52 protein-coding genes and 1 tRNA gene (2 of these 53 only partly in view) are annotated in these 56,347 nt (G+C 67.7%); 28 read left to right on the top strand and 25 right to left on the bottom strand.

The window, feature by feature from the left end:
* From queG to V3B46_RS03615, 5 genes are all read left to right on the top strand, one after another.
* Positions 1-496 carry the end of a tRNA epoxyqueuosine(34) reductase QueG gene (queG, locus tag V3B46_RS03595; protein WP_329891152.1) on the top strand. Its footprint begins 575 nt before the window's first position, so the window shows 496 of its 1,071 coding nt (coding positions 576-1,071); its start codon lies off the left edge, out of view; the stop codon is at positions 494-496.
* 44 nt (positions 497-540) lie between these two features.
* Positions 541-1,872 carry an exodeoxyribonuclease VII large subunit gene (gene xseA, locus V3B46_RS03600; protein WP_329891153.1) on the top strand — a complete coding sequence of 444 codons (1,332 nt, stop codon included), beginning with the start codon at positions 541-543 and terminating at the stop codon, positions 1,870-1,872.
* Between the two features lie 650 nt (positions 1,873-2,522).
* Positions 2,523-3,809 carry a tRNA lysidine(34) synthetase TilS gene (gene tilS, locus V3B46_RS03605; protein ID WP_329891154.1) on the top strand — a complete coding sequence of 429 codons (1,287 nt, stop codon included), beginning with the start codon at positions 2,523-2,525 and terminating at the stop codon, positions 3,807-3,809.
* A 36-nt stretch (positions 3,810-3,845) separates the two neighbouring features.
* On the top strand, positions 3,846-4,106 hold the full coding sequence (locus V3B46_RS03610; RefSeq protein ID WP_005410522.1) for an exodeoxyribonuclease VII small subunit: 261 nt from the start codon (positions 3,846-3,848) through the stop codon (positions 4,104-4,106).
* Complete coding sequence (locus tag V3B46_RS03615) at positions 4,096-4,974, top strand: polyprenyl synthetase family protein (RefSeq protein ID WP_154353081.1); 879 nt, start codon at positions 4,096-4,098, stop codon at positions 4,972-4,974. The genes V3B46_RS03610 and V3B46_RS03615 overlap by 11 nt, the downstream gene beginning before the upstream one ends.
* Before the next feature lie 112 nt (positions 4,975-5,086).
* Here V3B46_RS03615 and V3B46_RS03620 read toward each other — a convergent pair whose 3' ends face one another.
* The gene (locus V3B46_RS03620; protein WP_329891155.1) at positions 5,087-5,458 is read right to left on the bottom strand and encodes a DUF4870 domain-containing protein; all 372 of its coding nucleotides are present in this window, start codon (positions 5,456-5,458) and stop codon (positions 5,087-5,089) included.
* An 87-nt stretch (positions 5,459-5,545) separates the two neighbouring features.
* Positions 5,546-6,913, bottom strand: a complete 1,368-nt coding sequence (gene pmbA, locus V3B46_RS03625; RefSeq protein ID WP_329891156.1) for a metalloprotease PmbA — start codon at positions 6,911-6,913, stop codon at positions 5,546-5,548.
* Between the two features lie 68 nt (positions 6,914-6,981).
* Between pmbA and yjgA the strand changes: the two genes are divergently transcribed.
* Complete coding sequence (yjgA, locus tag V3B46_RS03630) at positions 6,982-7,569, top strand: ribosome biogenesis factor YjgA (protein ID WP_154353083.1); 588 nt, start codon at positions 6,982-6,984, stop codon at positions 7,567-7,569.
* Positions 7,570-7,610: 41 nt separating this feature from the next.
* Here yjgA and tldD read toward each other — a convergent pair whose 3' ends face one another.
* The 4 genes from tldD to V3B46_RS03650 are packed head-to-tail and all read right to left on the bottom strand — an operon-like array spanning position 7,611 to position 15,090.
* Entirely contained in the window at positions 7,611-9,056 is a 1,446-nt protein-coding gene (gene tldD / locus V3B46_RS03635) for a metalloprotease TldD (RefSeq protein ID WP_154353084.1), read from the bottom strand.
* Between the two features lie 60 nt (positions 9,057-9,116).
* Positions 9,117-12,971: a YhdP family protein gene (locus tag V3B46_RS03640; protein ID WP_329891157.1), complete on the bottom strand. Its 3,855-nt coding sequence runs from the start codon at positions 12,969-12,971 to the stop codon at positions 9,117-9,119.
* Between the two features lie 30 nt (positions 12,972-13,001).
* Positions 13,002-14,489, bottom strand: a complete 1,488-nt coding sequence (gene rng / locus V3B46_RS03645) for a ribonuclease G (RefSeq protein ID WP_010482960.1) — start codon at positions 14,487-14,489, stop codon at positions 13,002-13,004.
* Complete coding sequence (locus tag V3B46_RS03650; RefSeq protein ID WP_154353086.1) at positions 14,482-15,090, bottom strand: Maf family nucleotide pyrophosphatase; 609 nt, start codon at positions 15,088-15,090, stop codon at positions 14,482-14,484. Before V3B46_RS03650 ends, rng begins: the two co-directional genes overlap by 8 nt.
* A gap of 131 nt (positions 15,091-15,221) precedes the next feature.
* Between V3B46_RS03650 and V3B46_RS03655 the strand changes: the two genes are divergently transcribed.
* From V3B46_RS03655 to V3B46_RS03670, 4 genes are all read left to right on the top strand, one after another.
* Positions 15,222-15,959 carry an SIMPL domain-containing protein gene (locus V3B46_RS03655; protein WP_006382138.1) on the top strand — a complete coding sequence of 246 codons (738 nt, stop codon included), beginning with the start codon at positions 15,222-15,224 and terminating at the stop codon, positions 15,957-15,959.
* Between the two features lie 216 nt (positions 15,960-16,175).
* Positions 16,176-16,826, top strand: coding sequence for an energy transducer TonB (locus V3B46_RS03660; protein ID WP_329891158.1), 651 nt, complete (start codon positions 16,176-16,178; stop codon positions 16,824-16,826).
* 198 nt (positions 16,827-17,024) lie between these two features.
* Positions 17,025-19,856 carry a TonB-dependent receptor gene (locus V3B46_RS03665; protein ID WP_164171391.1) on the top strand — a complete coding sequence of 944 codons (2,832 nt, stop codon included), beginning with the start codon at positions 17,025-17,027 and terminating at the stop codon, positions 19,854-19,856.
* A gap of 138 nt (positions 19,857-19,994) precedes the next feature.
* Positions 19,995-21,416: a basic amino acid/polyamine antiporter gene (locus tag V3B46_RS03670; protein ID WP_329891159.1), complete on the top strand. Its 1,422-nt coding sequence runs from the start codon at positions 19,995-19,997 to the stop codon at positions 21,414-21,416.
* A 132-nt stretch (positions 21,417-21,548) separates the two neighbouring features.
* On the opposite strand, the gene V3B46_RS03675 is transcribed toward V3B46_RS03670, so the two are convergent.
* From V3B46_RS03675 to V3B46_RS03710, 8 genes are all read right to left on the bottom strand, one after another.
* Positions 21,549-21,625, bottom strand: a tRNA-Asn gene (locus tag V3B46_RS03675).
* A 22-nt stretch (positions 21,626-21,647) separates the two neighbouring features.
* A complete protein-coding gene (rlmH, locus tag V3B46_RS03680) occupies positions 21,648-22,118 on the bottom strand; it encodes a 23S rRNA (pseudouridine(1915)-N(3))-methyltransferase RlmH (protein ID WP_019662111.1) in 471 nt (156 codons plus the stop codon).
* 64 nt (positions 22,119-22,182) lie between these two features.
* Entirely contained in the window at positions 22,183-22,593 is a 411-nt protein-coding gene (gene rsfS / locus V3B46_RS03685; protein ID WP_005418109.1) for a ribosome silencing factor, read from the bottom strand.
* 58 nt (positions 22,594-22,651) lie between these two features.
* Positions 22,652-23,317 carry a nicotinate-nucleotide adenylyltransferase gene (gene nadD / locus V3B46_RS03690; protein WP_154353090.1) on the bottom strand — a complete coding sequence of 222 codons (666 nt, stop codon included), beginning with the start codon at positions 23,315-23,317 and terminating at the stop codon, positions 22,652-22,654.
* Between the two features lie 3 nt (positions 23,318-23,320).
* On the bottom strand, positions 23,321-24,358 hold the full coding sequence (gene holA, locus V3B46_RS03695; protein WP_154353091.1) for a DNA polymerase III subunit delta: 1,038 nt from the start codon (positions 24,356-24,358) through the stop codon (positions 23,321-23,323).
* A gap of 9 nt (positions 24,359-24,367) precedes the next feature.
* A complete protein-coding gene (locus tag V3B46_RS03700; RefSeq protein ID WP_032128984.1) occupies positions 24,368-24,952 on the bottom strand; it encodes an LPS-assembly lipoprotein LptE in 585 nt (194 codons plus the stop codon).
* Between the two features lie 136 nt (positions 24,953-25,088).
* Positions 25,089-27,731, bottom strand: coding sequence for a leucine--tRNA ligase (leuS, locus tag V3B46_RS03705; protein ID WP_032128983.1), 2,643 nt, complete (start codon positions 27,729-27,731; stop codon positions 25,089-25,091).
* Positions 27,732-27,836: 105 nt separating this feature from the next.
* Entirely contained in the window at positions 27,837-28,439 is a 603-nt protein-coding gene (locus V3B46_RS03710) for a DUF998 domain-containing protein (protein ID WP_154353093.1), read from the bottom strand.
* Between the two features lie 125 nt (positions 28,440-28,564).
* On the opposite strand from V3B46_RS03710, the gene trxA reads away from it, so the two are divergent.
* From trxA to V3B46_RS03725, 3 genes are all read left to right on the top strand, one after another.
* The gene (trxA, locus tag V3B46_RS03715) at positions 28,565-29,422 is read left to right on the top strand and encodes a thioredoxin (RefSeq protein WP_164171392.1); all 858 of its coding nucleotides are present in this window, start codon (positions 28,565-28,567) and stop codon (positions 29,420-29,422) included.
* A 107-nt stretch (positions 29,423-29,529) separates the two neighbouring features.
* Positions 29,530-31,230, top strand: a complete 1,701-nt coding sequence (locus tag V3B46_RS03720; RefSeq protein WP_329891160.1) for a FecR family protein — start codon at positions 29,530-29,532, stop codon at positions 31,228-31,230.
* Positions 31,227-32,849 carry a CHASE2 domain-containing protein gene (locus tag V3B46_RS03725; RefSeq protein WP_329891161.1) on the top strand — a complete coding sequence of 541 codons (1,623 nt, stop codon included), beginning with the start codon at positions 31,227-31,229 and terminating at the stop codon, positions 32,847-32,849. Before V3B46_RS03720 ends, V3B46_RS03725 begins: the two co-directional genes overlap by 4 nt.
* A 52-nt stretch (positions 32,850-32,901) precedes the next feature.
* Here V3B46_RS03725 and V3B46_RS03730 read toward each other — a convergent pair whose 3' ends face one another.
* Entirely contained in the window at positions 32,902-33,288 is a 387-nt protein-coding gene (locus V3B46_RS03730; RefSeq protein WP_329891162.1) for an REP-associated tyrosine transposase, read from the bottom strand.
* 289 nt (positions 33,289-33,577) lie between these two features.
* On the opposite strand from V3B46_RS03730, the gene V3B46_RS03735 reads away from it, so the two are divergent.
* Positions 33,578-34,030, top strand: a complete 453-nt coding sequence (locus tag V3B46_RS03735) for a DUF4442 domain-containing protein (RefSeq protein ID WP_329891163.1) — start codon at positions 33,578-33,580, stop codon at positions 34,028-34,030.
* A 7-nt stretch (positions 34,031-34,037) separates the two neighbouring features.
* On the opposite strand, the gene V3B46_RS03740 is transcribed toward V3B46_RS03735, so the two are convergent.
* Positions 34,038-35,354: a hypothetical protein gene (locus tag V3B46_RS03740; protein WP_329891164.1), complete on the bottom strand. Its 1,317-nt coding sequence runs from the start codon at positions 35,352-35,354 to the stop codon at positions 34,038-34,040.
* Between the two features lie 76 nt (positions 35,355-35,430).
* On the opposite strand from V3B46_RS03740, the gene V3B46_RS03745 reads away from it, so the two are divergent.
* The 9 genes from V3B46_RS03745 (at position 35,431) to rnfB (ending at position 44,366) form a co-directional block, all read left to right on the top strand.
* Positions 35,431-36,126 carry a DUF502 domain-containing protein gene (locus V3B46_RS03745; RefSeq protein WP_106468777.1) on the top strand — a complete coding sequence of 232 codons (696 nt, stop codon included), beginning with the start codon at positions 35,431-35,433 and terminating at the stop codon, positions 36,124-36,126.
* On the top strand, positions 36,123-36,908 hold the full coding sequence (locus V3B46_RS03750) for a queuosine precursor transporter (protein ID WP_154353100.1): 786 nt from the start codon (positions 36,123-36,125) through the stop codon (positions 36,906-36,908). The genes V3B46_RS03745 and V3B46_RS03750 overlap by 4 nt, the downstream gene beginning before the upstream one ends.
* 94 nt (positions 36,909-37,002) lie before the next feature.
* Complete coding sequence (locus V3B46_RS03755) at positions 37,003-38,943, top strand: DUF885 domain-containing protein (protein ID WP_329891165.1); 1,941 nt, start codon at positions 37,003-37,005, stop codon at positions 38,941-38,943.
* Positions 38,944-38,960: 17 nt separating this feature from the next.
* The gene (locus tag V3B46_RS03760) at positions 38,961-40,031 is read left to right on the top strand and encodes a serine hydrolase domain-containing protein (protein ID WP_329891166.1); all 1,071 of its coding nucleotides are present in this window, start codon (positions 38,961-38,963) and stop codon (positions 40,029-40,031) included.
* Positions 40,028-40,432 carry an SMU1112c/YaeR family gloxylase I-like metalloprotein gene (gene gloA2, locus V3B46_RS03765; RefSeq protein WP_154353103.1) on the top strand — a complete coding sequence of 135 codons (405 nt, stop codon included), beginning with the start codon at positions 40,028-40,030 and terminating at the stop codon, positions 40,430-40,432. The genes V3B46_RS03760 and gloA2 overlap by 4 nt, the downstream gene beginning before the upstream one ends.
* Before the next feature lie 195 nt (positions 40,433-40,627).
* Positions 40,628-41,071, top strand: a complete 444-nt coding sequence (locus tag V3B46_RS03770) for a DUF2147 domain-containing protein (protein WP_032130402.1) — start codon at positions 40,628-40,630, stop codon at positions 41,069-41,071.
* Between the two features lie 101 nt (positions 41,072-41,172).
* Entirely contained in the window at positions 41,173-43,260 is a 2,088-nt protein-coding gene (metG, locus tag V3B46_RS03775; protein ID WP_329891167.1) for a methionine--tRNA ligase, read from the top strand.
* Positions 43,261-43,336: 76 nt separating this feature from the next.
* Complete coding sequence (locus V3B46_RS03780) at positions 43,337-43,927, top strand: HAD family hydrolase (RefSeq protein WP_049463206.1); 591 nt, start codon at positions 43,337-43,339, stop codon at positions 43,925-43,927.
* A 25-nt stretch (positions 43,928-43,952) separates the two neighbouring features.
* Entirely contained in the window at positions 43,953-44,366 is a 414-nt protein-coding gene (gene rnfB, locus V3B46_RS03785) for an Rnf electron transport complex subunit RnfB (protein ID WP_154353106.1), read from the top strand.
* Positions 44,367-44,517: 151 nt separating this feature from the next.
* Here rnfB and V3B46_RS03790 read toward each other — a convergent pair whose 3' ends face one another.
* Entirely contained in the window at positions 44,518-44,865 is a 348-nt protein-coding gene (locus V3B46_RS03790) for a RidA family protein (protein WP_005410556.1), read from the bottom strand.
* A 192-nt stretch (positions 44,866-45,057) separates the two neighbouring features.
* Between V3B46_RS03790 and mprF the strand changes: the two genes are divergently transcribed.
* Complete coding sequence (gene mprF / locus V3B46_RS03795; RefSeq protein ID WP_329891168.1) at positions 45,058-47,622, top strand: bifunctional lysylphosphatidylglycerol flippase/synthetase MprF; 2,565 nt, start codon at positions 45,058-45,060, stop codon at positions 47,620-47,622.
* Positions 47,623-47,950: 328 nt separating this feature from the next.
* Here the strand turns inward: mprF and V3B46_RS03800 are convergent, their stop codons facing one another.
* The 4 genes from V3B46_RS03800 to V3B46_RS03815 all read right to left on the bottom strand — a co-directional run bounded on the left by V3B46_RS03800 (position 47,951) and on the right by V3B46_RS03815 (position 50,816).
* A complete protein-coding gene (locus V3B46_RS03800; protein WP_329891169.1) occupies positions 47,951-49,297 on the bottom strand; it encodes a virulence factor family protein in 1,347 nt (448 codons plus the stop codon).
* A 78-nt stretch (positions 49,298-49,375) separates the two neighbouring features.
* Complete coding sequence (locus V3B46_RS03805; RefSeq protein WP_154353108.1) at positions 49,376-49,993, bottom strand: DUF998 domain-containing protein; 618 nt, start codon at positions 49,991-49,993, stop codon at positions 49,376-49,378.
* The gene (locus tag V3B46_RS03810) at positions 49,990-50,163 is read right to left on the bottom strand and encodes an oxidoreductase-like domain-containing protein (protein ID WP_049398321.1); all 174 of its coding nucleotides are present in this window, start codon (positions 50,161-50,163) and stop codon (positions 49,990-49,992) included. The genes V3B46_RS03805 and V3B46_RS03810 overlap by 4 nt, the downstream gene beginning before the upstream one ends.
* 50 nt (positions 50,164-50,213) lie before the next feature.
* Complete coding sequence (locus V3B46_RS03815; protein WP_329891170.1) at positions 50,214-50,816, bottom strand: HD domain-containing protein; 603 nt, start codon at positions 50,814-50,816, stop codon at positions 50,214-50,216.
* A 228-nt stretch (positions 50,817-51,044) separates the two neighbouring features.
* Here V3B46_RS03815 and V3B46_RS03820 point away from each other — a divergent pair, with 228 nt between their 5' ends.
* Positions 51,045-52,199: a tetratricopeptide repeat protein gene (locus tag V3B46_RS03820; RefSeq protein ID WP_329891171.1), complete on the top strand. Its 1,155-nt coding sequence runs from the start codon at positions 51,045-51,047 to the stop codon at positions 52,197-52,199.
* Positions 52,200-52,205: 6 nt separating this feature from the next.
* On the opposite strand, the gene V3B46_RS03825 is transcribed toward V3B46_RS03820, so the two are convergent.
* Positions 52,206-52,541: a zinc ribbon domain-containing protein YjdM gene (locus V3B46_RS03825; protein WP_010482882.1), complete on the bottom strand. Its 336-nt coding sequence runs from the start codon at positions 52,539-52,541 to the stop codon at positions 52,206-52,208.
* A gap of 191 nt (positions 52,542-52,732) precedes the next feature.
* On the opposite strand from V3B46_RS03825, the gene V3B46_RS03830 reads away from it, so the two are divergent.
* The 3 genes from V3B46_RS03830 to V3B46_RS03840 all read left to right on the top strand — a co-directional run bounded on the left by V3B46_RS03830 (position 52,733) and on the right by V3B46_RS03840 (position 54,811).
* Complete coding sequence (locus V3B46_RS03830) at positions 52,733-54,094, top strand: Hsp70 family protein (protein ID WP_032129362.1); 1,362 nt, start codon at positions 52,733-52,735, stop codon at positions 54,092-54,094.
* 229 nt (positions 54,095-54,323) lie between these two features.
* Entirely contained in the window at positions 54,324-54,617 is a 294-nt protein-coding gene (locus V3B46_RS03835) for a YkgJ family cysteine cluster protein (protein WP_053462562.1), read from the top strand.
* Positions 54,618-54,628: 11 nt separating this feature from the next.
* The gene (locus V3B46_RS03840) at positions 54,629-54,811 is read left to right on the top strand and encodes a hypothetical protein (RefSeq protein ID WP_005410566.1); all 183 of its coding nucleotides are present in this window, start codon (positions 54,629-54,631) and stop codon (positions 54,809-54,811) included.
* Between the two features lie 49 nt (positions 54,812-54,860).
* Here V3B46_RS03840 and V3B46_RS03845 read toward each other — a convergent pair whose 3' ends face one another.
* The 3 genes in view from V3B46_RS03845 to V3B46_RS03855 are tightly spaced (at most 12 nt apart) and all read right to left on the bottom strand, a layout consistent with a single transcriptional unit that may run on beyond the window.
* Positions 54,861-55,742: a DUF4097 family beta strand repeat-containing protein gene (locus tag V3B46_RS03845; protein ID WP_329891172.1), complete on the bottom strand. Its 882-nt coding sequence runs from the start codon at positions 55,740-55,742 to the stop codon at positions 54,861-54,863.
* 12 nt (positions 55,743-55,754) lie between these two features.
* Positions 55,755-56,288, bottom strand: a complete 534-nt coding sequence (locus V3B46_RS03850) for a hypothetical protein (RefSeq protein WP_164171718.1) — start codon at positions 56,286-56,288, stop codon at positions 55,755-55,757.
* Positions 56,285-56,347 carry the end of an RNA polymerase sigma factor gene (locus V3B46_RS03855; RefSeq protein WP_329891173.1) on the bottom strand. It continues 516 nt past the right edge of the window, so 63 of the gene's 579 nt are visible here — the last part of the coding sequence; its start codon lies beyond the right edge, outside the window; the stop codon is at positions 56,285-56,287. The genes V3B46_RS03850 and V3B46_RS03855 overlap by 4 nt, the downstream gene beginning before the upstream one ends.

Here is a 56,347-nt window from a genome sequence, read left to right on the forward strand (position 1 = left end):
GGCCACAGCACACTGCGGTACCTGCACGCGCTGCATCGATGTCTGCCCGACCCAGGCCATCACCGGACCGCAGCGGCTGGACGCGCGGCGCTGTATCTCCTACCTCACCATCGAGCACGACGGCGCCATTCCCGAAGAGATGCGGCCGTTGATCGGCAACCGCATCTACGGCTGTGATGACTGCCAGCTGGTCTGCCCCTGGAACAAGTTCGCCAAGCGTACCGACGAAGCCGATTTCCGCGCGCGCAACAACCTCGATACCGCGCGGCTGGACCAGCTGTTCGCCTGGGATGAAGCCGAGTTCCTGCGCCGTACCGAAGGCAGCCCGATCCGGCGCAGTGGCCATGAACGCTGGCTGCGCAACATCGCCGTGGCACTGGGCAACGCACCGTCCTCGACCGAAGCGCTCGTCGCATTGCATACCCGCATCGATGATCCCTCGCCGCTGGTGCGTGAACACGTGCAGTGGGCGCTGGGCCAGCACACGGTGCGCTGACGTGCGATCCTGAGCCCCCGTTCCGCCCGCCGCACGCCGTTCCCATGCAGCCACGCAACAACGACATCCTCACCCCCAGCCAGCTCAACACCCTGGCCCGCGACCTGCTGGAAGGCAGCTTCCCGGCGATCTGGGTCGAGGCCGAACTGGGCAGCGTGGCACGCCCAGCCTCCGGGCACCTCTACTTCACCTTGAAGGATGCGCGCGCGCAGCTGCGTGCAGCGATGTTCCGGATGAAGGCGCAGTACCTGAAGTTCGTGCCGCGCGAAGGCATGCGCGTGCTGGTGCGCGGCAAGGTGACCCTGTACGACGCCCGTGGCGAGTACCAGATGGTGCTGGACCACATGGAAGAAGCCGGCGAAGGCGCGCTGCGCCGTGCCTTCGAGGAGCTGAAGGCACGCCTGGAGGCCGAGGGCCTGTTCGACCCGGCACGCAAGCGGCCGCTGCCGGCGCACGTGCAGCGCCTGGCAGTGATCACCTCGCCCACCGGTGCCGCCGTGCGCGACGTGCTGAGCGTGCTCGGCCGCCGCTTCCCGCTGCTGGAAGTGGACCTGCTGCCGACCCTGGTGCAGGGCAGCAGCGCCGCAGCGCAGATCACCCGGCTGCTCCAGGCTGCCGACGCTAGTGGCCGCTACGACGTGATCCTGCTGACCCGCGGCGGCGGCTCGCTGGAAGACCTGTGGGCCTTCAACGATGAAGCCCTGGCCCGAGCGATCGCCGCCAGCCGCACCCCGGTGGTGTCGGCGGTGGGCCACGAAACCGACTTCAGCCTCAGCGATTTTGCCGCCGACCTGCGCGCACCGACGCCGTCGGTGGCTGCCGAGCTGCTGGTCCCGGACCAGCGCGAACTGGCCCTGCGCCTGCGCCGCACGGCGGCGCGCATGGTGCAGCTGCAACGGCATGCGATGCAGCAGGCGATGCAGCGCGCCGACCGCGCCCTGCTGCGCCTGAACGCACAGAGCCCGCAGGCGCGGTTGGACCTGCTGCGCCGCCGCCAACTGGATCTGGGCCGGCGCCTGCATGCCGCCTTCAACCAGCAGCAGGAGCGCCGCGCCGCGCGCCTGCGCCATGCGGCGGCGATCCTGCGCGGGCATCATCCGCAGCGCCAGCTCGACGCGATGCAGCGCCGCCTGGCAGCCCTGCGCGGGCGCCCGCAGATTGCGATGCAGCGCCTGCTGGAACGCGATGCACTGCGCCTGCGCGGGCTGGCGCGTTCGCTGGAAGCGGTCAGCCCGCTGGCGACCGTGGCCCGTGGCTACAGCATCCTGACCCGCAGCGACGACGGTACGCTGGTGCGGAAGGTCGATCAGGTACAGCCCGGTGACGCCCTGCAGGCTCGCGTTGGCGACGGCGTGATCGACGTGCAGGTCAAGTAGAGGGTTGTTCGGCAGGGCTGCGCCCTGCACCTGCAGAGGCTTCAAGCCAAGGCAACGTCAACGTCAACGTCAAAAGCGAGCATTCCGTGGGATGGCGGGGCGGTGTCGGAGTGCGGGGACGCTGCAAGTACGTCCCTGTAAGCTTGGCAGCCGCTTGCTCGTGTGCGCAGTCCTGCGCACACGGCAAGACCGGGGTTGGGCGTCCTGCCCAACCCGCCCGAGGCATGCCTCGGGCCCATGCGGCTGACACCCCGCACTCCGACACCGCCCCACCTCTGACAGATTCCGGAGGCTGTTGGTAGGTGTCGACCTTGGTCGACACGGTAGATCCACGCATGCGTGGATGAATCTCCATCGGAATCAAATATTTCGATATCGGATCGATTTGAGCCGAGCATGGCTCGGCTCTACAGAAGAGCGAAGAAATCGCGAGAATCTGTCGAAGGCGGGGTGGGTCCGGTTGCGGGAGTGTCCGCGGCATGGATGCCGCGGCCAAGCCCCCATGGACGGGTTTACGGCGTCTCCCGCAACCGGACCCAATCCGCCAACCCTCAGGAAACCAGCTGTTGCTGTTGCTTCGGCCGTTGCCGTTGCCTGCGCGTCTGCGGGTGCAGGGCGCAGCCCTGCCGAGCAACCCTATACTTGCCGCCGTGACTGCCTTCCCTGCCCTTGTTCCGCTGGATGCGCCGCTGCTGGTGGGCTACAGCGGTGGCGTCGACTCCACCGTGCTGCTGCACTGGCTGTGGCGCTGCGCCCAGGCCTCCGGCACGGCGCTGCGCGCGGTGCACGTGCACCACGGGCTGCAGCCCGATGCGGATGACTGGGTGCTGCACTGCCAGCGGCAATGCGAGGCTTGGGGCATCGAACTGGCCGTGCATCGCGTGCAGGTCGACAACCGCGCGGGCCTCGGCCTTGAAGGCGCGGCGCGGCAGGCACGACGCGCCGCGTTCGCGGCCGAACTGCGCGACGGCGAAACGCTGGCACTGGCGCAGCACCTGGACGACCAGGCCGAGACCTTCCTGCTGCGCGCCCTGCGCGCTTCCGGCGTCGATGGTCTTGCCGCGATGTCCGCGGACAGCCGCCTGGGCGAACACCGTTTGTGGCGACCGCTGCTGGCGGTGCCGCGCAGTGCGCTGCTCGACCATGCCCGGCAATGCGCACTGCATTGGATAGAAGATCCCAGCAATGCCGACGACCACGCCGATCGCAACTTCCTGCGCCTGCAGGTGCTGCCGCTGCTGCGCCAGCGCTGGCCGCATGCCGCCGCTGCATTGGCGGGCAGCGCCCTGCATTGCCGGCAGACCCGCGAGCTGCTGGAGGAGGAAGACGCCGAGCTGATCGCGCATCTGGAGGTGGCACCGCGGGTGCTGTCGCTGCAGCTGCTGCGCCAGGTCTCACTGGGCCGTGCGGCACGCGTGCTACGTGCCTGGGTGGCCGGCCACGGTGCGGAACCGCTGCCGGCCACGGTGCTGCAGCAGGCACTGGCCGAGCTTCTGCCCGCCGGCAACGATCGCCAGGCGCGGGTGCGCTGGCACCATCATGCCATCCAGCAATGGCGCGATCATGCCTATCTCCTGCCCGCGCAGCTGCCTGCGCTTCCCCATGACTGGCAGGCCGAATGGGATGGACGCGCACCGCTGGCGCTGCCCGATGGCGGACAACTGCGCCTGCAGGGCACCCCGGCCTTCGAACGCCCGCTGCAGGTCCGTGCACGCGTGGGCGGTGAGCGCATCCTGCTGCTCGGTCGCCAGCATTCGCACGCGTTGAAGGACTGCCTGCAACGCGAACACCTCGCCCCGTGGCGACGCGCGCAGCTGCCGCTGATCTTTGATGGCCCGCAGTTGCTGGCCGCCGCCGACGTGGTCATCGCCGCACCGCTGCAGGCCTGGCTGCAGGCGCATGGCGCACAGTTGCAGTGGCGTCCCGGCGGCTGGTGAATTGACCCCCGCGCGCGGCCCGTCCACACTTGCCACATGGCCAAGAAGTCCCCCGAAAACGCCTCCCCGGTCGCCCAGTTCGAGCAGTCGCTCGAATCGCTGGAACAGCTGGTGGAGCAGATGGAAACCGGCGAGCTGAGCCTGGAAGCCTCGCTCAGTGCATACGAACGTGGCGTCGGTCTGTATCGCCAGTGCCAGCAGGCGCTGGAGCAGGCCGAACTGCGCGTGCGCCTGCTCAGCGATCCGGCGCAGCCGGAAGCATCCGAGCCCTTCGATCCGCCCAGCCATGACGGCTGAGGTTCTGTTCGCGCGCTGGCGCGACCGTATCGAAAGCCAGCTCGACGCCGCTCTGCCCTCGCCTGCCGAAGCACCGCAGCGCCTGCACCAGGCCATGCGCTATTCGGTGCTGGGCGGTGGCAAGCGGATGCGCCCGCTGCTGGTGTACGCCAGTGGCCACCTGTTCGGTGCGCAGCCGGAAAGCCTGGATGCGGCGGCCATGTCCGTAGAGCTCATCCACGCCTACTCGCTGGTGCATGACGACCTGCCGGCGATGGATGATGACGCGCTGCGCCGTGGCAAGCCGACCACCCACATCGCCTTCGACGAAGCCACCGCGATCCTCGCCGGCGACGCCCTGCAGACCCGTGCCTTCGGCCTGCTGGCTGATGCACCGCTGCCGGCCACGCTGCGCGTGGCGTGCCTGCAGACCCTGGCCCACGCCTCCGGCGCGTCCGGCATGTGCGGCGGCCAGGCGCTGGATATCGATGCCACCGGCCAGCAGCAGGCGTTGGCGGCGCTGACCCGCATGCACGCGCTGAAGACCGGCGCGCTGATCCGCGCAGCGGTGCGCATGGGCGCGCTGTGCGGTCAGGCCCACGAACCGCAGCTGGCCCAGCTGGACAGCTTCGCCGATGCGCTCGGTCTGGCCTTCCAGGTACGCGACGACATCCTCGATGTCGAGGCCAGCTCCGAGCAGCTGGGCAAGACCGCCGGCAAGGACCAGGCGCAGGACAAGAGCACCTTCCCCGCCTTGCTCGGCATGGACGGGGCGAAGGCCCAGCTGCACGAACTCGCGGCACGCATGCAGGCGATCCTGGCCGGGTACGGCGAAGAGGCCAATGCACTGCGTGCACTGGCGACGCTGGCGGTCGAACGCGATCATTGATCGCTGGTGGTGATGCTGCCGCGCTGGGCGCTCGCCGGGCATGGCCCGGCGCTACCGCCAAGCAAAAACGCCCGGCAATGCCGGGCGTTTTCAGTTCCGCATGCAGCCGGTCTTACTTGATCAGGCGCAGCGCGAACGGGTAGCGATAGGCTTCGCCGTTGTTGGCCTTGACCGCGGCGATGATGCAGAACACCAGGTTCAGGATGCCGACGATCGGGGCCAGGATGCCGCCGATGATCACGATCATCAGCACGATGCAGATCAGCATTGCGATGGTGATGGTGATCTGGAAGTTCAGCGCTTCCTTGGCCTGGTCGGTGACGAAGGCCTTGCTGGCGTCGTCCTTGTTGATCAGCCAGATGATCAGCGGGCCGATGAACCAGGTGAAGATGCCCAGCAGGTGGGCAGCCAGGGCCATGGTGCGCTGGTCGGCCGGGGCCTCGGTGGTCGCCGGCGGCGGCGGGACGTTATCGAATTCGCTCACGACAAAACTCCTTTTCATTGGGTGGTCTTGACCCACCAGCACCAAGCTGGCTGCGTCAGGCGGGCATAGCTTACGCCATCGACGCCATCAATCATTACCGGCAATGGTCATCCGCCCCACCAGGATCGAGCCGGTGCGGATGTGCGAGCGCGGGTCAACATCACTGCCCACCGCTTCGATGCTGCTGAACATCTCGCGCAGGTTGCCGGCGATGGTGATGCCATCCACCGGATACTGGATCTCGCCATTCTCGACGCGGAAGCCGCCGGCACCGCGCGAGTAGTCGCCGGTCACCCCGTTCACGCCCTGCCCCATCAGTTCGGTCACCAGCAGGCCATCGCCCATCTGCCGGGCGATGTCCTGCAGGGAGCCCGCGTTGGCGGCCAACTGCAGGTTGTGCACGCCACCCGCATTGGCGGTGGTCTGCAGGCCCAGCTTGCGTGCCGAGTAGCTGCCCAGCACATAGCGCTGCAGCACACCGTCGCGGACCAGGGCCGAAGCACGCGTGGCCACGCCGTCACCGTCGAAGGCGGCCGAGCGCAGGCCACGGCGCAGGTGGGGCAGTTCCTCGATCTGCATCCAGTCCGGGAACAGCTGCCGGCCAACGCTGTCCAGCAGGAAGCTGGCCTGGCGGTACAGCGCACCGCCGGACACCGCCGACAGCAGGTGGCCAACCAGGCTGCGCGCCACTTCCGGGGCGAACAGCACCGGCATGCTGCCGGTGGCCATCGAACGAGGCTGCAGGCGGGCGACGGTGCGCTCGGCAGCACGACGACCGACCAGGCCCACCTCTTCCAGATCCTCCCGGGCCAGCGCGCTGGTGTACCAGCCATCGCGCTGCATGCCATCGCCCTGGCCGGCGATCAGCGCACAGCCCACCGAATGATGGGTGCCACGCTCACGGCCGAAAAAGCCATGCGAATTGGCGTACACCGACAGGCTCTGCATGCTCGACACCGAGGCGCCGTCGGAATTGCGGATCTGCGCATCGGCCTCACGGCCTGCGTTCTCGCACGCCAGGGCCAGGTCCACCGCCTCGTCGGCCTGCAGCGCCCAGGGGTGCCAGGCATCCAGATCCGGGAAATCGGTGGCCATCAGCGCGGCCTCGGCCAGGCCGGCAGCCGGGTCATCTTCGGTGTGCCGGGCGATCGCACAGGCCTGCTCGACCGTGGCGGCAAGGCTGGCCTCGTTCAGGTCGCCGGTGCTGGCGCTGCCCTTGCGTTGGCCGAAATAGACGGTGACGGCGATACCGCGGTCACGGGTGGACTGCACGGTCTCCACCTCGCCAAGGCGGACATTGACCTCCAGGCCACGATCCTCGCTGCAGCTGACCTCAGCCTGGCTGGCACCCAGCGCACGGGCGCGGTCGAGCAGCTGCTGGGAGAGGTCGGCCAGCCGTTCCAGCCGGGCCAGGCTGTCGTCGCCGACAGCGACTTCAGGGGCGATCACGTTCAATGCTTTATCCTGTACGGGTTGGGCCCGGCATCACGCCGGGCGACTTTTTTTGAAATCAGGTAGGAACGATGCGCGGACGCGACGAAGAAACCGGTGAATTCCACGACAAGAGCCGCAGCCAGAACCGGCGCGACGCGCTCGACGTCCTGGCCCTGGGCGAGAAGCTGGTGTCGTTGACCCCGGCCCAGCTGGCACGCCTGCCGATCCCGGAAGACCTGCTGCCGCATATTGCCGAGTGCAAGCGCATCACCGCCCACATCGCCCACAAGCGCCAGCTGGCGTTCCTGGCCAAGCACATGCGCCGCGAAGAAGACGCCACGCTGGATGCGATCCGCGATGCGCTGGACGCCAACAGCGAAACCGGCCGCCGCGAAGTGGCGATGATGCACCGCGTGGAAGACTGGCGCGAGCGCCTGCTGGCCGAAGGTGACAAGGCGCTGGCCGCCCTGCTGGACGACTACCCGCAGGCCGACCGCCAGCAGCTGCGCACGCTGGTGCGCAACGCGCAGGCCGAGAAAGCGAAGAACAAGCCGCCGCGCGCCTACCGCGAGATCTACCAGGTGCTGCGCGCGCTGATGCTTCCGGCGGCGCTGGGCCTGAAGGCCAGCGCCGAAGACGCCGACCCCGTCGACAGCGACGAAGCCGACGAGGACTGAGTCCGCGTCGGTCGGGGCGGTGGCGCTGGCCATCGCCCGGCTCAGGCCTGGGTACCGCCGACGGTGATGCCCTCGATCAGCAGCGAGGGCTGGCCGACACCCACGGGCACGCTCTGCCCGTCCTTGCCACAGATGCCCACGCCCTCGTCCAGGGCCAGATCGTTGCCGACCATGCGCACCTTCTGCATGGTTTCCGGACCGTTGCCGATCAGCGTCGCACCCTTCACCGGCGCGGTGATGCGGCCATCCTCGATCAGGTAGGCCTCGGTGGCCGAGAACACGTACTTGCCGCTGGTGATGTCGACCTGGCCGCCACCGAAGTTGACTGCGTACAGGCCCTTCTTCACCGAACGGATCATTTCCTGTGGGTCGTGCTGGCCGGCGCGCATGTAGGTGTTGGTCATGCGCGGCATGGTCAGGTGCGCGAACGATTCACGGCGGCCGTTGCCGGTCGGCGCCATGCCCATCAGCCGTGCGTTGAGACTGTCCTGCATGTATCCCACCAGGATGCCGTCCTCGATCAAGGTGGTGCACTGGGTCGGATGGCCCTCGTCGTCGATGTTCAACGAACCACGGCGTCCGTCCAGCGTGCCGTCATCGACGATGGTCACGCCCGGGGCGGCAACGCGCTCGCCGATACGGCCCGCGTAGACGCTGGTGCCCTTGCGGTTGAAGTCGCCTTCCAGGCCATGGCCGACCGCTTCATGCAGCAGCACGCCGGGCCAGCCCGGACCAAGCACCACCGGCATCACCCCGGCCGGTGCCGGAACGGCGTCCAGGTTCACCAGCGCCTGGCGCAGCGCCTCGCGGGCAAAGGCCTCGGGGCGGCCGTCGGCGAACAGTTCCTCGTACCCGTAGCGGCCACCACCACCGGCATAGCCGGACTCGCGGCGGCCGTTGTGCTCGACGATCACCTGCACGTTCAGGCGCACCAGCGGGCGCACGTCAGCGCCCAGCACACCGTCGCTGCGGGCGATCAGTACCGTGTCGACGCCGCCGGACAGGCTGACCATCACCTGCTTCACGCGCGGGTCGGCGGCACGCAGGTAGCCATCCAGGCGCTTGAGCACCTCGACCTTGGCCTCGTTGCCGATGCCATCGATCGGGTCCAGCGCCGGATACAGCGCGCGCGCGTTGCCGCGCAGCAGCGACCGCCCGGACTGGGCGCCACCTTCACGCGAGATCGCACGCGCCGACTGCGCGGCGGTCAGCAGCGCATCGGCATGGATGTCATCGGAATAGGCGAAGCCGGTCTTCTCGCCGGCGATGGCGCGCACGCCCACGCCTTGTTCGATGGAATGGGCGCCGTCCTTGACGATGCCGTCCTCCACGCTCCAGCTCTCGCGGCGGGCATGCTGGAAATAAAGGTCGCCGAAGTCCACACCGGGGCCGAGCAGCTGGCCGAAGGTGCGCTCCAGGCCAGCGGTATCCAGGCCGCCGGGGCGCAGCAGGCGGTCTTGGGCAAGCGTCAGGGCGATATCAGTCATGGTTCTCGATCTGGGGATGCGGGGGCGCTCAGGCAAGCCCCGTGAACAGGAAAGCCGCGCTCAACGCGAGCGCGGCAGGCCGGTGACGGTCGGCGGAATGGCCGGCGCCGGTGCCGGTACGGGTGGCGGAGCCTTGTCGCGGCTGCGCTCGATCACTTCCACCTTCGGTTCCTTCCATGGACCGGTCACCTTGTAGGTACGGGCGCCAATCTCGCCCAATGGCTTGGACAATACCGCATTGGTGGCCGCGCCCAGCGCCGCCCCCACCGGGCCACCGGCGACCGCACCCACCACGGTCAGCAGATTGCCTGCACGCGGGTTGACGTCGATGGTCTGGTCGAACTGCTGGTTGCGCAGGTCGGCCTGGCCGCGGATGGTGATGTTGGCTGCCGGGCCTTCGATCAGCACTTTGTCGGTACGTGCCATGCCCTGGCCGAACTGCATGCTGCCGTCGATCTGGTTGAACGCGAAGCCCTTGGAGAAGAAGTCGCGGAAGTCGAACATCAGGCGCCGCGGCAGCTGGGTGACACTGAGCAGGCCCAGCACCCGGCCGGCGCCCGGTTCCAGCTCCAGCAGCTGGCCGTTGCGCGCGTGCAGGTCCAGGCGGCCCTGCAGGTTGCCCAGCTGGAAGTCCGACGGCCCCCCACTCCACGTGGCTTGCAGCTGCGCCTGGCCGGAACCGCCACGCAACTGGCCGCCGTAGTCGAGGTTCTGCATCAGTCCGCCCAGGTCCTCGCTGCGCACCTGTGCGGTCAGCTCGGTGCGGCCACCACCGGTGCGGCCCAGCCAGCGACCGCTGATGTCGATCTCCTGGTCGGGCGCACGGAAGCGCAGCTCGTCCACGTTCAGGCCATTGGCCAGCGGCCGCGTACGCAGTACCGCCTGGCCCAGCACCACCTTGCCGAACTTCAGGTCGGCGATGTCCAGCGCGAACGGCGGCAGCTTGGCCGGGTCCATGTCGTTGGCACCGGCCTGTACCCGTGCCGATGCGGCCGGTGCACCCGGGGCCGCCGGCAGGGATTGCCAGTGCACGCGGTCGAGCTGGCCGCTGATGGTGCCGCCGTCTGCATTGGGGACGGTCAGGCGCCCGGCCAGCGACGGGCCGTCCAGGCGCACATCCAGTGCCTGCGCGCCCGGGCGCAGCTGCAACCGGGTCTGCTCGAACACGCCACCGATCAGCTTCAACTGGCCGACCTGCACGTCCACCGCACGCAGCGGCATGGCGTCGTCATCACTGCCACCACGCGCCAGGCTGATCCACTCCAGGGCGTCCAGGGTCGGACTGCGGCCATTGACGGTCAAGCCGCTCGGTGGCGGCTCGCGGTCGACATGGTCGCTGCCCAGCGTCACCTGCACGCCGGTCTGGTTGTTGTGGCTGCGTGCGGCCAGCGCCAGGCGCTGGCCGAACGCCACGTCGATGCGGCCGGCCCCCATCGGCAGCTGTGCAGCCACAGTGGTCGCCAACGGCTCGGCAGCCGGTTTGTCCAGCGGCGCCGGCAGGTCCAGCCGGGTCCCGACCAGATCGGAGCTCAACCGCAGCTCGCTGGGCGGCGCAGGCGCCCCCGGAGCGACCTTGGGCAGGTTGACCGCGATGGTCCACGGCGAGGTTCCGGTGATGTAGGGCTTGAGCCAGGCCATCTCCGGTGCGCGGTCGATCAGCACGCCAGCATCCAGCGTGGCCGACAGCTGCGATTCGAATGCCAGTCTGCTGTCGTGCACGTAGCCACCGGCACGCAGACTCAGGCGACCGTCCTGGCCGAGGTGGCGCACCGAAAGTGCCTCGGCATCGAAACCGCCATTGCTGTAGCGCGCCTGCCCCTGCATGTTGTCGAAGGCGAGCTGGAAGCGCTTGTCGACCAGCTTGACGCCGGCCAGATCAACCGTCCCCTGCAGGTGGCCGCCACCTTCATCGTGGTGCAGTGGCTGCAGCAGATCGAAGGTCACATGCGCCGGGCCAGCAGCGGTGAGGTTGTCCAGGGTGTCGCCATAATCCTTGTGCAGCGGGCTCTGCCGCAGCATCGCCAGCAGCTTGCCCGCCTCGCTCTGCGCATCGGCGCGTACATACAGCGGCTGCTGCCCGAAATCCGGAATGCCCGCCTCGAACTTCTGCACCGCCACACCGGCCAGGTCGCCGCGCCCGTGCATGTCGAAGCCGGGGCCGATGAAGGCGATATCGGCGTCGACCTGGCTCATCAACGGCCAATCGTGCTGGAAACGGATGTCACCGTTGGTGATATGGCCGGTGGCCTCGAAGCGGCCATCGTTGTTGTCGAACGGCCAGTCGTCCAGGTCGCCACTGACCAGGCCGATGCCATTGCGCACCTGGCCTCCGGCCAGCGCCATGTCCAGCCAGTCGGTGGCGCCCTTGCTCATCTTGGAGTGGATCCAGAAGCGCTTGGCCGCGGTCATCGGCACGTCGTCCAGCTTGGCAGCCAGCTGCAGCCACGGCCGCGTACCGTCGCCCTGGAACCAGACACCACCGCGCACGTCGGCCGCATAGTCGGTGCCTTCCACGCGCATCGCCGCAGTACCGATACGCCAACCACCGCCCTCGTCGCGCCAGCCCACCACCTGGCCCGCCAGATGCAGGTCATGACGCACACCAAAGCCGGTCGGCCAATCGAACTGCAGCTGGCGTTGCGGCTGCAACTGCAGGCTGAAGCCATCCGCGTCGCCTTCGAAGCGCCCGCCCAGGCCGCGCAGGCCGGGTGAATTGCCCACGCTGGCGAAGCCCAGCGACTGCAGTTCGCCCTGCGCCCACAGCGGGCCCTCGCGTTCGCCCGCCAGCTGCAACTCGCGCACATCCAGCTGCGGCCTGGACAGGAACAGCCAGCGACGCAGGCCCGGTTCAAGACGATCGCTAAGGGCCAGCGCACGCAACGCGGTGCCGGCCTGCACTTCGCCAGAACGGACCCGCAGCTGCTTGCCAAGCTGCAGCTGCAGGCCATCGAGCTGCTGCTCGCCCTCTTCGGTTTTCAGGCGCAGGCGCGGCACCTGCAACGCCCAGCCATCGGCCTGGCGCTGCCAGCGCAGGCGTGCCTGCAACCGCTGCAGCTGCAGCTGCGGAGCCGCCATCGAGGGCATCGGTGCGCCATCGATGCGGACATCACGCAGGTCCGAATCGGTGGTCACCGCCACCGGCGCGAAATCGCGCAGGGCCAGCCACAGGTTGAGTTCGCCCTTGCCTTCGCGCAGGCGCACACCGCCGGCCGCCAGCAGCGGCGACCAGGCATGGAAATCGACCGGATCGGCGCCCAGCCAGGCCTGGCCGTTGCCGCGCACGCGGTCCACGTCCAGCACCGCCGTCAACGGCAGCGCTTCGGTCTGGGCCCAGGCACGCACGCCTACACGCAGGCGGTCGCCATTGACCCGCAGGCGCACATCGATGCGTGGCAGCGTGGTGTCGATCCCCAGCCCCGGCGCATGCACGCCCAGGCGGCCTCCGATCACCTGCAGTTCGCCCAGCCGGCGCAGCGCATCCAGCGGGTCCCCGCCATTGGCGGCATGCGGCAGGCCGCGTACCGACCAGCGACCGTCCTCGCCCTGCTGCAGGTCGAGCGCCAGGCCACGCAGGCGCAGCTCGGTCAGCGACCGGCCAGGCAACAGGCCGCTGTACATCGATACCAGCACCTCGGCCTCGCCGATCGCCAGGCCCTGGCCGGCGCCGATGCGCAGCCCCTTGAACTGCAGCAGCGGACCACGCCGGGTCCAGGCCGTCTGCAGCTGGTCGAAACGCACCGGCTGGCCAGCACGCTCGCTCAGCCAGGCGGCAATCCTGTCGGGATGGCGCTCGGCCAGCGGCAGCAGCTGGCTGAAGCTGCCCACCAGCAGTGCAAGCCCGACCAGGCCCACCGCGCAGGCGGCAATGAAATGACGGCGGATCCTTCGCAGTCGCAGGCGCGGCGGCGCGCTCATCGGCCACCGCCGGCCTGCGGCCGGCGAGGATCAGAGCAGAACGACATCGAATTGCTCCTGCAGGTACTGCTCGTCCGCCTGGAAGCGGATGCTCTTGCCGAGGAATTCCTCCAGCTCGGCCACCGCCGCGGATTCCTCGTCGGTGATGCGCGCGACCACCTTGGTCGACGCGATCACCAGTAGGCGCGCGGCATCGAACTGGCGCACCGCACGGGTGATCTCGCGGAAGATCTCGTAGGTCACCGTCTCGGTGGTCTTGATGCTGCCGCGGCCGCTGCACTGCGGGCAGGTCTCCGACAGCTGGCGCTCCAGGCTTTCCACCGTGCGCTTGCGGGTCATCTCCACCAGGCCCAGCGGCGAGAAGTCGTACACGGTGGTCTTGGCATGGTCGCGGGCCAGCGCCTTCTCCAGGGTGCGCAGCACCTGGCGGCGATGCTCGGCATCGTCCATGTCGATGAAATCGATGATGATGATGCCGCCCAGGTTGCGCAGCCGCAGCTGCCGTGCCACCGCCTGTGCCGCTTCCAGATTGGTGCGGAACACCGTCTCTTCCAGGTTGCGCTGGCCGAGGAACGAACCGGTGTTGACGTCGATGGTGGTCATCGCCTCGGTCTGGTCGATCACCAGGTAGCCACCGGATTTCAGCGGCACCTGCTTGTCCAGCGCGCGGCCGATCTCGTCCTCCACCCCGAACATGTCGAAGATCGGGCGATCACCGCTGTACAGCTCGATCTTCTCGGCCAGCACCGGCATGTACTTGGCAACAAAGGCCTGCAACTGCGCGAAGGTCTCCTTGGAGTCCACCTTCACCTTGTCAACGTCCTTGCGGATCAGGTCACGTACCGATCGCAGCGGCAGGCTCAGGTCTTCATAGATGTTGCTGCACGAAGCCGCTTCGCGGCCACGACGCTCGACCACGTTCCAAACGCGCGACAGGTAGGCGATGTCCTCGGCGATGGCCTCGGCCGGCTGGCCCTCGGCATTGGTACGCACGATGTAGCCGTAGCCCCCGTGCTGCGCCGACAGTTCGGTCACCAGCGCCTTCAGGCGGGCGCGTTCGGTCTCATCCTCGATGCGTGCGGAAACGCCCACGACCTTGGATTGCGGCAGCAGCACCATGTAGCGCGAGGGAATGCTGATCTGGGTGGTCAGGCGTGCGCCCTTGGTGCCGATCGGGTCCTTCACCACCTGCACCACGATGTCCTGGCCGTCGCGCAGCAGCTCGACGATCGGCACGCTGGACGGCGGCGGCAGCGTGGTGTTCTCGGTATCGGCACTGGCCACCGGCGCCGGCCGCACCACGTCGTTGGCGTGCAGGAACGCGGCACGCTCCAGCCCGACTTCGACGAAGGCCGCCTGCATGCCAGGCATGACCCGCTGCACCTTGCCCTTGTAGATGTTGCCGACCACACCCCGGCGCCAACCGCGCTCGATGTGCAGTTCCTGCAGCATGCCGTTCTCGATCACCGCGACCCGGGTTTCGCGCGGGGTCACATTGACCAGGATTTCCTCAGACATCGGCAGCCTCCCTGGCGGCATCGGCAGTTGTGGCCGGCACGCCGCAGCGCGCCAGCAGACGATCGGTATGCAGCAATGGCAGCCCCATGACGCCGGAGTAGCTGCCGGAAAGATGTTCGATCCAGCGCTCGGCCCCGCCCTGGATGGCGTAGGCCCCGGCCTTGTCCAGCGGCTCGCCGGTGGCCACGTAGGCGGCGATGTCGGCAGCGTCGATCGGGGCGAAGGTCACTTCGGAAATGACCAGTTCGCTGTCCAGCCCGTCCGCGCCGACCACCACCACGGCGGTCATCACCTGATGGGTACGCCCGGCAAGGCGCGCCAGCATCGCCCGCGCATCGGCGGCGTCAGTGGGCTTTCCGAACACGTCGCCCTCCAGCACCACCTCGGTGTCCGAGCCGAGCACGCGCGCCTGCGGGTCATCGGCCAGCACCCGGGCCAGCCCGGCGCGCGCCTTGTCGGCGGCGACCCGGCAGACATACTGTTCGGCGCTTTCAGCGGGCGCGCGCTGCTCGACGACCTCCAGGTCCAAGGCCTGGAAAGGGCGTCCGAGTCGGGCCAGCAGCTGGTTGCGTCGGGGGGAGCGGGAAGCAAGATAGAGCATCGGCACAGCATAACCTGAGGCCGCCACCTGAATCGTCGGCAACCCGTCCCGGAACGTGCGCAACCCCGAACGGGCTCACAGCGCGTTCATCGCTACGACACCACCCTCAACGGCACAACAAGGAGTTCTCCATGCGCCTGACCGCCACCCCGCTGCTGCTCGCCCTGTCCCTCGCCCTTGGAACCTCGATGACCGCCCATGCTGCCCCGTCGTCGCCGTCGATCGCCGCCCCGGCCGAAGGCACCCTGCTGAACATCTCGGCCAATGCCGAGGCGACCCGCGTGCCGGACGTGGCCACCCTGTCGGCCGGCGTGGTCACCCAGGCTGCCGATGGCAACAGCGCCATGCGCCAGAACGCCCAGCAGATGGACAAGGTACTGGCCGCGATCAAGGCCGCCGGCATCGCCGAGCGCGACGTGCAGACCAGTGGCGTCAGCCTCAACCCGCAGTACCGCTATGCCGACAACGAAGCACCGAAGATCACCGGCTACCAGGCCAGCAACACGGTCAGCCTGAAGGTGCGTGACATCGCCAAGCTGGGCAAGGTGCTGGATGCACTGGCTGCGCAGGGCGCCAACCAGATCAACGGCCCCAGCTTCGAGATCGACCAGCCGGAACCGGTCTACGACGAAGCCCGCCTGGCTGCACTGAAGAAGGCCCAGGCCCGCGCCCAGACCTATGCGAAGTCGCTGGGCCTGCAGGTGCGCCGCATCGTCAGCATTTCCGAGAACGCCGGCGGCGGCTACCGCCCGATGCCGATGATGCGGGCCATGTCGGCCGGCGCGGCGATGGACAAGGCCACCCCGGTCGCACCGGGTGAATCGACCGTCTCGGTCAACCTGGACGTGGTGTTCGAACTGGGTCGCTGATCCCGTTCGCCATTGCCGACAAAGGCGGATCCCGCAGGGGCTCCGCCTTTTTCATGCCTGCAACCGGCATTGGCTGAAGGCCAGCCCAACGATGCCGCCCCTGCCTCTAGGCAGTGGCCGCCATGTCGCGCTACTGATGGACTGCCAGCCGCGTGCGGCAACCCCGCCACGGGCCCTGGTGCGTTGAGGACTTCGTCACTGGCATGGAGGTGGACCATGGTTCGTACGTATCCCGTTGCATCCCCGCATTTCGACCCCGCCCGCGTTGCCGCCTGGAGCGCGGCCATCGCCCTGCATCTGCTGGCCTTCCTGTTGCTGCTGATCCCGGCGACCTACCAGGCTGTGCAGGTCCCACGTGACAAGACTGCGGTCAGGCTGATCGAGAAGATCCCGCCACCGCCCACGCCGCCGGTTCCGATCCCGCCGAAAGAGATCGTCCAGGTGGTGCCGAAACCCCGGACGCAGCCGATAGCACCGCCACTGCCTGCACCCACCGCGACCGTGGAGGAGACCCAGGGCATCGCACTGCCGGCGGCCGAACCGGCCCCGCCCCAGCTGGCACCGAGCATCGATACCTCCACGCCTCTGGCCGGCGCCCAGCTGCAGTACCGCAGCGCCCCGCCGCCGGCCTACCCGCTGGCGGCACTGCGTAACCGCGAGCAGGGTACGGTGCTGTTGCGGGTAGAGGTGGACTCCCAAGGGCAGCCGGCGGTGGTCAGCATCGAGCGCAGCAGTGGCTCGCGCAGCCTGGACCAGGCCGCACGCCAGCAGGTGCTCAGGCGCTGGCGCTTCGAGCCGGCCCAGCGTGATGGCGTGGCCGTGCCGGCCATCGGCATGGTGCCGGTGCAGTTCTCACTGCCGGACTGATTGTTCCGGGCCGGTCCGGCGCCTTGCCGGGCCGGCCTTCACACTCGAAAAGACAGACTCGGCAAAGTTACCGGGCAAGCGTTACGAATTAAGCAAAATTTCACTGCTTCGTCACCTGCAGGAAACCTAGATTGGCCCGTCCCGGCATCTTCCGGAGACAGCCCTCAACGCTACGGTTTTCCAGTTAGGAGAGAAGCTGTGAAACACCTGATCCAACGGCCCGCCAGCCGCCGCCGCACCACCCTGGCATCTTCCATCACCCATATCCTTACCGGCGGCACTCTGCTGCTGGTTGGCGCCGTGGCTTCCACCTCCGCTTTCGCGCAGGAGCAGGAAAAGGCCACCAACCTCGACCGCATCACGGTCACCGGCTCGAACATCCCGCGCACCAACACTGAAACACCGTCCCCGGTGCAGGTGGTGACCCGCCAGGAAATCGACCGTACGGGCAAAACCACGGTTGCCGAGTACCTGCAGACACTGACCGCCGACGGTTCCGGCTCCATTCCCAAGACCTTCGGCAACGGCTTCGCCGGCGGTGGCGCCGGCATTTCGCTGCGTGGCCTCGGTGCCGGCTCGACCCTTGTGCTGTTGAATGGCCGCCGCATGGCCACCTACGGCCTGGCCGATGACGGCCAGAAGGTCTTCACCGACCTGAGCACCATCCCGCTCGACGCCGTTGAACGCGTGGAAGTGCTGAAGGACGGCGCCTCGGCAATCTATGGTTCCGACGCCATCGCCGGCGTGGTCAACATCATCCTGCGCAGCGATTTCCAGGGCGCGATCCTTCGCGCCTCTTACGGTCTGTCCGGCGACAGCGATGGCGACGCGAAGAAGGCGACCCTGACCGCCGGTACCGGCGATCTGGCCACCGACGGCTGGAATGCCTTCTTCAGCCTGGATGTCGGCAAGACCGACGCGATCAAGATCAGCGACCGCAAGAACCGCAAGTGGATCGGCACCGGTGACATCCGTCAGTGGGGCTATGGCAACAATGCCCAGTTCCTGGGCGGCGCCTACCTCAACGGCCGCACCGCTGGCGGCGTCGGCCCCAACGGCTCGGTCTTCGATGATCGCGTCCCGGCGGGCACCTCCGCGCAGCTGGTTCCGCTGCCCGGCTGCCAGGGCCTGACCACCATTCCCGGGCAGACCGATGCTACGGTGGCGGCGCAGGGCTGCCTGTGGGATCCGAACCAGTTGTACCGCGACCTCACCCCCGAGGAGAAGTACGTCAACGTGTTCGGCCGCGCCAGCTTCGCCTTCGGTGAAGGCGGCGAGGTGTACACCGAGATCGGCTATTCGAAGAAAGAAACGACCTTCAGCAACACGCCGTCCGGCGTGTCCGGCAGCTGGGGCTATCCAGAAGGTCCGCGCAATGCCAGCAGCGGCGCGGGCGCAGTGGTGCTCTCGCCCACCCACCCGGACAACCCGATTCCCGGCCAAGCCTCGCGCCTGCGTTACTCCGCCTGGGATGTCGGTCCTCGCGTGACCAACAACACCAATGAGTTCAATCGCTTCCTGGTGGGCGTGAAGGGTAACTGGGGCGAGTGGAGCTATGACACCGCCTACCTGCATTCGGGCACCGATCTGGTCAACAAGCGTACCGGCTTCCTGCGCTACAGCGCCGTGCAGTGCGCACTGGGCAACCCGACCTGCGCCGGCGGCGTGTGGCGCATTGGTGACAACGCCAGCCTGAATTCGCAGGCACTGTACGACTACATCTCGCCCACCATCAGTGCCCGAGCCAAGTCCAGTCTGGACATGTTCGACTTCACCATCTCGCGCAGCCTGATGGATCTGAAGGGCGGCCCGCTCGGCCTGGCCATGGGTACCGAATGGCGCAAGACCAGCAACAGCCTGACTCCGCAGACCTACACCGACCAGGGTGACATCATCGGCCTGGGCTATTCGGCCTATGACGGTACCCAGAACGTGTACGCCGGCTACGTCGAACTGTCTGCGCCGGTGCTGGAATCGCTGGAACTGTCGGCCGCCGTGCGTTACGACAAGTACGAAAGCGGTGAAGGCAAGGCCACACCGAAGCTGGGCGTGAAGTTCACCCCGGCCGACTGGATCGCCCTGCGCGCCAGCTACGCCGAAGGCTTCCGCGCGCCGAACCCGGCCGAAAACGGTGATGGTGGCTTGGCCGCGTTCTCCAACGCCCGTGACCCGGTCCGCTGCGCCGCCAGCCCGGCAGCCGATGTCGGCACCAACTGCAGCTCGCGTCCGGTAGCGATCATCACCCGCCCCAACAAGGATCTGAAGCCGGAAGAGTCCAAGAGCTACTCGGTGGGTATTGTCCTGCAGCCGACGTCCAGCACGTCGCTGACCGTCGACGCGTGGCAGATCAAGCGTACCAATGAGATCGCGCAGGGCTCCACCGCCGACGCCATCGCCGCCGGCAATGTGCTGCGCGACATCGACCTGATCAACGGCATCGCGGGCACGGGCAGCATCCTGGCGGTCAACACCGCCTACATCAATGCGGCGTCCACGCGGGTTCGCGGCATCGACACCGATATCCGCCAGACCTTCGATATCGGCCCGGGTCAGCTGGAAATGGACCTGCAGTGGAGCCACGTGCTGAAGTACGAGCGCACCGACGCGGATGAAACCTTCGACTATGCAGGCACCCACGGCAACTGCGATGTGACCAACTGCATCGGTACGCCGAAGGACCGCATCAACTTCGGCACCACCTGGCGCCAGGGCCCCTGGAGCGTAAGCGGCGTCGCCAACTACATCTCGAAGATGGACAATAAGGACTTCCGTGGTCCGGACGGCTCGTATCAGTTCGCCTACGCCGACGGCACCGACGTCACCAAGATCTCCTCGTTCACCACCTTCGACCTGTCCGGTCGCTGGAACATCACCGAGGCGTTTGAACTGAATGCCTCGGTACAGAACGTATTCGACCGCATCGCGCCGCTCGACCCGACTACCTACGGCGGTGTCAACTACAACCCGCTGCACTTCAGTGGTGCCATCGGTCGCTACTTCACCGTCGGTGCCAAGTACACCTTCAAGTAATACAGGCAATACACTTCAACGCAGCAACTTCGAAGGCCCGGGCAGCTGCCCGGGCCTTGTTCGTTCCGCCCCTTGCAGGCATGTTCACGGGCACAGGGCTACCGTGTGCACGCGGCATCACCGCCGCAGGGGATCTGCATGGCCGCAACTTCGCAACGCTTGGGCCTGCCCGCGTTGACTGCACTGGTGGTCGGCTCGATGGTCGGCGCCGGCATCTTTTCATTGCCGCAGAACGTGGCGCGCAGCGCCGGCCCGGCCGCCGCGCTGATCGGCTGGGCCCTGAGCGGCGCGGGTATGCTGATGCTGGCCTTCGTATTCCAGGCACTGGCCAACCGCCGGCCTGATCTCGATACCGGCATCTACGCCTACGCGCGCGAAGGCTTCGGCAACTACATCGGCTTCTCCGCTGCGTGGGGCTACTGGGTTGCCTCGGTGCTCGGCAACGCCAGCTTCTTCGTGCTGATCTTCAGTGGCCTGGGCCACTTCATGCCCGTGTTCGGCGAAGGCAATACCCCGGCCGCCGTGGCCGCATCGTCATTGCTGTTGTGGACCGTGCACCTGTTGGTGCTGCGTGGCCTGCGCACTGCAGCCATCGTGAACGGCCTGGTGACAGTGGCCAAGCTGCTGCCGATAGCCCTGTTCCTGGTCCTGGCCGCCGGCGCGTTCCGCATGGACGTGTTCCGCGCCGATTTCCTCGGCGCGCCTGCACTCGGCGACCTCGGCCAGCAGCTGCGCGGCATGATGCTGGTGACCGTGTGGGTGTTCATTGGCATCGAGGGCGCCAGCATCTACTCGCGGCGCGCTGCACGCCGTGCCGACGTGGGTCGCGCCACGGTGATCGGCTTCCTCGGCGTGTGGCTGCTGCTGGTGCTGGTCAGCCTGTTGTCGATGGGCGTGCTGTCGCAGGCGGAACTGGCCGGACTGCCCAATCCGTCGATGGCCTATGTGCTGCGCGCCATTGTCGGCGAATGGGGCGCGACGGTGATCATCATCGGTTCGATCATCTCCGTTCTCGGTGCATTGCTGGCCTGGGTGCTGCTGTGTGCCGAAGTGCTCTATGCCGCTGCAGGTGACGGCACCATGCCGGCCTTCCTGGGGCGTGAGAACGCGCGCGGCGTCCCGGCCAATGCACTGTGGTTGAGCAACGGGCTGATCCAGTTGTTCCTGCTGCTGGTGCTGGTCAATTCCGGCAGCTATACCGGGCTGGTACTGCTGGCCGCGTCGATGAGCCTGGTGCCTTACTTCCTGTCCACGGCATTCGGCGTACAGCTGGCCTGGCGCGGGCAGGCCTACGTTGGCGAACCGCGCATACGCTGGCGTGATTTCGGAGTGGCACTGCTGGCCAGTGCGTATGCGCTGTGGCTGGTGTATGCGGGTGGCCTGGACAAACTGCTGCTGTCGGTATTGCTGTACGTGCCCGGTGTGGTGCTGTTCGCACTGACCCGGCGCCAACGCGGCGATCAGGTATTCACGCGTTGGGAGTGGGTGCTGTTCGCTGCGGTCCTGATCGTGGCGATCGCCACGTTGGTGGCGTTCTGGCGAGGCAATCTCACGCTGTAGACCCGAGCCCACGCTCGGCTGGTTCATCCGCAGCAGCCGAGCATGGCCCGGCTCCACAACAACGGTCGCGCAACCTCGACTCTACAAAGACGCAAAAAAAAACCTGCATCTTGCGATGCAGGTTTTTCAAGGTGGCGCCCGAAGTTGGACTCGAACCAACGACCCCCTGATTAACAGTCAAGTGCTCTAACCGGCTGAGCTATTCGGGCAGACGACTAGTATAACCACTCTTCACGCGCGATGGTAGGGGTGATTGGCAATCATTGCGGCAGCCCGATACAGCTGCTCGGCCACCACAAGGCGCACCAGCATGTGCGGCAGCGTCAGCGGGCCGATCGACCACTTCTCATCGGCCAGCGCGGACACCTCAGGCGAATGCCCTTCCGGGCCACCGATCAGGAACGCCAGGTCCCTTCCCTGCCCGCGCCAATGCTCCAGCCGTTGTGCCAGTTGTTCCGAACTGAGCTGGCGGCCGGGCACATCCAGTGCCACCACATAGGCGTTCTTCGGCAGCGCAGCGATGACCCGCCTGCCTTCATCTTCGGTGGCGCGGCGCGGATCACGCCCCTTGCCGCGCAGGCCGGGCTCGATTTCCACCAGTTCGAACGGCAGCCAGTGCGACAGCCGCTTCTGGTACTCGGCGAAGCCCTGCGCCACCCAGCTGGGGGCGCGTTCACCGGTGGCGATCAGGCGGGCTTTCATCAGCGGTCCTCCAAAACGTCGACGGCGCCATCGGCGCCGTCGAAGGGATGCATCAACGCGCGGCTCAGGCCACTTCGTCGTCGCTGGACGGCGGCTGGTCGCCAACGGTCCACAGGCGTTCGAGGGCGTAGAACTCACGCACGCGCGGCAGCATCACATGGACGATCACGTCGCCCAGGTCGACCAGCACCCACTCAGCTTCGCGCTCGCCTTCAACACCCAGCGGCATCACGTCGATGTTCTTGGCGAAGCGCACGACTTCATCGGCAATCGACTTGACGTGGCGGGTCGAAGTGCCCGAAACGACGATCATGTAGTCGGCAACGCTGGACCGGCCGCGCACGTCGATCTCGACCAGGTCCTTGGCCTTCAGGTCTTCGGTGGCTTGGCGGACGCTGGCCAGCAGTTCCGGCACGGACGGCGGCGGGCTGGGCAGATCGACCTTGATGGTCTGGGGCTGGGTCTGGTTGCTCAAAGTGGATCGACTCGATAAACGTGGGGGCGATTATACGGGGATGGCGCCGCTGCGCCATTCACGGCCTGGCCGGGCGGTACAGCCCGTGTGCAGCCACATAGTCCGCCACGCCGGGTGGCAGCAGGGCGCGCCAGGGGCCGCCGGCGGCGATCTGCGAGCGCACGGCGCTGGCCGATTCCTCGCGCAGCGGGTGGTGCAGGCGCAGGATGCGCCCGGCCGGGCTGGCGAACAGGGCCTGCTCGGTGTCGGCCCAACGCCCTTCCAGCGCCCGGCCCAGCTCGCCATCCACCGCGGCCTGCAACGGACTACCCGGGCGCTCCGCCACCACGAAATGAGCCAGCCCGAACAACGCCTCCCATTCGTGCCAGCTGGACAGGCCAAGCAGGCTGTCGGCGCCGACCAGCCAGGCCAGCGGCCGGCTCGGCCCCAGCTCGCCGCGCAGCTCGCGCAGGGTGTCCACGGTGTAGGACGGCCGACCGGGGAAACGCGCCGCGCGTTCCAGCTCGCGCCGGTCCAGCAGCAGGCCCGGTTCGTCGCCGAGGGCCAGCGACAGCATGGTGCAGCGCTGCTCGGCCGTGGCGCCGGGCACGGCACGGTGCGGCGGATCGGCGGCCGGCAGCATGCGCACGGCAACCTGCAGTTCGTCACGGGCAGCCCGCGCGATCGCCAGGTGCCCGAGGTGCACCGGATCAAAGGTGCCCCCGTAGTAGATCCGCAGGCTCATTGCTCAGGCCCGCGCCAGCAGGCGCACGGCACGCGATTCGGCCACAGCCACCAGCAGGCGCTCCAGCGCCAGCCAGGCATCGCCGTCGGCCCGCCCCTTGGCGATACGGTCGACCAGTCCCGCTTCAGCCACGAAGCGCTCCCAGCGCTTGCTTTCCGGATGCCGCTGCAGCGCACGCTTGTACGGTGCCTGCCGCGATTCCCAGATGCCGCGCGATTTCATTTCGGCGGCCAGGTTGCCACCACGGGCCTGCACCCGGGCCAGGCCAGCACCGGCCAACAGCTCGCGGATGACCATCGGCATCAACGCAGCCACCGCCTCACCCTCGCCTCGCAGGCCGGCCAGCATGCGCAGCACCGCCGGCGGTTGCCCGGAGAATGTCGCCTCCACCAGCCGGAACACGTCGTAGCGGGCGGCGTCGGCCACCAGCGACTCCATGCGCTCCACATCCAGCGGCTGGCCATCGGCCAACAGCGCCAGCTTGTCGATTTCCTGGGCGGCAGCCAGCAGGTTGCCTTCCACCCGCTCGGCCAGGCGCTGCACGGCGGCCGGGTCCGCGCGCAGGCCCTTGCCACGCAGGCGGCGCTCGATCCAGTCCGGCAGTTCATGCGGCTTGATCGCCCACGCCACCGACAGCACGCCGATGCGGTTGACCGCTTCGGCCCACTTGCCCTGGTGCGCCTTGCTCCATTCGTTGGCGGTGATCATCAACACCACGTCCGGCGCCGGATTGGCGCAGAACTGGCTGATCACCTCGGCACCGTCCTTGCCCGGCTTGCCGCTGGGCAGGCGCACCTCGACCAGGCGACGGGCGCTGAACAGGCTGGGGGCATTGAAACTGGCGTCGAGCTGGTTCCAGTCGAAATCACGCCCATCGGCGTCGAACACTTCACGTTCGCCAATGCCCGAGGCGCGCGCACGCGCGCGGATGGCGTCGGCCGCCTCCAGCACGCGCAGGGTTTCCGGGCCGGCAATCAGGTAGACCGGCGCCAGCGCGGTATCAGCGCCCTGGCTGGCCAGCTGCTCCGGACGCAGTTCCATGCGCGCGGCTCAGTGCTTGGCTGCGGGGACCGGCTCGGCCGGTACCGCGCCTTCGATCGGCTTGTCCTTCGGCGCCGACAGGCTGCCGCCCTTCTCGATCTCGGCACGCACCACGCTGTCGATGCGGCGGATGATCGAGGCGGACATTTCCCGGCGCAGTTCATTGGCCAGGATTTCACGTTCGGTGGTAGTGCCGGTGGCGTCGGTCGGCGGCGACACGTAGTCGCGCGACAGCTCGATCACCTGCTGCGGCACCAGTTCGCTGCCGTCTTCGCGACGGAAGATGAAGATCACCGCGTAGCGCAGGCTGTATTCCTGCGCACGGCCCTGCGAGTCGATGGCGATCGGCAGGTCGCCCCAGCGCTCGGACAGTACCTGCAGCTGGGCGCTGGGCTCCTTGCTGTCCTCATCGGCCAGCCTGGCGCCGGAGGCCAGCAGGCTGCGGTTGAGCAGCTTGACCAGTTCGCTGTACGGCGCAGTGGAAACCACCTTCACCGGCGCCGTGTCGGTCGGCAGCATCAGCTTGTTGCGCAGATGGAAACCGCAGCCGGCAAGGCCGAGGACAAGAACGAGGGCAAGCAGGATTCGGGTCATGGAGACAGTCTGGCGGAGCCGGGCGATCACGGCAACACACAGCGTGCCCGAAGCCGCGTGAATGCAGGGCCATCAAACGCCGGGCCCTGCACCGGAAGGGTACCGGCCACCACGCGGGTGGCCGGTACGGGGTACATCAGGCGGCGACGATGTTCACGATCTTGCCTGGCACGATGATGATCTTGCGCACCGTCAGGCCTTCCATGAACTTGGCCGCGTTGGGCTCGGCCAGGGCCAGCGCCTCGACCTGCTCGCGCGCGGCGTCGGCCGCCACGTCGATGGTGCCACGCAGCTTGCCGTTGACCTGCACGGCCAGGGTCAGCGCGTCGCGCACCAACGCACCGGCATCGGCCTGCGGGAACGGCTGGTCTTCCAGCAGGGTCTCGCCATGGCCCAGCACCTGCCACAGGGCATGGCTGGCGTGCGGGGTGATCGGGTTGAGCAGCAGCACGATGGCCTGCAGCGCTTCCTGGCGCACCGCGCGCCCCTGTGCACTGCCGTCCTCGAACTTGGCCAGCGCGTTCATCAGTTCCATCACCGCGGCAATGGCGGTGTTGAAGCTGTGGCGGCGGCCATAGTCGTCACCGACCTTGCCAATGGTCTCGTGGGTCTTGCGGCGCAGTGCCTTCTGGTTGGCATCCAGTGCTGCAACGTCCAGCGCCGGAGCGGCGCCATCGGCAGCATGCTTCTGCACCTGGGCCCACAGGCGGCGCAGGAAGCGGGCCATGCCATCCACGCCTGCTTCGTTCCACTCCAGCGACTGTTCCGGCGGCGCGGCGAACATCGAGAACAGGCGCACGGTGTCGGCGCCGTACTTGTCGACCATCGCCTGCGGGTCCACGCCGTTGTTCTTCGACTTGGACATCTTCTCGGTGCCACCGACCACCACCGGCTGGCCGTCGGCGATCAGGGTCGCGCCGGTGATGCGGCCGCGCTCGTCGCGCTGCACTTCCACATCGGCCGGGTTGATCCAGTCCTTCGAGCCATCCGGGTTCGGACGGTAGTAGGTCTCGGCAATCACCATGCCCTGGCACAGCAGGTTGCGCGCCGGTTCGTTGCTGTCCACCATCCGCGCGTCGCGCAGCAGCTTGTGATAGAAGCGGAAATACATCAGGTGCAGGATCGCGTGCTCGATGCCACCGATGTACTGGTCCACCGGCAGCCAGTAGTTGCCGCGCTTGTCGACAGCGTCACGGGCACCCGGCGAGGTGTAGCGGGCGTAGTACCAGCTCGACTCCATGAAGGTGTCGAAGGTGTCGGTCTCGCGCTCGGCCGCGCCGCCGCAGTCCGGGCAGGTGGTCTTGCGCCATTCCGGATCGGTCTTGATCGGCGAACCGGTACCCGAGAATGCCACGTCCTCCGGCAGCACCACCGGCAGCTGTTCTTCCGGCACCGGCACCGCACCGCACTTGGCGCAGTAGATCACCGGAATCGGGCAGCCCCAGTAGCGCTGGCGGCTCACGCCCCAGTCGCGCAGGCGGTAGTTGACGCGACGCTGGCCCTGGGCCTTGCGCTCGAATCGTTCGGCCAGGGCTTCGAAGGCGCCCTGGAAATCCAGGCCATCGAACTCGGCCGAGTTGACCAGCTCGAAGGCACGGCTCTTGTCGCTGTACCAGTCCTGCCAGCGGCTGCCATCCCAGGTGCGCTCTTCTTCGGTGCGCGCATCCTTCAGCGCGATCACCTGCTTGATCGGCAGGCCGTACTTGTTGGCCACTTCGTTGTCGCGCTGGTCATGACCCGGCACAGCCATCACCGCGCCGGTGCCGTAGCCCATCAGCACGAAGTTGGCGACCCAGACCGGCACCGGCTCGCCGGTGACCGGATGCAACGCACGCAGGCCGGTGTCCATGCCGCGCTTTTCCTGGGTTTCCAGTTCCGCCTCGGACACGCCCCCCTGCTTCAGGTCGGCCAGCATCGCGGCCAGTTCCGGGTTGTTCTTCGCCGCATGCAGCGCCAGCGGATGTTCGGCGGCGATCGACACGAAGGTCACGCCCATCACGGTATCCGGACGGGTGGTGAACACGCGCAGCGGATCCAGCACGCCGCCGTCAACGTCACGTACGTCGAACTGGATTTCCAGGCCCTCGGACCGGCCGATCCAGTTGCGCTGCATGGTCTTGACCGAATCCGGCCAGCCGTCCAGCTCGTCCAGGCCGTCCAGCAGTTCCTGGGCGTAATCGGTGATGCGCAGGAACCACTGCGGGATCTCGCGCTTCTCGACCAGGGCGCCGGAGCGCCAGCCGCGGCCGTCAATCACCTGCTCGTTGGCCAGCACGGTCTGGTCGACCGGGTCCCAGTTCACCACCGCATTGCGGCGGTAGGCCAGGCCCTTGCGCATCAGGCGGGTGAACATGCGCTGCTCGTGGACGTAGTAGTCCGGGCGGCATGTGGCGAACTCGCGCGACCAGTCAACGGCATAGCCCATGGCCTTGAACTGGCCACGCATGTGCTCGATGTTCTTGTAGGTCCAGGCCGCCGGTGCGGTCTTGTTCTTGATCGCGGCGTTTTCCGCCGGCAGGCCGAACGCGTCCCAGCCCATCGGCTGCAGCACGTTGTGGCCGGTCATGCGCTTGTAGCGGCTGATCACGTCGCCGATCGTGTAATTGCGCACGTGGCCCATGTGCAGCGCACCGGACGGGTACGGAAGCATCGACAGGCAGTAGTACTTCGGCTTGTCCGAAGTCTCGTCGACTTCGAAGGCACGGGTGGCGTCCCAGTACTGCTGGGCGGCGGATTCAACCTGCTGCGGGTCGTAGGCGTTGGTTTCAGCGCTGGTCATGGAACACGCGGATGCGGCGGCAAAGCGGTACAGCGTACCGCAGTGCGGCAAACGTCTCCAATCCCGCCCGCTGAAGGCAGGCTCTGCGAGCGCCCGAGGCCGGTCTCAGCGCGGCCGCGACAACGGCAGGGCCAGGGCCAGCCAGGCCGTCCAGCAGGCGAACGCAAGCCGTTGTGCCAGCGGCGCCGCCAACACGCCCTGCGGGGCAAACGCCGCCAGCGCGGCCAGTACGCCACAGGCGAGCGCCACTGCGCCCAGCGCGCGGCCATGCGTCTGGCGCAACTGCGACGTGCCCAGCAGCAGGGTCCCGGCAACGAAACCCAGCACCCAGATCATCCAGGCGCTGGCGTGCAGCTGGCTGGCCGGCCCGTGCAGGTCATCCACATCCAGCGGCAGCAGCCCCATCGCGGCGAACGCCAACCCGGCCAGCAGCAGCATCTGGCTGCCCACCCGCGGCGCCCAGCCGGCGGTTGCCGGCAGCCCACGGCGCAGGCACTCGGCCACAACCACCGCCAGCAGGCCCGGCAGCACGAAGCCCAGCAGATTGAAGGCCAGCGCATGCGGCACCCCCTGTGCACCCAGCAGCGCCACCGGGTGGCGAGCCTGTGCGTAGCCATCCAGGCCGGCGCCGAAACCGAGCACCGCCAGCACGAACAGCAGTGCGGCGACCAGACCGGACAGGCGCAGCAACGGGGACAGGGACGACATGCAGGCTCCGGAAAGGACGGCGACAGGAAGGCGGCATTGTCAGGCATTTACTACAACCCGGGTTGAGACCGGCATCGATCGTCACCATAGAATCGGTCTCCAGACGCCAAACGATGCTTCCCGCCATGACCGAGACGACCTACGTATTCGACGCTACCACTGCGACCTTCGAGGCCGAAGTCCTGCAGAAGTCGCTGCAGACGCCGGTGCTGGTCGACTTCTGGGCCACCTGGTGCGGGCCGTGCAAGACCCTCGGCCCGATGCTGGAAAAGCTGGCAGCCGAATACAACGGCGCCTTCGAGCTGGCCAAGGTCGACGTCGACGCCGAACAGCAGATCGCTGCGGCCTTCCAGATCCGCTCGGTGCCGACCGTATTCCTGGTCAAGGGCGGCCAGCTGGTGGATGGCTTCCCGGGGGCGATCCCGGAAGGTCAGCTGCGTGAATTCCTGGCCCAGCATGGCATCGTGCCGGCCGACATCGGCGACGCCGCTGCCGAGGACGAGGCTCCGCTGGACCCGCAGGCACAGGTGGATGTGCTGCGCGCACAGATCGCCGCCGAGCCGGACAAGGATGAGCTGAAGCTCGACCTGGCCCTGGCCCTGCTGCAGATCGGCGGCGTGGACGAAGCCGGCACGCTGATCGACGGCCTGCCCGCCAACCTCGCCACCGACGACCGTGCCGTACGCGCCCGTGCCCGCCTGTCATTCGCCGCCGCGCTGAAGGACGCCCCGGCCGCTGACGTGCTGGACGCGCGCATCGCCGCCGATGGCAAGGACCTCAAGGCCCGTCACCTGCGCGGCGTGCAGCTGCTGCTGGGTGGCCACGATGAAGCCGCACTCGCCCAGTTCCTGGAAATGCTGCGGATCGACCGCGCCTTCGAGGAAGGACTGCCGCGCAAGGCCCTGATCGACGCCTTCAATGTGATCTCCGACGAGGACCTAGTCGGCCAGTATCGCCGCCGGATGGCCTCCCTGCTGTTCTGAACGGGAACCCACTTCGTTCAGAATCCCTGCACTGAACGCGGGCAATAATGCGCGGGATGGCGGCCGTACGGTCGCCACGATCCGTTCGGGGGGATGAGGTCGGGGCCATGGGGTCTTGCAGCTGCGCCCCCGCATTGCCGGGATTGCAAACTGTGACCTTCGTCCGCTCGCTGTCGTTCGCCATGCGCTTCCAGGGCGCGCTGCTCTGCGCTCTTCTCTTCCTGCCGGCCATGGCCGCCGCCCAGGACTGGAACTACCGGGTCCGTCCCGGCGATACCCTGTGGGATCTGGGAGGCCTGTACCTCAAGCCCTCGGTGCGCTGGCAGCAGCTGCAACAGCACAACCGCATCGACAACCCCTACCAGCTGCCACCGGGGCAGCTGCTGCGCTTCCCGATCAGCTGGCTGCGCATCGAACCGGCACCTGCCCGTGTGCTGTCGGTGCGCGGCAAGGTCGAACTGTCAGGCGCCGATGGCAGCGCCTCGCGCGCGATACTCGCCGGGGAACAACTTCGCATCGGTGACACCGTGCAGACCGAAGGCGACTCCAGCGTCACGCTTGAATTCGCTGACGCCTCGCGCCTGCAGCTGCGCGAGTACTCCCGGCTGCGCCTGGACCAGCTCAGCCGCTACGGCCACACCGGCATGGTCGATACCCGCCTGCGCCTGCAGCAGGGCCGTGCCAGCAACCGGGTGACGCCCGCCCGCGGCCCGGCGTCGCGCTACATCATCGATGCCCCCACCGCGACCAGCAGCGTGCGCGGTACCGTGTTCCGGGTCAGCGCCGGCGACACAGCCCATGTCGCGGCCACCGAGGTCCTGCAGGGCAAGGTGCAGGTCGGCAACACCCATGGCCGGCGCATGGTCCAACCTGGACAGGCCAGCCGCAGCAGCAGCGCAGACGCAGCCCCTGCTGCGGTCTCGCCCCTGCTGCCGGCGCCGACGCTGCGAAATGACCAGCTTCGGCTGGCGCCGCTGCCGACCTTGCTGGCCTGGGAAGCGGTGCCCGGCGCCGCGCACTACCGCGTGGAAGTGGTCGAGGCGGCAACGCCGGAAATCCTGCTGTTTGCCGCCACCACCGCCGACACCCGGCTGGCGATCGGTGACCTGCCCCCCGGCCAGCTGCGCATCCTGTTGCGCGCGGTGGATGCGCAGGGCGTGGAAGGCCTCGACGCCAGCGCCGATTTCGAACTCAGCGACCAGCCGCCGCCGCCGCTGACGGTGACCCCGCTGCATGGCCAGACGATCAACAGCGACCGGCCGCGTTTCCGTTGGAGCCAGGCCCCCGGCGCACGCAGCAGCGTGCTGCAGATCGCCGCCGAGCCGAGCTTTGTGCAGCCACTGCAGGAACAGACGACCCAAGGCACCGACCTGCGCCTGGCGCAGCCACTGCCGCCGGGCCAGTACTTCTGGCGCGTGGCCTCGCGCGATGGCAACGGCCACCAGGGCCGCTATGGCCAGGCGCTGCCCCTGCAACTGAGCAATGAACCGGTCGACCCTGCCCTGCAGCCGCCTGAAGCCGCGCATGGCGAGCTGACCCTGCGCTGGCAGGCCGGCAGCGAAGGCCAGCAGTACCGGGTGCAGGTGGACCGTCGTGGCGACTTCAGGACACCCCTGGTCGACCAGACCGTGAGCGAGCCGCAGGTCAGCTTCAAGCGGCCGTGGAGCGGCACCCTGCATGTGCGTGTGCAGTACATCGACGACGATGGTCATGCGGGTGAGTACTCACCGGCGCAGCAGATCACGCTGCCCTGCCGCCTGTGCTACGGCGCCGGTGGTGGCGCCCTGCTGCTGTTGCTGTTGTTATGAGGCGCTCGCCGCTGCCGTGGTCGAAGCGGATCCTGCTGGCACTGCTGGCCGGGGTGCTGACGGTGATCGCCAGCCAGGGCCAGTGGCTGTGGCGGCAGGACGAAGCTGCCTACGACGCCATGGTCGGCAACTGGGACTACCGCCCCGACCCCAGCGTGCTGATCGTGGCCATCGACGAGGGCAGCCTGCAGCGCATCGGCCAATGGCCCTGGCCCCGCTCGATCCATGCCCGCCTGCTCGACCGGCTGACCGATGCCGGTGCCGAGCGCGTCGCACTGGACCTGATGCTGTCCGAACCTGATCGTCGCGACAGCCGCCAGGACGATGAACTGGCCGCCGCGATACGCCGCAACGGCCGGGTGGTGCTGCCGGTACTCGCGGCGCCGGCCGCCGGCGACCGCATGGCCGAGGAAATGCTGCCGATTCCGCAGATCGCGGCCAGTGCCGCAGCGATCGGCCACACAGATGTGGAAGTGGATGGCGATGGTGTCGCCCGCGGCGTGTACCTGCGTGCAGGCATCGGCCAGGCCCACTGGCCCGCACTGGGCCTGGCGCTGGCCGACCTGCCGGCGGGCGCGGTGCACGGCCTGCCCGACCCCGATCCTGAGATCGGCTCGCCCTATCAATGGCGGCGCAACGACTACGTGCGCGTGCGCTATGCCGGGCCGCCCGAGCGCCTGCCGCAGGTGTCCTATGCCGACGTGCTGGATGGTCACGTGGACATGGCGATGCTGCATGGCCGCCGCATCGTGGTAGGCATGACCGCCAGCGGCATCGCACCGCGTTTGCTGACCCCGACTACCCGCGAGTTCTGGATGAGCGGCAGTGAGTACCAGGCCAACATCGCTTCGATGCTGCTGCAGCATAAGCAGATCGATCTGCTGCCACGCCTCTGGCAGCACGCCATCAGCGGCGTGCTGGTGGCGCTGTGCGTGATCCTGCTCGGCCTGCGCCTGCCATGGCTTGCCGCGCTGTGCTCACTACCGCTTCCTCCGCTGCTGAGCTGGTTGCTGTTGCGCGCCGGTGACCTGTGGTGGGCACCGGCCAGCGCCATGCTGGGCATCCTGCTGGTGCTGCTGGCCTGGGCGATCTGGCGCGTCTCAGCCTGGCACCGCCTGGCCAACCGCGATGCGCTGACCGGTCTCGGCAATCGCCTGCGTTTCGAGCAGTCGCTGCAACAGGAATGCGATGCCGCGCGACGCAGTGGCAAGTCCCTGAGCCTGGCGCTGATCGACGTTGACCATTTCAAGCGCCACAACGACCGCCATGGGCATCAGGTCGGCGACCGCGTGCTGCGCGATGTCGCACGCCTGATCGGTGCGCATGCGCGACGCCCTCGCGACATGGCCGCGCGCTACGGTGGCGACGAGTTCGCACTGGTGCTGCCCGATACCCCGGCCGAGGGCGCGCGCCAGGTCATCGAGGACCTGATTGCCTGCGTGCGTGCACTGCCGGCGCCCGGTGACGGCAGCGAAGCGGGCGTCACCCTCACCATCGGCGTGTTCATCCGCGTACCCGACGGCACGCTGCAACCACACCATTTCGTCGAAGGCGCCGACACCGCGTTGTACCAGGCCAAGGCCAACGGCCGCGACGGGTATGTCATCGACGGCGCATGACGCAGGACATGCACACCACCTGTAGAGTCGAGCTTGCTCGACTGCCTCCGCCTCATTCCAGCGGCCAGCGACACCACGCAAGCGGATAGTCTCCCAGCCTCGATGTCAGGCCCGCGCGCACGGGGTTGGCCAGTACATACAGTGACTGTTGCCGAACATCCTCCTCATTCCGGATCAGATGATCGTAGTAGCCCCGCTGCCACACCGGCCGTCCTTCATCGGAGTGCGCATTGACTGCAATGGCCACTCTGGACTTCAGTGACTGCATGCATCGCCCCAGGGCTTCTTGACGCAGCTGCATGACCCAGTGCAGATGATCGGGCATTACCACCCAGGCAAATGATCGCGTGAGTCCACGGCGGTCACTGTCACGAAGGCCGTCCATCAGGGTCGCCGCGTGTCGCGTATCTGCAAAGATGCGTCGACGACCCGCAGTCACAGTGGTGACTACTTAGAAGCATCCGATTACGGAAAATCGACCGCGCAACAAGGCAGGGCTGGGCATGTAAACAGCATGGGCCGGGGACCGAGCCGTACCCATCGGGAAAACCCTGAAATAGCTATCGGATGGCGTCGAGCGTATTCGCTGCTGCCCCTGAAAGCAGTCGAGCAAGCTCGACTCTACAATTCGCCGGACCACGCCCGAATCGTGCGGACGCCCGCCCGGGGTGCAACATACGCATGCGAATGGTTAGACTGGTCACCTCGCCCTGCGCCCCCGGACCCGCATGAACGCCCGCCTGTTCCGCTTCGGTATCAATCTCTGGCCGCCGTTCCTGTTCACCGGCATCCACGTCACCCGGGTCTCGCCGGACTACCGGCAGATCGACGTCGAACTGCGCATGCGGCCCTGGAACCGCAACTACGTCGGCACGCATTTCGGCGGCAGCCTGTTTGCGATGACCGATCCGTTCTGGATGCTTGGCCTGCTGCACATCCTCGGCCGCGACTACTACGTGTGGGACCGTGCCGGTGCAATCGATTTCCTCAAGCCCGGCAGAGGCACCGTGCGTACGTCGTTCCGCATCGATGACGCACTGCTGGACGAGCTGCGCACCGAAGCCGTCGCTGGTGACAAAGTGCTGAGATGGTTCAGCAATGATGTCGTCGATGAAAGCGGCGAGGTGGTCGCCCAGGTGCGCAAGCAGGTCTACCTGCGGTTGAAGCCACACGCACGCTGAGCGCGCTTCAGTCACGTCCCGCCGCAGTCGAAGCCGATTCCTTCTGCAACGGCACCGACAGCCACGGGTTCTCATCAGCGCTGCGCGCTGGAGAGCGACGCGCCACCTGCACGTGGCGGCCGTCGGCCGCCAGCTGCGGCGCCCGCACCGGCGAGCGGAACTGCACCGGCAGGCGCGGCAGCGCCTCTGCAGGATCATCCGTCTGCTGCCGCAGCCAACGCTGCGCCCCCAGCAGCCGCACCATCGCCGCCGCATCCTGGGACCGTGACGAATATGCGGGATAGGCAGGCGCGGCGATCTCGGTCAGCACGCACCCCATCACGTTGGACAGGCAACCGAAATCCCGCTGCGGCGGTGCCTGTACCGGCAACGGCCGATCGGCCTCCAGCGCGGCCATCGCGGCTGCACCACAGGCCCAGCCAAGATTGCCGGCCACGCGCGCCAACGTACTGCTCCGATCCAGCACCAGGACGCCACCAGATTCCTGGGCCGAGGACTCGATCGCCGCCCGGCTCATCGCGTACTCGCCCTGCATGGCACGGCACAGGCTCTGTTCCTCTGCGCGCAGCGGTTGCATGGCTTGTTCGCACTCCGCCGGCAAGGGGCGGTCGGCCGGCAGTTCGACCAGCATGTCGGCCAGCAGCTGGGCATTGGCCTGCACCAGGCTGGCACCGATGATGCTCTCGACCAGATAGCTGCTGCCGGGCACCAGCCGCCGGCCCAGCTGCAGGCCACGGCAGGCGCCTCGCAGGGCACCGTCGATATCGCCCTGCACATAGGCCAGCGCGCGTGCACTGGTGGCGTCCATCACCAGGCCATAGGTCGGCAACGGAACCAGAATGCCCTCGCCCTTCGGCTGGAACGGCGACACGAAGTAGTCCGCTTCGGCGAGCTGATCCAGCCGCGCATGCAACTGCTGGTGCCCGGCATGGGCCTCCACGAAGCGTTGCGGGTCCACGCGGACCTGGGCGAGGCAGCCGCTGGTGGTCGGCCCGCAACTGGCACCGGGCCGCAAGTGCAGCTCGCTATGGTTGGCCACCAGGTGTGTCTGGCCGCCGCTGCTGCCCCGCAGGTCGGCCTCCCAACGACGCACGTCCTCGGCCAGCGCCTGCTCGCGCTGGCGGGCATCCAGATCGTCGAACGGCAACGTCCACAGCAGCGCATAACCGTTGTGGCCGGTCGCCGGAAGGCGTGCTTCCAGTCGCTGCTGCGCCTGCAGCCGCGATTCGGGCACAGGCCACATGCGCGAGGCGCACCACACCACGATGGCCAGCACCAGCAGGCCTGCCAGGGTCCAGCCCAGTCCGCGCAGAATCTTCAACACAGCTTCCCTTCCATGTGCCGTTGCCGCAGTCGATTCCCCAGCGTAATCGACCGGCCGTGACCGCTACAATGCGCGCATGTCGCTCGAAGCCCCCGCCCTGGTCCCCCGCCCCTCCCTGCAGCGCCTGTTCCTGACCGGCCTGCTGACCCTGCTGCCGATCTGGCTGACCTGGGTCGTGGTCAAGTTCGTGTTCGTGCTGCTGTCGGGCATTTCCAGCCCGCTGGTGGTACCGCTGTCCGAGCAGATCGCGACAAGCTTCCCGCACTACCTTGGCTGGGTCCGCGCCGAATGGATCCAGGACACCATCGCCCTGCTGGCCACCCTGCTGGTGATCCTGGCGGTGGGCGTGGCCAGCCGCCGCGTGCTCGGCCAGCGCCTGCTGCGCTGGGTGGGCGCGGTCATCAAGCGCATTCCGCTGGCCAGCATCATCTACGACAGCGCCAAGAAGCTGCTGGACATGCTGCAGACCGAACCGGGCAGCACCCAGCGCGTGGTACTGATCGACTTCCCGCACCGCGACATGAAATCGGTCGGTCTGGTCACCCGCGTGATCAAGGAGCACGGCACCGACCGTGAGCTGGCTGCGGTGTATGTACCGACCACGCCGAACCCGACCTCGGGTTATCTGGAGATCGTGCCGGTGGAGCTGCTGACCCCGACCGACTGGACCGTCGACCAGGCGATGAGCTTCATCATTTCCGGCGGTGCCGTGGCGCCGTCCAGCGTGCCGTTCACCCGTGCCGGCGAACGCACCGGCGAACGCAGCGAATGACACCGGCGCCGATCGAGCGCCCACTGCAGGACCGCGCGGTCCTGCTGTTCATCGTGCTGGCCGCGTTCTTCTGCGGCAATGCGGTGCTGGCCGAGCTGATCGGGGTGAAGATCTTCGCGCTGGAAGACACCCTGGGCATCGCTCCGCTGAACTGGAACCTGTTCGGCCAGACCGGCTCGCTCAGCTTCACCGCCGGCACCCTGTTGTGGCCGGTGGTGTTCATCATGACCGACACCATCAACGAGTTCTTCGGCAAGCGTGGCGTGCGCTTCATCTCGTGGCTGGCGGTGGTGCTGATCGGCTACGGCTTCCTGTTCGCCTTCGCGGCCATTTCGCTGGCGCCGGCCAGCTGGTGGGTCACGTCGATGGATGGCCACGGCGTGCCCGACTACCAGGCCGCGTTCGCGGCGGTGTTCGGCCAGGGCATGTGGACCATCGCCGGCTCGCTGGTGGCCTTCCTGCTCGGCCAGCTGATCGACGTGGCGGTGTTCCATCGCATCCGCCAGGCCACCGGCGAACGCCACGTGTGGCTGCGCGCGACCGGATCGACTGCGGTCTCGCAGGTGGTCGACAGCTTCGTGGTGATCTGGATCGCCTTCGTGCTGGGCCCGCAACACTGGCCGACCTCGCTGTTCCTGGCGGTCAGCAGCGTCAACTACATCTACAAGATGGGCTTTGCGATCGCCCTGATTCCGTTGCTGTACCTGATGCGGCGTGCCATCACCCGCTATCTGGGTACCGAGCGAGCCGCATCGTTGCGCGCCGCCGCTGCGGCTGACTGAAGCCCCAGCAGCAAAAAGCTGACTGCGCCTTCACGCTGGCCGTACGCGGCCGGATCGTGCAAGCTCCACGGTCTGTGTTCCACGGAAGCTCCTGATGCCGCATCCCACCCGCGCCCTGGCCGCCGCCATCGCCGCGTTGTTCCTGTTCAGCGCCGTGCCGTCGGCCGAAGCAGCGAAAAAGAAGACCAGCCGCCCTGCCGCCGCGCAGACCCGCCAGGCCGCCAAGCCCAAGGCCCGGCCCGCCCGCGCCACCGCGCCGGCCCGTGGCAGTTCGGCGCGCCGCGCCACGCCGCGTCCGGTCGCACCGGCCCGCGCCGTACCCAAGCAGGTGCAGCTGGAGCGCCTGTATGACGAATACTGGGATGCCTCGATGCGGTTGAATCCGCTGCAGGCCACTTTCCAGGGCGAGGCCCGCTACAACGACCAGCTGCCCAACATCCTGTCCGCCGCCTGGCGCCAGCAGTCGCACGACTTCACCACCGAGTGGCTGGGCAAGGTCGAGAAACTCGGCAGCGATGGCCTGCAGGGCCAGGACCTGCTCAGCTACGAGATCTTCGTGCGCGACGCACGCGCCTCGCTGGCCGCCGAGCGCTACCCGAGCTGGATGATGCCGATCAGCCAGTACTACAACATCGGCAGCATCATGGCGATCCTCGGTGCCGGTGCCGGCGCACAGCCGTTCAACACCGTGCAGGACTACGACACCTGGTCGCGCCGTTCGCTCGGCATTCCCGAGCTGTTCGACCAGGCCATCGACAACATGCGCCAGGGCATGAAGGCCGGCGTGGTACAGCCGCGCGACCTGATGGAAAAAGTGCTGCCGCAGCTGGATGCAGTGATCAAGCCGACCGCCGAAGAAAGCATCTTCTGGTCGCCGGTCCGCACCATGCCGAACACCATCGCGGCCGAGGACAAGGCGCGCATCAGTGCCGAGTACAAGCGCATGATCGAACTGCGCATCATGCCGGCCTACCGCGCCCTGCGCGGCTTCATCGCCACCGAATACCTGCCCGCCACCCGCGCCAGCAGCGGCCTGGGCGCACTGCCCGATGGCCAGGCCTGGTACGCCAACCTGATCGTGCAGACCACCGCCAGCGACCAGACCGCCGCGCAGCTGCACGCGCTGGGCGAACAACGCGTGCAGGAACTGCAGGCCCAGATCGCCACCGTGATGAAGGACGCCAAGCTGCGCGGCACGCCGGCCAAGCTGCTGCGCAGCATGCGTAACGACCGCCAATTCCAGTACGGCGACGCCAACGCATTGATCAACCGCTACCGCCAGGTGCAGCAGCAGGTCAACGCACGCCTGCCGCAGGTGCTCGATACCCTGCCCAAGTCCACACTGGACGTGCGCGCAGTGGAACCGGAACGTGCGCTGACCGCCGCCGCAGCAGCCTATCAGCCGTCACCGACCGGGCAACCCGGCGTGCTGTACGTGAACACCCGCGACCTGGCCAGCCGCAAGCGCTGGAACGTGCCGGTGCAGTACCTGCACGAAGCGATCCCCGGCCACCACGTGCAGCTGGGCCTGCAGCAGGAGCTGGCCAAGCTGCCGCGCTTCCGCCGCCTCGGTGGCGACCTCGCCTTCGTCGAAGGCTGGGGCCTGTACGCGGAAACGCTGGGTGAGAACCTCGGCGTCTACACCGATCCCTACGATCGCATCGGCTACCTGTATTCGCGCCTGCTGCGCGCTGCCCGCGTGGTGGTCGACACCGGCGTGAACGCCCAGGGCTGGAGCAAGCAGCAGGCCGTGGCCTACCTGCAGAAGACCGTGGACATGAGCAGTGACGACGCCAACGCCGAAGTCGAGCGGATCATGGCCCAGCCCGGCCAGGCGCTGTCCAACGTGGCCGGCCTGACCACCATTGTCGCCCTGCGCGACAAGGCCAAGGCACGCCAGGGTGCCGCCTTCGACCTGCGCCGCTTCCACGCCGAACTGCTGAAGGACGGCTCGATGCCGCTGGACGTGCTGGACCGCAAGATGGAACGCTGGATGGCGCAGCCGGCCAGCGCCACACCCGCGCCTTCACCCTGATCCACTCCGGAGCCGCCATGCGCCCTGCTGTCGCCTGGTTCGCCGTCATGCTGGGCCTGTTACCACTGGCAAGCTCCGCCGCACCGGTGCTGACCCCACCGGATGCGGGTATCGACGGCCTGATGCAGGCCTACGATGGCCAGGTGCCCGGCGCCGCAGTGCTGGTACTGCACGACGGGCAACCGGTGTTCCGTCGCGGCTATGGCCTGGCGGTGGTGGAAGACGGTACTGCGGTGACCGCCGCCAGCAACTTCCGGCTGGCCTCGGTCAGCAAGCAGTTCACCGCTGCGGCAGTGCTGCTGCTGGTGGAAGACGGCCGGCTGGGGCTGGACCAACCGGCCCGGCAGTGGCTGCCCGAGCTGCCGCCGGTTGCAGCGGCCATCACCCTCCGCCACCTGCTCTCGCACACCAGTGGCCTGCTCGACTACGAAGACCTGATCGACCCTGCTGACCCTCGGCAGGTGCATGACGCCGAAGTGCTGACCCTGCTGTCGCGCGCGGACCGCCTGAATTTCGCACCCGGCACGCAGTACCGCTACAGCAACAGCGGCTATGCACTGCTGGCAATGATCGTCGGCCGCGCCTCCGGCCAGGATTTCGCGAGCTTCCTGCAGCAGCGCATCTTCCGCCCACTGGGCATGGCGCATACCGTGGCCCACCAGGACGGCGTCGATACCATCGCCGCGCGCGCCTATGGCTACAGTTGGATCGATGGCCGTTGGCAACGCACCGACCAGAGCACCACCAGCGCCGTGCTCGGCGATGGCGGCATCTATTCCTCGCTGGACGACCTGGCCCGCTGGGATGCGGCGCTGTACGACGACCGCCTGCTGTCGAAAGCCTCGCGCCGCGCCATGTTCAGCCCGGCCACATCCACGCCCGAACCGGATGTGCCGCACTACGGCTTCGGCTGGCGCCTGAATGGCCCGGTGCAATGGCACAGTGGCGAGAGCATCGGCTTCCGCAACGTGATCGTGCGCCATCCGGAGAAGCACCTGACCGTGATCGTACTGACCAACCGCAACGATCCCGAACCGTATCCGCTGGCGCAGAAGATCGCCCAGCGCTGGCTGGACACCCTGCAATGAACACCGCTTCCGACGCCCTGCTGGGCATCCACCATGCCGCACTGATCTGCAGTGACTACGCACGCTCGAAGGACTTCTACGCGCGCATCCTCGGCCTGCGCGTGCTGGCCGAGAACCACCGTGCCGCGCGCGACTCCTGGAAGCTGGACCTGGCCCTGCCCGACGGTGGCCAGCTGGAACTGTTCTCGTTCCCCTCGCCGCCGCCCCGTCCCAGCCGCCCGGAAGCCCAGGGCCTGCGCCACCTCGCGTTCCGCGTCGCCCGGCTGGAACCCTTCATCCAGCGCCTGGCCGCGCATGGCGTCGCCTGCGAACCGATCCGCGTGGACGAATACACTGGCCGCCGCTTCACCTTCTTCGCCGACCCCGACGACCTGCCGCTGGAGCTGTACGAGGTCGGTTGAGCGTTCTTCAATCGATATTCATCCACGCATGGCGTGGATCTACCGTGTCGACCAAGGTCGACACCTACCAACAGCCGCAGAAATCTGTCGGAGGCGGGGCGCAGCCCTGCAAAGCCCCCTTCCCCATACCCCGCCGAATGGGTATACAGTCGACCCATGCCGGCAGCGTGCCGGAATGAACCCTGGGAGGGGACCATGCGCAACACCTTCAAGACCCTGCTGCTGGCACTGCCGCTGTGCCTGGCCGCCCTGTCGGCACAGGCCGCCGACGGCGCCGCCGGCCGCTGGAAGACCATCGACGACAAGACCGGCAAGGTGAAGTCGATCGTCGAGATCAGCCAGGCCGCCAACGGCACGCTGACCGGCAAGGTGGTCGACATCCTGCACTCGGACAAGGGCCCGAACCCGGTCTGCGACGGCTGTGAAGGCGCCAACAAGAACAAGCCGGTGAAGGGCATGACCATTCTCTGGAACCTGAAGGCCGACGGCGCCAACAAGTGGTCCGGCGGCACCATCCTCGACCCGGCCAACGGCAAGACCTACAAGTCGAAGATGGAACTGCAGCCCGGCGGCACCAAGCTGGACGTGTCCGGCTGCATTGCCTTCATCTGCCGCGCGCAGACCTGGCAGCGCGAATAAGCCCCCGGGCCCCGCTTCATCCCCGTGACCCGGCTTCGGCCGGGTCACGTCGTTGCGGGCATGCGATACTCTGCGGTTCCCCTCGGCTTCACCCCGCGACCATGACCCGTACCGCGCTCGTCACCACCGCCCTGCCCTACGCCAACGGCCCGCTCCACCTGGGCCACCTGGTCGGCTACATCCAGGCCGACATCTGGGTGCGTGCGCGGCGAATGAGTGGCGGCAAGGCCTGGTTCGTCTGCGCCGACGACACCCACGGCACGCCGATCATGCTGGCCGCGGAGAAGGCCGGGGTCACCCCGGAAACCTTCATCGCCAACATCCAGGCCAGTCACGAACGTGACTTCGCCGCCTTCGGCGTGGCCTTCGATCACTACGACTCGACCAATTCGGCGGCCAACAAGGCGCTGACCGAGCAGTTCTACCTGAAGCTGGAAGCGGCCGGCCACATCAGCCGCCGCTCGGTGGCGCAGTTCTATGACCCGGCCAAGGGCATGTTCCTGCCCGACCGCTACGTCAAGGGCATCTGTCCGAACTGCGGCAGCCCGGACCAGTACGGCGACAACTGCGAAGTCTGCGGCGCCACCTATGCGCCGACCGACCTGAAGGAGCCGCGTTCGGTCATCTCCGGTGCCACGCCGGAAATGCGCGATTCGGAGCATTTCTTCTTCGAGGTGGGCCACTTCGATGCGTTCCTGCGCGAATGGCTGGCCGGCGACGTCGCCCTGCCCGGCGTGAAGGCCAAGCTGGGTGAGTGGCTCAATGCCGAAGGTGGCCTGCGCGCGTGGGACATCTCGCGCGACGCACCGTACTTCGGTTTCCAGATTCCCGGCCAGCCGGGCAAGTACTTCTACGTCTGGCTGGACGCGCCGATCGGCTATCTCTCCAGCTTCCAGACCCTGTGCGGCAAGCTCGGCGAAGACTTCGAGGCGCACCTGCGCGCCGGCACCGCCACCGAGCTGCACCACTTCATCGGCAAGGACATCGTCAACTTCCACGGCCTGTTCTGGCCGGCGGTGCTGCATGGCACCGGCCACCGCGCGCCGACCCGCCTGCACGTCAACGGCTACCTGACCGTGGACGGCGCCAAGATGAGCAAATCGCGCGGCACCTTCGTGATGGCGCGCACCTTCCTCGACGCCGGCCTGGAGCCGGAAGCGCTGCGCTACTACTACGCCGCCAAGTCCGGCGGTGGCGTCGACGATCTCGACCTGAACCTGGGTGACTTCATCGCCCGCGTCAACGCCGACCTGGTCGGCAAGTTCGTCAACCTGGCCAGCCGCTGCGCCGGCTTCATCAGCAAGCGTTTCGACGGCCAGCTGGCCGCACAGCTGCCCGATGCGGCGCAGTACCAGCGCTTCGTCGACGGCCTGGCGCCGATCCGTGAAGCCTACGAGCGCAACGATCCGGCCGCGGCGATCCGCCTGACCATGACCCTGGCCGACGAAGCCAACCGCTACATCGACGACGTCAAGCCGTGGGTGATCGCCAAGCAGGATGGCGCCGACGCGCAGCTGCAGGCCGTGTGCAGCCAGGGCCTGAACCTGTTCCGCGTGCTGGTCACCGCACTGAAGCCGGTGCTGCCGGCCACCGCTGCGCAGGCCGAGGCCTTCCTGGCCGCGCCCGTGAACGACTGGACCGACCTGGTGCAGCCGCTGCTGGGCCATCGCATCACCGAGTACACCCCGCTGTTCACCCGTATCGACCCGAAGAAGATTGACGCCATGATCGACGCCTCCAAGGACACCCTGCAGCCGGCCGCCGCTGCCGCCCCCGCCGCCAGGACCGACGCCGCCAAGCCGGCCGCACCGGCACCGGCACCGGCCAAGGACGAAGCCAAGGATGCCGACGCCCCGGCCTACATCGGCATCGACGATTTCGCCAAGCTCGACCTGCGCATCGGCAAGGTGCTGGTCTGCGAGTTCGTGGAAGGTTCTGACAAGCTGCTGCGCTTCGAACTGGACGCCGGCGAGCTGGGCAAGCGCCAGATCTTCTCCGGCATCCGCGCCAGCTACGGCGAGCCGGAGAAGCTGGTCGGCCGCAGTGTGGTGTTCATCGCCAACCTGGCCCCGCGCAAGATGCGCTTCGGCCTGAGCGAAGGCATGATCCTTTCGGCCGGTTTCGACGGCGGCGCGCTGGCGCTGCTGGACGCCGACAGCGGCGCGCAGCCGGGCATGCCGGTCCGCTGATGCCCGCAGCGGGCGTGGTTGCGGCCACGCCCGCCGGCAGCACCGGCCTCGGGGCAACGCGATGGGAGGCAACGGAATGGAACTGGCGCTGTTCGACTTCGACCACACCGTGACCACCTGCGATACCTATGGCCGATTCCTGCGCCGCGTGGCCACCGCCGAACAGTTGGCACAAGCGTGGTGGAAAGTCGGCCCGTGGCTGGCCGCGTACAAGCTGAAACTGATCTCGGCCGAACGCATCCGCGCGCGCGTCACCCGTCTGACCTTCAGCGACCGCCACAGCGATGACATCGCCACGCTGGCGGCCGGCTTCTCGCGTGAGTTCCTGCCCGACGTGGTGCGCCCGGAAATGCTGGAGCAGATCCGCTGGCACAAGGAGCAACAGCACACCGTGGTGATCGTGTCCGGCTCACTGGACCTGTATCTGCGCCCGTGGTGCGAACAGCTCGGCCTGCAGTTGATCTGCAACCGGCTGGAAAGCCAGGACGGTCGTCTGACTGGTCGCTATGCCGGTGGCGACTGCGGCCCGCGCAAGGTCGAGCACATCCGCCGCCAGTTCGATCTGTCGCGTTACGTGCGCATCCACGCCTACGGCGACAGTTCCGAAGACAAGCCGATGCTGGCGCTGGCCCACGAGCGCTGGTTCCGTGGCAAACCCTTGAAGTAACCGAAACGCGCAGCCTTCGCCACGCATGAGCCTGATTCCTCCCCTGACCGAACGCCTCGACCGCCTGCTGCCGCAGACCCAATGCGGGCAATGCGGCTACGACGGCTGCCGCCCGTACGCACAGGCCATGGCGCGCGGCGAGGCAGGCGTGGACCGCTGCCCGCCGGGCGGCGATGCCGGTGCGCGCGCACTGGCACAGGTGCTGGGCGTACCCGCCATTCCGTTCGATCGCTCACGCGGCGAGCACAAGGCACCGCAGGTGGCATTGATCGTGGAAGCCGACTGCATCGGCTGCACCAAGTGCATCCAGGCCTGCCCGGTGGATGCCATCGTCGGTGGCGCCAAGTACATGCACACGGTGATCGCCGATCTGTGCACCGGTTGCGAGCTGTGCATTCCACCGTGCCCGGTGGATTGCATCGAGCTGGTGCCAACGTAGCCACCAGACCAACCGGCAGTGGAGCGGCGGGGTAGAGTCGACTGTTAGTCGACTGCTCTTCGTTCCGGCGGCGCAAAACCCCTCGCTGCGCGCGATGGTCGACTAACAGTCGACTCTACCCTCCGCTGGTGGGACCTGACCTTGCCTGCCGTTACGGTACCGCCGCCGTCACTACGATCTCGACCTTCCAGTCAGCGTGGGCCAGCTTGGCCTCGACCGTGGCACGCGCCGGGGTCGCACCCTCGACCACCCACTCATCCCACGCCTTGTTCATGCCGTCGAAGTCGGCCATGTCGGCCAGGAACACCTCGGCGCGCAGCACGTGCTGGCGGTCACTGGCGACCAACGCCAGCAGCTTGTCGATTTCTGCCAGCACCTGCCGGGTCTGGCCGGTGATGTCCTGGCTGGTGTCTTCCGGAATCTGGCCGGAGAGATAGGCGACCTTGTTGTATACGGTCATTTCGGACATGCGCGGTCCGACGTCGTAACGCTCCATCATGGGCGTGGCTCCTGCGGTTGATCAGGCCTGCATTGTCCTCCAAACCGGTCGACGGTGGGTGCACGGGCATCCTCCGCGACACGTCACTACCGGGCTCCGACGTTCCCACTGGTCAAATGACGATGACAGGCGCACGATGCGCCACGCCCGCGTTGACACCGCCCTCGCCCCTCCTGCCGCACCCTTGCGCCGATGACCGCCCCCGTCGATTCCACCACTGCCTCTTCCACGCCAACCTGGAAGCGGGTTGCCACCATCGTCATCCCCCTGCTGATCCTCGCCCTGGCCCTGCACGGCTTGGCCAACGAGTTCGACGAGCACGGCTATCGCGCCATCCGCCAGGCGTTCCGGCAGCTCAGCGGCACGCAGATCGCGCTCACCGTGGTACTCGGCCTGGCCAGTTACGCCTGCCTGATCGGTTTCGATGCCATCGGCCTGCGTCGCAGCGGCATCCGCGTGCACCCCGCGCGCGTCGGCATCACCGCATTCCTTGCGCACACGCTGGGCCAGACCGTGGGTTTTGCCGCGTTGACCGGCGGCGCGGTGCGCCTGCGTGGCTACCGCAGCGCCGGCCTGGACCTGGCGCAGATCGGCCAGGTGGTGCTGATGAGCACGCTCGGTTTCGTATTCGGTGCATGGCTGTTGATCAGCGTGGCACTCTGCATGGAACCGGCGGCGGCGGCCTTGGCCTTGCCGTTGAATCCCGATGCCGTGCGCGTGGTCGGCATCGTCGCCCTGGTCGCCTATCTAGGCACCGTGCTGCTGGTCGGCCGCGAAGGACGGCAGTTCAGTGTGTTCGGTCATGCCTTGTGGCTGCCCGACCGCCGCACCATGATCGGTGTCACCGTCCTCAGCGTCATCGAGCTGGTGCTGGCCAGTGCCGCGTTCTACGTGCTGCTGCCGGACTCCACGCCCACCGGTCTGCCAGGCTTCGTCGGGCTCTACCTGGTGGCAGTGCTGGCCGGCCTGGTCTCCACCGTGCCCGCGGGCCTGGGTGTGTTCGAGTGGAGCCTGCTGAAGCTGTTGCCGCAGGTGGCACCGGCAGCGGTGCTGGCGGCGGCGCTGATCTACCGCGTCACCTACTACGTGCTGCCGCTGCTGCTGGCCACCCTGCTCGCCCTTGCGCCTGCCCTGCGGCAGCCGCTGCAGGCCAGCGCCGGAGCAACGCGTGCCGGCTGGAACGCGCTGCGCCCGTGGCTGCCGCAGATCATCGCGCTGGCGGTGTTCAGCATCGGCGCCGCGCTGGTCATCGACGGCACGCTCCCGACGCCTCGCCGTCACCTGGTCAATGCCTCGCTGCCGATCCTGGAGACATCCCATCTGATCGGCAGCCTCAGCGGCGTCGCACTGCTGCTGATCGGCCAGGGCCTGGCCCGGCGCAGCCATGCGGCGTGGATGCTGGCGATGGCGGTATGCGTGATCACCCCGCTGCCGCTGTGGCTGCGTGGTGGCCAGCTGTTGATCGCGGTCTCGGCAGTGCTGGTGGCGATGGCACTGTGGGCCGCACGCCGCGAGTTCTACCGCCAGGGTGCGCTGCTGGACGAAGCCTGGTCGTGGCCGTGGCTGCGCAATCTCGGCCTGGTGCTGGTTGCGGTCACCTGGCTGCTGTTCTTCACCTACAGCCATGTCGAATACCAGAACGAGCTGTGGTGGCAGTTCGCGGTGTCGGGCAATGCACCGCGCGCACTGCGTGCGTTGCTGGTGGTCGCCATCGCGCTGGTGATGTTCGGCCTGGCGCGGCTGCTGCACAGCACGCGCAGCCCACTGCGCCCCGCCGACGAGGCCACGTTGCAGTCGCTGGCGCCGGTATTGGCCGGTGCCACCGATACCCAGGCCTGCCTGGTGCTGACCGCCGACAAGGCGGTGCTGCGCGATGATGCGAAACAGGGCTTCGTGATGATGCAGCGCTACGGCGGTTCGCTGATCTCGATGGGCGATCCGGTCGGCCCGCCTGACGTGGCGCGCGAGTTGATCTGGCGCTTCCGCGAGGAAGCCGACCGGCTGGGCCTGCGCCCGGTGTTCTACCAGGTGGGCGAGACCTACTGGCAGACCTACCTCGACCTGGGCCTGGGCCTGGTCAAGCTGGGCGAGGAAGCGATGGTGCCGCTGCATGACTTCGGCCTGGAAGGCCGCGAACGCGCCGATCTACGCCAGGCCTGGAACCGGGGCAAGCGCGGTGGCCTGTCCTTCCGCGTGGCACCGGTGGAGGAAATTCCCAGCCTGCTGCCGCGCCTGCACGCAATTTCCAATGCATGGCTGGAAGACAAGGCCGGCGATGAGAAGGGCTTCTCGCTGGGCAGCTACGACCCGGATTACCTGGTGCGCTTCCCGGTGGCGCTGGTCGAGGCCGAGGGCCAGATCGTGGCGTTCGCCAACCTGTGGCAGGCACCGGCCGGCGCCGAGCTGTCGGTCGACCTGATGCGCCACGTCAACGAAGCACCGAAGGGCACGATGGACTTCCTCTTCATCGAACTGTTCCTGTGGGGCCGCGCGCAGGGCTATGCGCGTTTCTCGCTGGGCATGGCACCGTTGTCCGGGCTGGCACAGCATCGGCTGGCCGGTCGCTGGAACCGACTGGCCGGCCTGCTGGCGCGGCACGGCGAACGCTTCTACGGGTTCAGCGGCCTGCGCCGCTTCAAATCAAAGTTCGATCCGCAGTGGCGGCCGCGCTATCTCGCCGCGCCCGGCGGCATGCATCTGCCGGCCGCGCTGCTGGATGCCACGCGCCTGATCTCGCTGGATCCGCGGCGGAATTGACGCCCCTGATCCGCCGGGCATGGCCCGGCGCTACCTGCCGCCTGGTAGGTGTCGACCTTGGTCGACATGCTCGACGCTACATGCGCCTGGTAGGTGTCGACCTTGGTCGACACGCTCGACGCTACATGCGCCTGGTAGGTGTCGACCTTGGTCGACACACTCATCCCGCGGCGCCTTCAGCCCCAGCGCCGACCAAGGTCGGCGTCTACCAACAGCCGTCGAGCGTGGCTCGACGCTACATCGCCTGGTAGGTGTCGACCTTGGTCGACACGCTCATTCCACGGCACCTTCAGCCCCAGCGCCGACCAAGGTCGGCGTCTACCAAAGGCTACAGCCCGCCCTTCAGGATCACTTCGGCCAGGCGGTCGTAGTCACCCCCGAAATGGTGATCGCCCGGCAGCTTCACCTTCCTCACTCCGTCATTGGCCGGCAGGTCCGGGCACAGCGCGTCGTCATCCTTGTCGCCATACACGCACAGCGTTTTTTCCGCCGGCAGCCTGGCCACTTCCGGTGCGATCGGCAGGCCGTCGCCGCCACCGCCCAACCAGTTGCTGACATGGAATTCGAAGTCGGCCTTCCTGCCCACCGACAGCAGCACGATGCGCTCCAGCGCCTCACGGGTGCCGGCGTCGAGCTGGTTGATGGTGGCCGGCAGCACGTCGGCGCCCTGCGAGAAACCGATCAACATCACCTTGTCGCGGTGCCACTGCTGGCGGTAGTGGTCGATGATCTTCTGAAGGTCGCCCGCAAAGCCCTTCGGTGTGCGCTCGCTCCAGAAGTAGCGCAGCGAATCGATGCCGACGACCGCCACGCCATGCTCGTTGAGTGACGACGCCACGTTCTTGTCCAGGCCAGCCCAGCCACCGTCACCGGAGACGAACACCGCCAGCGTATCGCCGCTGCCGGTCGCCGGCATTTCCACCACGGGCAGGCCCTTCAGTGCAGCAGGCGGCGGTGCCAGGCTGACGCCGGCCTGCGCGCCGATCACCCGTGCCGCAGCCACCAGGCCCGGTGACGCATCACCGCGCGCAGTACGCTTGAACTCGCGCGCCATCGCGACCTGCTGCACGAACGCGCTGGCCTGGCCGACCTTGCAGCCGCGGTCACCGGCCGCGCTCAACCACGGAAAATTCAGTTCGGCCGGCTGCAGCCTGTCGTGCTTCACACCATCACCGCAGACCATGCGCTGGTGGTTGTGGTCCGGGCAGAAGCCGGTGGTCAGTACACCGGCGAACACCTGGGTATCGGCCTGCGCTGCCAGCGAATAGGCCATCTCGGCACCTTCGCCATCACCACCGACCAGCGGCAGGTGGTAGCCGGGCAGATGCAGCGAGGCCTGCAGCCAACGTGAGAAATTCTCGACGTCACCGGAACCGAATGAACAGGTCGGCTCCCCCTCGCGCTTGAGCACACCGCGCAGGTGCGCAATGTCCACTGCCGCGACCAGCGCGCCATCGGCACGCAGGGCCTCGATCGGCAGGCGGCTGGTGTCACCACCGGCCGTGGGTTCGTGGAACCAGATCACCACCCGTTGCGGCGTGCCGGATGGCATGTGCACCGGAATCTGCTCGAACCGCCCATGGCTGAACTGCTGCGGGGTCACGGCCGCCGTTGCCGGCAGCGCGGCCAGCGCCAGTACCATACCCATTGCCCTGCCCAGCCCTGCACGCTTCATATCGCATTCCCGATGGAATGCGCACACGATACGCCGCCGCCGCGTGCACGGCACGTACCGGCGCAGGCCGTTGGGGATTCAGTGGGCTGCGGCCCGACGGCTGCGACGGTACAGGGCCATCGCCAGATACAGCAGCCAGCCAACGATCACCGCGATCACCGCTTTCTGTCCCAGCCCACGCGGTGGTCCACCACGCCACAGCACATGCAGCCACAGCAGCACGAAGGCCAGCCATGCCCAGCCCCAGAGCAGGCCCGCAGCGGACTGCCAACCCGGTTCGCGGCGCAGGTACCAGGCCTGCAGCAGCATGCCGACGCTGGCACACAGGAACGCCGTGTTGGCTGCCAGCCCATGGATGAACGGTGCCAGCAGCGGTGTTGCTTCAGGCAGCCAGCTGTCGCCGATGGCGACCGTCGCCAGGCCCAGCGCGGAAACCGTGAACAGCAGTGGTGCGGCCGCACTGCGCCGCGGGCCGATGCTGCCGCGATACAGCGCAATGCCAAGTGCGGCAATGGCCAGCGCCAGCAGGCAGTAGGCAGCGCGCAATGCCAGCCCCCACGGCCCGTGCAGGTACAGGCTCAAGGTCGCCCGCACCCAGTCCAGATCACTGCGCGCGACCTGGGTCCACAGCGCGGTGGCCACGAACAGCACCAGTGCCACCATCGCCAGCACCGCCGCCGGGCGTGCACGGCTCATGGTGCGGCCTCTGGATGCCGCGTCTTCCACTCGGCCAGCGCCTTGCGGTAGCGCTGCAGCTCATCGGAATACAGGTCCAGCACACACAGCGGGCAACCACTGCCGCAGCATTCGTTGGGGCCGGGTTCTTCCGGTGGCAGCGGGCGGGGATCGGGATCAGGGACGGACACGGTCGGAAACGGCAGTCATTGGAAACAGGTCACCAGTGTACCGGGCCGGCTCAAACGCCCAGCTGACGTCGCAGGTTGTCACGGGCGGCCGCGTCCAGGCGCTGGTGGAAGAAGTCGCTGAGGAAGATCCGCGGAGCGCGCAGCAGGCCCTGCAGGAAGCGGCGACGACCGGCACGGTACAGGAAGCCCGGCACCACCCCTTTGTATTCTTCGGCCACGCCACGGTCATAGGCTGCGAACACCGGCTCCGGCGCGGACAGGATCGCCATGTCGCAGTCCAGGAACAGCGCCGCCTCGGCATCCACATCCTCCGGACCAAGCGCGCCGTGGCGGGCGGTCAGCAGGATCAATTGCTCCACGCGAGCGGCGTCGACACTGGCAAGCTCTGGCGCCTGTGCGATCGCCTGCAGAGCCAGCTGCGCCGAACGCGCCTCGTTGTCCTTGCGCCCCGCCTGATAGATCGCATCGTGATAGAGCACGGCCAGATAGATCTCGGCCGGCTGCTTCCAGCCGGGGCCGTCGGCGACCTCCTGGCAGTGCTGCAGCACCGCGCGCACATGGCCGAAGTGGTGGTAGGCCCGTGGCGGCGTTGCATAGCTGTCCTGCAGCGCCTGCCACTGCGCCGGGGCAAGCGTCAGCGGTGAGAAGTCCATGACCGGATCATCCCGCCTGTGCCGGCGCCGGGCAAGCTGGCGGTTTTTTCACCACACACTCACAACGCTTGCCGGGCGGGACCCGGAGCCAGTTGTCCACAGCTTTGTCGAGCGCTGGTCCACACCGGTTGTGGATGAACGCGGCGCCGACCAACGGTCGCTGCAGCCGGACATCCATGGGCATACACTCGCCACAGGCGGGAGCGCCCGCCGCTGCCGGGAACCGTCATGTACCGTTCTGCCGCCCATTGCCTCACTCTTTCGCTGCTGGCCTTCTGTGCTCCTGCCTTCGGCGCAGGCCAGGCACCGCCCGCCGATGTGGTGACGACCCCGACCATCACCGTGTCTGCCGCACGTGTGCCGACCCCGGAAGAAGTGTTCGCCATTCCCACGGACCTGCGTGCGATGCTCCAGAAGCAGGTGATCCAGCGCAGCTACTCCCGCGACCAGCGGCTGCAGGCGCTCGTGGAGATGATCTTCGACCAGCACGGGCTGGACCTGCAGTACGACGCCAATGCGACCTACACCGTCAGCGATATCTGGCAGCACCGCCGCGCCAACTGCCTGGCCTTCACCCTGCTGTTCGTGACGCTTGCGCGGGAGGCTGGCATCCAGGCCCGCGTGCAGGAAGTCGGGCAGGTGGTGTCCTGGTACCAGGACCAGGACGCGGGCGTGGTCTACAGCGTCGGCCACGTCAACGCCGGTGTCGACGTCGGTGGGCGTTTCGGTACCGTCGATCTGGATCGCAATGTGCTCTATGACCGCCGCGGGCCGGTTCCCGTCAGCCGTGCGCGGGCGTTGGCGCACTTCTACAACAACCGGGGTGCGGAGCGCCTCGCCGACGGTGATTTCGTCGGCGCGCGTGCATTCTTCGACGCGTCCCTGGCTCAGGACAGCGGGTTCGCTCCGGTGTGGAACAACCTCGGCGTGCTCGACCACCGCGAAGGCAACAACGAGGCGGCGCGGCAGGCGCTGGACCGATCGCTGCAGCTGGAAGGCCGCCAGGATGCCGCACTGACCAATGCCTCCGCGCTGTTCCGGAGCCTGGGCTTGACCGCGCAGGCGCAGTCAATTGAGCGCCGGTTGAAGTCGGTGCAGCGCGAAGACCCGTTCGCGCAGTACATGTTCGGCGCCAAGGCCGAACGTGCCGGCCAGCTGGACCAGGCGATCCGCTATTACCGGCAGGCCGTGCGCCTGTATGACACCGCGCATCAGTTCCACTTCGGGCTGGCACGGGTCTATTTCCTGGCTGGCCAGCTCAAGCGCGCCGATCGCGAACTGCTGCGTGCACAGGAACTGGGGGGCGCGCCGGAGCAGGCGCGCTACCAGGCCAAGCTGGACAGCCTGGCCCGCTGGCGCGCGCAGCAGCAGGCCAAGCGCTGAAGGCGATCAGGCCTTCTTGAGGAAGCAGGTCTTCAGGACCAGGCCCTTGATCTTGTCCGAGTTGCCTTCGATGTGCTCGGCGTCATCCTCGACCAGGCGGATGTTGCGGATCACGGTGCCCTGCTTGAGCGGGATCGAGGAGCCCTTGACCTTCAGGTCCTTGATCACGGTGACGGTGTCGCCGGCCTGCAGGGTGTTGCCGTTGCTGTCACGCACGACCAGGGTGGAACCGGCGCTTTCCTCGGCGGTCCATTCGAAACCGCAGTCGGCGCAGATCCACAACGCACCATCGGCGTAGGTGTTTTCCAGCGTGCACTGCGGGCAGGCGGGGGCAGAAGACATCAGCAAGTACCTCAAAGTGAATCAACAGCCGCCATTGTAACCACCTGGCTCCCTGCCCTTTTCCGGCCAGCGCCCGGCCGCTCGCATGACCCGATCCGGAACCCCCATCCAGAACAGAAGGCCGCAGGAACTTGCAGTCGGCGGCGAACTGCAGCAGAGTGCGCGGCCCCTGATCGCCCCCGGAACTCCCCATGCGCCTCGGCATCGACTTCGGTACCAGCAACTCCGCCGCCGCCATCGTGCATGAGGGGAAACTGCTGCCGATCCGCTTCGGCGACGCCGAGCAGTTCCGTACCAGCGTGTACTTCCCTGGCGTGGTGCCCGACCCGGATGACTTCCAGCTCGACGCCGGGCAGGAACACGAGCTGCAGCAGATGATCGACAGCGCCGCACGCGCGGCCCGCGCCGCCGGCCAGGAACGCACGCCGCAGGCGCTGCGCCGCGAAGCCCTGCGCGCACTGCGCCGGGAATGGATGGAAGCCCGCGCCGGCAAGGAGCGCAGCGCCAGCGACCTGCTGCAGAACGCGGTGTACGGCGACGACGCGCTGGAAGCCTATTTCGAGGAACACGAAGGCAACCTGGTGCAGAGCCCGAAGTCGATGCTGGGCTACAACCTGCACCCGCGCGCGAAGCAGACCATCACCGGCATCGCCGCGCACATCCTCGAGCACATCCGCCTGACCGCCAGCGCCCAGCTTGGCCAACCGCTGCGTGCCGCCCTGCTCGGCCGCCCGGTGCAGTTCCGCAGCTCGATCGGCGCGGCCGGCAACGACCAGGCGCTGGACATCCTGCGCGAAGCCGCCACCCAGGCCGGTTTCGACCAGATCGATTTCCTCGAGGAACCGGCCGCGGCGGCCATGCATTACCACGCCGAAAGCCGCGAGCGGCACCAGGCGGTGATCGTCGACATCGGTGGCGGTACCACCGATATCGCCCACGCCGAGGTTGGTGGCGATGCTGCGCCGCGCATCCACCGCGCCTGGGGTATCGCCCGTGGCGGTACCGACATCGATCTGGCGCTGAGCCTGTCCAGCTACATGCCGCTGTTCGGCCGCGGCATCACCCGCGTGCCCGCCCACCACTACGTGGAAGCCGCCACCGTGCAGGACATGACGCGCCAGCGCGACTTCCGCCAGCACAAATACGACCATGTCGACGAACCGTGGGGCGCGCGCCTGCAGGCCCTGCAGGACACCGGCAATACCGCCCGCCTGTACCGCGATGTCGAACGCGCCAAGATTGCCCTCAGCGCCGCCAGCGAGCACCGCAGCACGCTGGACTACATCGCCCGCGACCTGCATGCCGACAGCAGCGCCGACGGCCTGGCGGCCGCAGCCCATGGCTACCTGGAGCAGATCCGCGAGCTGCTGGCCCAGGTCCGCAGCGACATCGGCGGCGACCCGGACGCGGTGTTCCTGACCGGCGGCATGTCCCGTGCCGGCTACCTGCGCCAGGCCGTGGCCGAGGCCTTCCCGGGGGCCCGCATGGTCCACGGCGAGCCCTCGCTGGGCGTGGTCCAGGGCCTTGCGCTGGCGGCAGCCAGCCAGGATTAACAAAACGTTACGCGGTCTAAGTTACTCTTGGTCGGCTAGAACCCCGCTGCACCTTCCGCCGGCCACGCCGGTGTGTGTCCACGGTGCAGCCTGGCCCGCCCTGCGGGCCTAGCGGCCATGCCTTCCTGGCTCGTTCATGGTCCGCGCAGCACCTGAGCCGCCATCGAGACCCGCTTTGGGCACCCGCCAGGCCCCTGTGGCCTTACAACCTGACGCAGCACCTGCACCCATCGACTGCCGCCGTTGTGACGCGGTCTGTTGCCGGCTGCCCGTGCTGCTGCAGCCCGGCGACCACGTGCCCGGCCAGTTCCTGTCACGCGACACCCACGGCCGTGCCGTGATGGCGCGCAACGAGGAAGGCTGGTGCGCGGCGATCGATCCCTATCACCTGCGCTGCACGATCTATTCGCAGCGCCCGGCGATCTGCCGCCAGTTTTCGATGGGCGGCGATGACTGCCGCCGCGAGCGGCAGGACTACCTGCGCCAGGCCGATGCCTGGGCGCTTTCCTCCCCTTCCACCTGACAGGAGCAACCATGCCCCGCAAGGCAAAGACCCCCGCGAAGGCCAGCAACAGCATCCGCAGCGAACGCAAGGGCGCGGCCGCCAGCACTGTGGTCAGCAGCGATTCGATCGCTTCGGACCTGGCAGCGTTCCGCAAGGCCGGTGGCAAGATCGAAGTCCTCGGCACCACCTGGGCGCTGAAGAAAGCCAGCTGACCCAGTACCGACCGCGGCGGCGCTGCCGCCGCGGCCTGCCGGATCACGTTCAGCGGTCCAGGCGTACCCGCACACTGCCCGAATGCGACTCGATGCGGATGTCACCGTCACCGCCGCCCAGTCGTGCGTCCAGTCGGCTGCCCGGTCCATAACGCGGCCGCTCCACCTGCCCGGCGTCACTGTTGATCGAACCACTGAAGCTGTTCACCGACAGCTGTGCCGACACAGTGCGCGGCAGGCGCAGGTTGACCGATGCACTCACCGACTCGACATTGATCCGGCCACCCGGTGCCAGTCCGGTCGCCGCCAGGTCAATGCCACCGGATACCGTCTCCACCGCCAGCCGCTGGATGCGTCCAGCGTCGACATCGACCCGGCCCGATACAGTCTGCGCACCGATATCACCTGACACTCCCCCGCCCGCCTCGATGCGGCCACTAACCGTGTTCACGTCCAGCTGGGGCGTCTGCAGGCGCGCAGTGACATCGCCGCTGACCGTGTTGAGCTTGCTGTCACCACTGCGTCCGGAGGCGACGAGATTGCCGCTGACCGAGTCGGCCTGCAGGCGGCGCACATCGATGCCGCTGATGTCCTGGTTGGCACTGATGGTGCTCAACCGCAGTTCGACCGCACGAGGCACGTTCAATACCAGCGTGGCGCCGCCATTGTTGTTGCGGTTCGGATACTCGATCTCCCAGCGCACGCGGTTGGCACTCTTCTCCTGCCGCAGCTGCAGGCCATCGCTGAGAGTGCCGGTCAGCTGTACATCATTGCGATCCCAGCCGCGCACGGTCACCTTGCCAGCCACGTTGCTCAGCTCGATACGGCCGCCTGAGGCCACATTGTGGCGCTCATTGATCTGGGTATCGGCCAGCGCCACGGCCGGCACCAGCAACAGGGCCACGCAGCAGAAAATCAAGGGTCGGATCATGGGGGTTCTCCTTCAGGTCGTCAGGCCAGCAGCGGCGGCTTGTGCCGCCTGCCGGGTCAGTTCCAGCCGCAGCGAATAGGTCCGCTTCAGCTGGCCAAGCAGGTGCGGGGCGCGCGGATCCTGCGCCATCGCCGCACGGATCTGAGCCGCACTCTCATCAAGTTCGAGCAATGCCGGCTGCCACTCCGCCGCACGCCCATCGGGCAACGAGGCTACGGCCTGCCGGTACTGCTCGGTCATTGCCGCCGCCTGCAACTGCAGCGGGGACAACGGCGGTGCATCCGGTGGTGCATGCCGCCACGGTGCCACCGCGTACAGCGCAAGACTGGCGGCCAGTGCAGCCCCCACCGGCAGCCACCAGCGGCGCCGCGAGCGGATCGGCAGGGCCACCACGTTGTCGCCCGGCGCAGGTGCCGCCTGCGGTTCACGCGGCGGCAGCTGCGCCGACAGGCGTGCCCAGCCATCGGTGGGTACGCTGCGTTCGGTCGGCAGCGCGCGCAGCCGGGCCAGCAGATCGTGGTCGGAATCGTGGTCGTGTGTACTCATGTCATGTCTCCCAGCCGTGCGCGCAACAGGCCGCGCGCACGATGCAACTGTGCCTTGGA

The organism is Stenotrophomonas sp. SMYL11 (assembly GCF_036320005.1).
GTDB lineage: Bacteria > Pseudomonadota > Gammaproteobacteria > Xanthomonadales > Xanthomonadaceae > Stenotrophomonas > Stenotrophomonas maltophilia_A.

What these genes read in the sequence shown, in the direction of transcription:
- xseA (WP_329891153.1), top strand. Translation starts at nt 541, where the DNA reads ATGCAGCCACGCAACAACGACATCCTCACCCCCAGCCAGCTCAACACC.
- V3B46_RS03610 (WP_005410522.1), top strand. Translation starts at nt 3,846, where the DNA reads ATGGCCAAGAAGTCCCCCGAAAACGCCTCCCCGGTCGCCCAGTTCGAG.
- V3B46_RS03615 (WP_154353081.1), top strand. Translation starts at nt 4,096, where the DNA reads ATGACGGCTGAGGTTCTGTTCGCGCGCTGGCGCGACCGTATCGAAAGC.
- yjgA (WP_154353083.1), top strand. Translation starts at nt 6,982, where the DNA reads ATGCGCGGACGCGACGAAGAAACCGGTGAATTCCACGACAAGAGCCGC.
- tldD (WP_154353084.1), bottom strand. Translation starts at nt 9,056, where the DNA reads ATGACTGATATCGCCCTGACGCTTGCCCAAGACCGCCTGCTGCGCCCC.
- V3B46_RS03640 (WP_329891157.1), bottom strand. Translation starts at nt 12,971, where the DNA reads ATGAGCGCGCCGCCGCGCCTGCGACTGCGAAGGATCCGCCGTCATTTC.
- rng (WP_010482960.1), bottom strand. Translation starts at nt 14,489, where the DNA reads ATGTCTGAGGAAATCCTGGTCAATGTGACCCCGCGCGAAACCCGGGTC.
- V3B46_RS03650 (WP_154353086.1), bottom strand. Translation starts at nt 15,090, where the DNA reads ATGCTCTATCTTGCTTCCCGCTCCCCCCGACGCAACCAGCTGCTGGCC.
- V3B46_RS03655 (WP_006382138.1), top strand. Translation starts at nt 15,222, where the DNA reads ATGCGCCTGACCGCCACCCCGCTGCTGCTCGCCCTGTCCCTCGCCCTT.
- V3B46_RS03660 (WP_329891158.1), top strand. Translation starts at nt 16,176, where the DNA reads ATGGTTCGTACGTATCCCGTTGCATCCCCGCATTTCGACCCCGCCCGC.
- V3B46_RS03670 (WP_329891159.1), top strand. Translation starts at nt 19,995, where the DNA reads ATGGCCGCAACTTCGCAACGCTTGGGCCTGCCCGCGTTGACTGCACTG.
- rlmH (WP_019662111.1), bottom strand. Translation starts at nt 22,118, where the DNA reads ATGAAAGCCCGCCTGATCGCCACCGGTGAACGCGCCCCCAGCTGGGTG.
- nadD (WP_154353090.1), bottom strand. Translation starts at nt 23,317, where the DNA reads ATGAGCCTGCGGATCTACTACGGGGGCACCTTTGATCCGGTGCACCTC.
- holA (WP_154353091.1), bottom strand. Translation starts at nt 24,358, where the DNA reads ATGGAACTGCGTCCGGAGCAGCTGGCCAGCCAGGGCGCTGATACCGCG.
- V3B46_RS03700 (WP_032128984.1), bottom strand. Translation starts at nt 24,952, where the DNA reads ATGACCCGAATCCTGCTTGCCCTCGTTCTTGTCCTCGGCCTTGCCGGC.
- leuS (WP_032128983.1), bottom strand. Translation starts at nt 27,731, where the DNA reads ATGACCAGCGCTGAAACCAACGCCTACGACCCGCAGCAGGTTGAATCC.
- V3B46_RS03710 (WP_154353093.1), bottom strand. Translation starts at nt 28,439, where the DNA reads ATGTCGTCCCTGTCCCCGTTGCTGCGCCTGTCCGGTCTGGTCGCCGCA.
- trxA (WP_164171392.1), top strand. Translation starts at nt 28,565, where the DNA reads ATGACCGAGACGACCTACGTATTCGACGCTACCACTGCGACCTTCGAG.
- V3B46_RS03720 (WP_329891160.1), top strand. Translation starts at nt 29,530, where the DNA reads ATGGGGTCTTGCAGCTGCGCCCCCGCATTGCCGGGATTGCAAACTGTG.
- V3B46_RS03725 (WP_329891161.1), top strand. Translation starts at nt 31,227, where the DNA reads ATGAGGCGCTCGCCGCTGCCGTGGTCGAAGCGGATCCTGCTGGCACTG.
- V3B46_RS03735 (WP_329891163.1), top strand. Translation starts at nt 33,578, where the DNA reads ATGAACGCCCGCCTGTTCCGCTTCGGTATCAATCTCTGGCCGCCGTTC.
- V3B46_RS03745 (WP_106468777.1), top strand. Translation starts at nt 35,431, where the DNA reads ATGTCGCTCGAAGCCCCCGCCCTGGTCCCCCGCCCCTCCCTGCAGCGC.
- V3B46_RS03750 (WP_154353100.1), top strand. Translation starts at nt 36,123, where the DNA reads ATGACACCGGCGCCGATCGAGCGCCCACTGCAGGACCGCGCGGTCCTG.
- V3B46_RS03755 (WP_329891165.1), top strand. Translation starts at nt 37,003, where the DNA reads ATGCCGCATCCCACCCGCGCCCTGGCCGCCGCCATCGCCGCGTTGTTC.
- V3B46_RS03760 (WP_329891166.1), top strand. Translation starts at nt 38,961, where the DNA reads ATGCGCCCTGCTGTCGCCTGGTTCGCCGTCATGCTGGGCCTGTTACCA.
- gloA2 (WP_154353103.1), top strand. Translation starts at nt 40,028, where the DNA reads ATGAACACCGCTTCCGACGCCCTGCTGGGCATCCACCATGCCGCACTG.
- V3B46_RS03770 (WP_032130402.1), top strand. Translation starts at nt 40,628, where the DNA reads ATGCGCAACACCTTCAAGACCCTGCTGCTGGCACTGCCGCTGTGCCTG.
- metG (WP_329891167.1), top strand. Translation starts at nt 41,173, where the DNA reads ATGACCCGTACCGCGCTCGTCACCACCGCCCTGCCCTACGCCAACGGC.
- V3B46_RS03780 (WP_049463206.1), top strand. Translation starts at nt 43,337, where the DNA reads ATGGAACTGGCGCTGTTCGACTTCGACCACACCGTGACCACCTGCGAT.
- rnfB (WP_154353106.1), top strand. Translation starts at nt 43,953, where the DNA reads ATGAGCCTGATTCCTCCCCTGACCGAACGCCTCGACCGCCTGCTGCCG.
- V3B46_RS03790 (WP_005410556.1), bottom strand. Translation starts at nt 44,865, where the DNA reads ATGATGGAGCGTTACGACGTCGGACCGCGCATGTCCGAAATGACCGTA.
- mprF (WP_329891168.1), top strand. Translation starts at nt 45,058, where the DNA reads ATGACCGCCCCCGTCGATTCCACCACTGCCTCTTCCACGCCAACCTGG.
- V3B46_RS03800 (WP_329891169.1), bottom strand. Translation starts at nt 49,297, where the DNA reads ATGAAGCGTGCAGGGCTGGGCAGGGCAATGGGTATGGTACTGGCGCTG.
- V3B46_RS03805 (WP_154353108.1), bottom strand. Translation starts at nt 49,993, where the DNA reads ATGAGCCGTGCACGCCCGGCGGCGGTGCTGGCGATGGTGGCACTGGTG.
- V3B46_RS03815 (WP_329891170.1), bottom strand. Translation starts at nt 50,816, where the DNA reads ATGGACTTCTCACCGCTGACGCTTGCCCCGGCGCAGTGGCAGGCGCTG.
- V3B46_RS03820 (WP_329891171.1), top strand. Translation starts at nt 51,045, where the DNA reads ATGTACCGTTCTGCCGCCCATTGCCTCACTCTTTCGCTGCTGGCCTTC.
- V3B46_RS03825 (WP_010482882.1), bottom strand. Translation starts at nt 52,541, where the DNA reads ATGTCTTCTGCCCCCGCCTGCCCGCAGTGCACGCTGGAAAACACCTAC.
- V3B46_RS03830 (WP_032129362.1), top strand. Translation starts at nt 52,733, where the DNA reads ATGCGCCTCGGCATCGACTTCGGTACCAGCAACTCCGCCGCCGCCATC.
- V3B46_RS03840 (WP_005410566.1), top strand. Translation starts at nt 54,629, where the DNA reads ATGCCCCGCAAGGCAAAGACCCCCGCGAAGGCCAGCAACAGCATCCGC.
- V3B46_RS03845 (WP_329891172.1), bottom strand. Translation starts at nt 55,742, where the DNA reads ATGATCCGACCCTTGATTTTCTGCTGCGTGGCCCTGTTGCTGGTGCCG.
- V3B46_RS03850 (WP_164171718.1), bottom strand. Translation starts at nt 56,288, where the DNA reads ATGAGTACACACGACCACGATTCCGACCACGATCTGCTGGCCCGGCTG.